This is a genomic window from Streptomyces sp. NPDC088553 (assembly GCF_044752965.1).
GTDB lineage: Bacteria > Actinomycetota > Actinomycetes > Streptomycetales > Streptomycetaceae > Streptomyces.
This window is the reverse complement of record NZ_JBIVMG010000016.1, coordinates 114,611-170,745: the sequence shown is the minus strand read 5'-3', so window position 1 is coordinate 170,745 and position 56,135 is coordinate 114,611. Positions and strand designations below refer to the sequence as shown.

Here is a 56,135-nt window from a genome sequence, read left to right as displayed (position 1 = left end):
ACCTCCCGCTCGTCGCGGTCGGTGAGGAGGAGTACGGCCCCGGTGTCGGCGAGGATGAACGCCCGCCGCTCCTCCGGCTGGCGCGGGTCCAGCGGTACGTAGGCGCCACCCGCCTTGAGCACGGCGAGCATCGCGACGACGTACGCGAGGGAGCGGTCCTGGAAGAGGCCGACGCCGTCGCCGGGCCGGACGCCCCGGTCCCGCAGGCGGTGCGCCAGGGCCGTGGCGGCCGAGTCCAGGTCGCGGTAGGTGAGTTCGCGTTCCCCGCACACCAGCGCCACGGCGTCCGGCGTCCGTGCGGCCTGGGCGGCGAACAACTCGTGCAGCGCGCCCTCGGGGAGCCGCACGGCGGTGCTGTTGTACGCGTCGATGTCGACGGCGGGAGCCTGGACGGAGTGCTGGTGAGACATCTTCTCGACACCATTCTCGAAGGTTCGGGCGGGTACGGGTCTCGCGGCGTGCCGGACATCCCGTACGGCCACGACTGGGAATCGCGTAGGTGGTGCTGAGGCGGACTAGGCGGCGCCGGGGACGGCCGGTGGCTGCTCCCACCGGTCCGGTAGGAACAGGTCCTCCGGGGCCAGGGCGTTCACGTGGTACTTGCCGACCGCGCTGGTCAGCATCCGCAGTTCGAGGGCGAGGGCCTCCACGAGCCGGGTCAGACCGGCCTCGCGGTCCTCGTCGACGGCGAGGAGTGCGGCGCGGCCGAGGCCGACGGCGCGGGCGCCGAGCGCGAGGGCCTTGACGGCCCTGGTGCCCTCCCACATGCGTCCGCTGGCGAGGAGGCAGTGGTCGGTGGGTCCGACGCGGCGCAGGCAGTCGGCGAGGGGCAGGCCGACGTGGGTGAGGAAGCCGGTGGGGGCCCAGGCGGTGCCGCCCTCCGCGCCGTCGACGGTGACGGAGTCCGCGCCGGCCGCCCAGGCGGTGGCCGCGGCCTGCGCCACGTCCCGGCCGGGGTGGAGCTTCACCCACACCCGGGCGCGGGGGAAGTTGTTGCGCATGAGGCGGATCTGCTGGCGCAGGATCTCCTCGGTGAAGGTGCCGGGGCTTGCGACCCGGAGGACCTGATCGCCGTCGGCGCCGAACACCTCGTCGAGGGCGTACTGTTCGGCGACCTGCGCCGAGGCCGCGCGGCTGAGCAGGGTGAGCCCGCCGAGGCCGGGCTTGGCGCCCTGGCCGACCTTGAGCTCGAAGGCGAGCCGGCCGGTGGCGAGCAGGGGTTCCGTGACCGGGTCGCTGTAGACGAGGTTCCACACCTCGGCGTCGGCGTCCTCGGTGGACTGCTGGACGACGACGCCGCCGTGCTCGTCGTCGGCCGCCTCGGCGTAGGCGGCGATCCGGCCGAGCAGCGGGGAGGCACCTGCCTCGCCGGCGCTGCGGTAGCCGTTGACGGGGACGACGTTCTCGCCGATGACCAGGGGGATGCCGAGCGCTCCGGCCTGCCGTCCCGCGGCCTCGCCGAGGTCATGGCTGGCGACCTGGGTGGAGCCGAAGGCCGACACGTACAGCGGCAGCCGGCTGGTGAACCCGCCGATGACGGTGTCGAGTTCGACGTCGCTGTAGAGCGGTTCGCGGGCGAGGTCGATGAGCTTCTTCAGCCGCTCGGGCATGAAGACGGGCGGCACGATCCGGATGCGTTCGAGGACGTCGTCCGGGTCGTACGCGGCCCGCTCCCGGTGCGGGCCGGGTACGGCGCCGAGGAGGCCGGTGCCGTACCCCGCCTCGGCGGGGAAGACGGCCCCGGCGCCGTGCCGGGCGCGCTGCCGGACCTGCTCCTCGGGGAAGCCGTCCGCGACGAGTGCGGTGCTCACGCCGACACCACCCCGGGGAGCTTCGGGTAGGCGCTGGCCTGCCAGGCGGCCTGCCGTCCGGTGACGTAGCGGGTGAAGCGCTCCAGGCCGATGCCGAAGCCGGAGCTGGCGGGGATGCCGCGGCGGGCCAGGTCCAGGTACCAGCCGTACTTGGCGGGGTTCTCGCCGGTCTCCCGCATGCGGGTGACGAGGGTGGCGTAGTCGTGCTCCCGCTCGCTGCCGCTGGCGAGCTCGCCGTACCCCTCGGGGGCGATGAGGTCGAAGTTCCTCAGGACGCCCGGCTGTTCGGCGTTCTCCTTGTCGTAGAAGCCGCGGGAGCCCTTGGGGTAGTCCGTGATGAAGAAGGGGCGCTCCGCGCGGGCGGAGACGATCTCCTCGCCCTGCCAGTCGATCTCGGCGGCGGGGTCCTGGGGGTGGCCGAGGCCGATCAGCTCGGCGGTGGACTGCTGGTGGCCGACGCGACCGAAGGCACCGGCGAAGATCGCGCGCAGGGCGTCGGTGTCCCGGCCCAGCAGGTCGAGTTCGGCCGGCATGTGGGAGACGACCTCGGCGACGACATGGGTGACGAGCTGCTCGGCGAGGTCCATCGCGTCCTCGCGGCGGGCGTCGCGGATCTCGACGTCGATCTGGTGGAACTCGGCGAGGTGGCGGTGCGTGACGGCCGTTTCGAGGGGTTCGAGACGGACGTTGGGCGCGATGTAGAAGATCTTGTCGAAGGCGAGGAGCGAGGCCTGCTTGTAGAGGATCGCGCTCGTCATCATCTTGTACTTGTGGCCGTAGAAGTCGACGTCCACCTGCTTGGAGCCGCGGATGCCGGGGTCGGTGACCGGGCCGATGATGGGCGGCAGCAGCTCTTGGAAGCCGCGGGCGGTCAGGAAGGCGCGGGTGGCGGTGAGCATGTGGCTCTGCACGCGCAGGGTGGCCCGGGTCAGCGGATCGGTCAGATGCGCGTCGGGCGAGGACGGGAACGGCAGGAGCGCCTCGTCCACGGCCTCGGCGATGGTGACGGTCATGGTCATACCTCCTGGAGGAGCGGGGCGTCGACGGGGGTGGGGCCGACGTCCTCGGTGCGGGTGTCGAGGTGGTCGTATCGGCGCTGTACGAAGGTCAGCGCGTCATGGAGTCCGGTCGCGGTGAGCCGGGCGCCGCTGCGTCCGGCGACCCGCCCGATGGGCATGGCCCCGATGTTCGACCAGGTCAGGCGGCCCGCCGCGTCGATGTGGCTGCGGGAGCGGCCGGCGTTGTCGGGGTGCAGGCAGTAGGGGACGTCCAGGTAGCCGCGCTCGAAGGCCTTCAGGAGCGCGCTGCCGGGGTCGGTGTGCAGGTCGAGTACGGCGTCCACGAGTGCGCGGGCCTCCGCGTAGACGGGGTTGCCCGCCTCGTCGTCCCCGTCCTCGGCGCCCGCGGTCGCGGCGGCCCGGCGGGCGGCCTCCGTCGCGATGCGCAGGGCCCGGACGTTCTCGGCGACGGTCGGGATGCGGTGGGCCTCGGCGGCGGTCTTCACGATGAGCCGCTGCCCGCCGGCCCGGACCGCGAGTTCCGCGGAGTCCGCCAGGAGGGCGTGGGCGCCGCGGGTGGTCCTCGGGTAGACGCCCATGTAGGTGTAGACGACGACGTGCCAGTCGGTGTCCGGAAGGAGTTCGGCGGCGAGCCGGCGCAGTGCGCGCACCGCCTGCCGGTCCTGCTCGGGGTTGGTCTGCTGGGCGTAGCTGAGCGAGACGGACCGCAGTCCGGCCCGGTGGAAGAAGACTCCCTCCAGGGCGCTGATCGCCACGAGCAGTCCCGGCGGGCAGAGCTGGCCGAGCATGCAGCCGCCGAAGCTCTCCAGGTGGGGTTCCGCGCCGTCGGCGCGGAGGGCGGCCAACTGCTCGCAGGTCTCCCGCCAGTTGCGGACGGAGTCCTCCAGCGGGGTACGGCCGTAGGGCAGGCAGTACGAGACGGGTCCGCCCTCGGTCGCGGTGAGGCCGAGCCGGGCGAGCGCGGCGACGATCCGCTGGGGCCGTGCCGAGCCGTGCCGGACCTGGACGGGGAAGGTCTCGTCCGCGAGTCCGTCCAGGACCCAGTGCGAGGTGCCCGGGCTGTAGGAGGTGATCGGGTAGCCGTTGAGCGGGATGCCGTCGCCCAGGGCGCGGACGGCCGAGGGCTCGTCGCAGACCCGGGTGTAGCTGTCGATGGTGAGGGTGCCGGCGACGGCGTCCGTGGCGGCCTTGGTGGCCGCGAGCCCGGTCCTCATCCGGGCGGGCTCGGAGAAGCCCATGCGGGGCTGGACCACGAGGGCGCCCCGCGCGTGGGACGCGGCCACGAACCGGCCGAAGGAGGTCACCCTGCCACCCCTTCGAGGGAGGCGGCGGAGGCCACCGGGGCGAGGTCGGCGGGGACGCGGCCGGCGGCCGGAGAGCCGTCGGCCGGCAGCGGGGCTGCCGGGGCGCCGTCGCCCGGGAGCGGGGCGGCCGGGCCTCGCTCGGCGTCCAGTCGGGCGATGAACGCCTCGAAGGCGCCGAGGCCCGCGTCCTGGCCCTGCTCCGGGTCCTCCTGGAACACCGCGTCGAAGCCCGCCTCACGGAGCCGGCGGCCGTGCCCGGCCCGCTGCTCGGCGCCGAGGACACCGAGCTTGCCGCCGATGACGGCGGGCAGGCCGGCCAGCTCCCAGCGCGAGCGGATCGCCCGGATGAGCTGGTCGGCGTCCTGGAAGCCGTGGCCGTTGACGGTGCTGACCACGAGCAGGTCGGGCTGGTACTTGCCGCAGGATTCGACGATCTCGTCCTGGGGGACGCACGGTCCCAGGTTGATGACGTGGTGTCCCAGGTCCTCGATCAGCAGCTGGATGAATACGAGGTTCCAGGTGTGCGCATCGGACGGCAGTCCGGTGACAACGACGTCCAGCGGCCCGGATCTCTCTCGGGACGCCCATTCCGCAGTCTGCATCATCACTTCTTCGTCCACATCGTGGGATGACAAGTGGGAGAAGGAGGTCCTGGATCGCTCGGAACATCCCTTCGGCATCGATCGTAGGAACGCGGAACCCCGCCGACCGGCGCCCCGGGCGGCAGCCGGGCGGCAGTTGCCGGTGCCTGTCGCCGCCGCCCTCCCGGCCCGCCCTACAGTCGAGATCCGCCGCTCCGAAGCCCCGTCGGCCGGAGCGGAACGCGGGAGCACGCGCGTCCGAGAACCCTGAGGAGTGGACCCATGTCCCAGATCGCCCCCGCCGCGGAACTGGCCGCGGCCCTGCGCGACGTCATGACCGATGCCGACCGCCACGAGCCCCTGGGCGAGGCCAAGTTCGCCGTACTGGAGGCGGCGGTGCAGCTGATCGACGCCGACCGGCCGGAGCTGGCGGACCAGCCCCAGCTGCGCACGGAGCTGCTGCGCGAGGCGCTCGGCTCGGTGCGGGCCGCCGCGGTCGCCACCGGAATCGCCGTGACCCGCGCCAACGAGGTGTCCCGCGTCCTCGTCTAGGACCCCGCGCGCGGGGCCGGCCGCCGCGCACCGGGCCCGGGCGGGCTGCCGCCCAACTGCCGCCCCGGCTGCCCGAACCGGCGGACACCGTCTCGTAGCGTCGAGGCACCGGTGCGGCACCGGATCCCCGTTCCACGGAACCCACAGAGGTGAAGCCATGGCAACCAATCCGTTCGACGACGCCGACGGCCGTTTCGTCGTCCTGGCCAACGACGAGGGCCAGCACTCGCTGTGGCCCGCCCGGATCCGCCGACCGGAGGGCTGGCAGCTGGTCCGCGAGGAGGGCAGCAAGCAGGAGTGCGCCGAGTACATCGAGGCCAACTGGACGGATCTGCGGCCCCGTTCGGTGGTCGCCGCGATGGGCGGCTGACGACCGTCGCGCACACGCGGGGGCGGCGTCGGTACCGGGTTCCACGAACCCGTACCGACGCCGCCCCCGTCCGTTTCAGACCCCTGCCGCTCAGTGCTCGCCGACCACGCACCACTCCAGTACGGCCATCGCCGCCGTCATCTTGTGGTGGGCTTGCCGCCACGCGAGGCTGCGCTCACCGTCGAGGACCTCGTCGGTGACCTCCTGGCCGCGCACCGCGGGCAGGTCGTGCAGGAAGACGGTGTCCGGGCCGCTGTACCGCTCGAAGAACGCGCGGTCGATGGCGAACCCCTCGAACGCCGCCTGCCAGTTCGGGTCCGCCTTCGGCACGCCCATGGTCTGCCAGCGGCTCGTGTAGACCGCGTCGACGGGGCCCTCGACCTCGGCCGGGTCGGTGATCCGGCGCACCTGGTGGTCGCCGCCGCTCAGTTCGTCGACGAGGTCCATGGTGCTCTTGGGCACCTCGTACCCCTCGGGGCTCAGCAGGGTGATCCGCAGCCCGGGGGTGAGCGCGCCGGCCAGCGCGAGCGCCGCGCCGGAGCTGTTGCCCTCGCCGACGACGAGCACATGGAGCCCGGAGAGCGTCCCGAAGTGCTCGGCGAGCGTGGTCAGGTCGGCGATGGCCTGGGTCGGGTGCTCGTCGAGGCTGAGGGCGTTCACCACGGCGAGGTCCGGGCTGCCGCCGAGGCGGCGCATCTCCGCGACGTCGCCGTTGGTGCGGACGACGAGCGCGTCGAGGTACTGGCCGAGGACGCGGCTGGTGTCCTCCACGGTCTCACCGGTGGTCAGCTGGAGTTCGTCGGGGCCGAAGGTGATGACGTCGGCGCCCAGCCGGGTGGCGCCGCTCCAGAACGAGGTCCGGGTCCGGGTGGACGACTTGCGGAAGTAGACACCGACCTGGCGTCCGGCCAGCGGCTTGTCGTCGACTGAGCCGGTGCCGAACTCGACGGCGCGGGCGACGATACGGGCGAGCTGCTCGGGCTTCAGGTCGGCGAGCGAGATCAGGTTGCGCATGGCGGACGGGCCTTTCTTCGAGGAAGAGGAGGAGGGAAGGGAGAGAGAAGAGGAGCGGGAAGCGGAGACGGACGGAGAGCGGGGTCCGTTCAGGAGGAGACGAGGGCCGTCGCCGGTACGAGCGAGGCGGCGCGTTCGGCGGCCAGCTGCCGCACCAGGTTGAGCACCCCGAACCTCGGGGCGCCGTCCTCCTCGCCGGGAAGGCGCCGCACGAGGCCGCGCAGCATCAGCGCGTGGACGTCGCGCACCACGGCCGCCGGGGTCGCGGACAGTCCGGCGGCGGCCTGGTCGGCGCTCCAGCCGTCGGGAAGGAGGCTCAGGTCGCCGAGCAGCGCCGCCGGCCCGTCGTCGAGCCGGGCCACGGCCGCCGCGAGTAGCGCGGCGAGTCCCTCGCCGCCCGCGTCGCCGGTGTCCCCCGCGGTCACGTCGTCCACGACGTCGAGGGGCGTGGTCCGCGCGATCCGCAGCAGTTCCGCGGGAGAACGCAGCAGCAGCCAGGAGGCGGCGGCCTCCATCGCCCGTGGCACCCCGTCGAGGGCCCGGCTGATCCGGGCCACCGTGCGCACCAGCGAGTCGCCGGGCATCAGGTCGGGGCGCATGTGACCGACGTACGACAGCATGAGCTCGACGGCGGGCTCCCCGGCGGTCAGGGAGACGCCGGGCACCTCCGCCCCGCCCGGGGACTCCCCCGGCTCCGGGTCGGGGACGGGCAGCGGGCCGAGCGGCAGCATCCGGTTGCCCGGGGTGCGGTGCGGCTCGCGCGTGGTGATCAGCACCTTGAGGCGCTCGCAGACGTGCAGCAGTTCGAGGAGCGGGGGCGTGAGGTGGGGCCCGGTGTCGTGGCCGTCGAGGACGAGGAGGGTGGCCCGGCCGCGTATCACGGAGGCGAGTTCGTCCAGGCCCCGGCCGCCGAGGGCCAGGGAGCGGGCCCAGCCCGTCAGCGCGGACCGCGGGCTGCGGGTCCCTGCGGGCCCGGCCGCCGGCGGCGCGGAGTCGGTCATGTCGACCCAGACGACGGGGGTCCGGTCGCGGCCGTGGAGCAACAGGGCGGCCTCCTGGGCCAGTCGGGTCTTGCCCACACCGGCCAGGCCCACCACGCTGAGGAGCCGCTCGTGCTCGGTGGCCAGCAGACCGGTCAGGACGCGGAGTTCCTCGGCGCGGCCGACGAGTCTGCGGAGCGGTTTCGGCGGCGGCGCCAGTTCGGCGCCGTACGCCTCGCGCATCACCGTGCCGGCCTCCGCCCCTTCGACGGCCAGCTCCAGGGCGGCGCGGCGGGCGTCGCTCAGCCGCATGGCGCCGGCGAGCAGCCGGAGCGTCTCCCGGCGCGGGTGCCGCACCCGTCCCTGCTCCAGATCGCGGATGGCCCGCACGCTGACGGTCGACAGGCCGGCCAGCTGTTCCTGGGTGATGCCGGCCCACTGCCGTGCCGCCCGCAGCTGCTCGGCGAGCCCGTCCGGCGATGCCTGTTCGGTCATGACCAGTCTCCTTGCTGCATGGGGGGTCCTCAGTCGCGAGGGCCGTGAAGGAGTCGGCCTCGTGGGTCATACGGTGGCGGGACCGCTTACCGATCCCGTACCGCCTCGTTCCCGGGGGTCACGGGAACGGGCTAGGATCCGCAAACACCGCGCCGAGGGCGTGGGCGGGAGACCTGGGGGGGTGCTCGCGGCAATGACCGCTGCCGAGGAGCCATCGCTGAGATTCAACGTGCTGGGCCCCCTGGAGGGCTGGGCCGACGGTTCCCGGCTGAGGCTGGGGGGCCTCATCCAGGAACGCGTGCTCGGGACGCTGCTCCTGGAGCCCGGACGGGTACTGACGATCGGCCGGCTCGTGGAGTCGGCCTGGGCCGAGGACCCGCCCGCGACCGCCTCGCACCAGGTCCGCAAGGCGGTCGCCGATCTGCGTCGGCGCATCCCCGGGGGCAGCGAGGTCATCGTCACCGACGGCCCCGGATACCGGGTGGTCCTCGCTCCGGAGCAGCTCGACCTGACGGAGTTCGGTGGTCTGGTGAAAACGGCCCGGGACGCTCCGGGCGAGGGCCGGGCGGGCGACGCGGTGGAGGCGCTGCGCCGGGCCCTCGGCCTGTGGCGGGGCCCGATCCTGTCGGGGGCGGGCGGTCCGGTGATCGAGGCGGCGGCCACCGCGCTCGAGGAGCGCAGGCTCGCCGCCGCGGAGCAGCTCTTCGAGCTCCGCCTCGGTCTCGGCGAGACGGCGGAACTCGTCGTCGATCTGCGGGATCTGGTGCAGGCGCATCCCCTGCACGAGTCGCTGCGCGCCCAGTTGATGCTCGCCCTGTACCGCTCGGGCCGGCAGGCCGAGGCGCTCGAGGAGTACAGCCGGGTCCGCGAGCTCCTGGTGGAGGAGCTGGGCGTCGACCCGGGCCCCCGGCTCACCAAGGTGTACGAGGGGATCCTGCGCGACAGCCCGGAGCTGGCCGCCCCCGCTCCCCCGCCCGTCGCGGCCCCGGCCGCCGTGCCGGGGGCGGCGCCCACGGAGGCGCCGTGCACCCTGCCGTACGACCTGGCGGACTTCACCGGCCGCGGCGACGAGCTGCGGGAGCTGCTCGACTCGGCCGGCCGGGACTGCGCGCGGCATTCCCGGATCGTGGCCCTGGACGGCATGGGCGGCAGCGGCAAGACCTCCCTCGCCGTGCACGCGGCGCACTCGCTGGCCGCCGAGTTCCCCGACGGCCAGCTCTACATCGACCTGCGCGGCTACACCCCCGGCGAGCAGCCGGTGACCGCCGGCGGGGCGCTCGACAGTCTGTTACGCGCCCTGGGCGTGCCGGGCGCGCGCATCCCGGAGGACCTCGCCGGCCGTACGGCGCTGTGGCGGTCGACCGTCACCGGGAAGCGGCTGCTGCTCCTGCTCGACAACGCGGCCGACGCCGACGGCGTACGGCCGCTGCTGCCGACCACACCCGGCTGCCTGGTCCTCGTCACCAGCCGGGCCCGTCTGGTGGACCTCGACTCGGCGCAGTGGATCTCGATCGACGTCATGTCGCCCGCGGAGTGCGCGGCGCTGATGGCGGAGACGCTGGGCGAGCAGCGGTACACGGCGGAGCCGGAGGCGGCGGCCGAACTGGCCCGGCTGTGCGGGCACCTTCCCCTGGCGCTGCGGATCGCGACCGCCCGGCTGCGCAACAGGCCGCGCTGGACGCTGCGTTACCTGGCCGACCGGCTGCGCGACGAGACGCGCCGGCTGGACGAGCTGAGCTCGGGGCAGCGCAGCGTCGCCGCCACCCTGCGCCTGTCGTACCAGGCCCTGGAGCAGGACTGCCGGACGGCGTTCCGCAGCCTGGCGCTGCATCCCGGCGGCGACCTCGACGTGTACGCGGCGGCCGCCCTGCTGGAGACCGATCCGGCCGACGCCGAGGACATCCTCGAACTCCTTCTGGACGTCCATCTGTTGCAGCAGCCGGAGATCGGCCTGTACACCTTCCACGACCTGGTGCGCAGTTTCGCACAGAGCCTCGGGTCGGCGGCGACGGAGGAGGACGACTCCGCGTCGACGCGCCGGCTGCTCGACTACTACCTGGCGGCGACGGAGTCGGCCTGCCAGGTGATGTTCCCGGGCCGGCGCCGCATTCCCACCGAGGTGGCGGAGGTGGAGGACGCGGACGCGTGGCTCACCCGGCTGCCGCGGTTCCCGGAGAGCGAGCAGGCCGAGCTGTGGTTCGCGCGGGAGCAGGGGTCGCTCCTCGGGGCGGTGGGTCTGGCCGACCGGCTCGGACATGACCGCCACACCGTGTTCCTGAGCCGCAATCTGGCCTTCCAGCTCAGCGCGCGGGGCCAGTTGGAAGAGTTCCGTTCGATGGGGCTCCTGGCGGTGGCCGCCGCGCGCCGGCTCGGCGAGCTGCCGCTGCTGGGGGTGAGCCTGTCCAATCTGGGCGTGGCGTGCTGGAAGCTGGGCCGCTTCGCCGAGGGCATCGAGGTCGCCACGGAGGGCCGGGACGTGGCCGAACGGCTCGGGGACGTCCAGACGTTGGCCCACAGCGAGGGCGCCCTCGGCCAGCTCAACAGTCTGCTGGGCCGGTTCCCGCAGGCGCTGTCCCATCTGGAGAAGTCGATCGCGCACCAGCGGGAGCTGGGCGCCAGCCGCGCCGAAGCGGAGAGCCTCACCCTGCTCAGCACCCTGTACGAGCAGTGGGGGCGGCACGAGGAGGCGGCGTCGGCGGCCCGTCGGGCGATCGCGCTCTGCGACGAACTGGGCCAGCACGAGAACAAGTTGGTGGCCTTCACGGACCTGGCGTTCGCCCATGCCTGCCTCGGCGACAACGAGGCCGCCGACACGTGCCTCGCGCGGGCGCGGGCGCTGTGCACCGAGAACAGTGACCCGGGGCAGGTGGCCCTGGCCCTCGCGCTGCTCGCGGAGGTCGCCCAGCGTCTCGGCAGGGACGAGCAGGCCGTGCGCTATGCGGACCGGGCCATGGAGACCATCGGGCCAAACGTTTCTCCACTGCGCCGGGCCAAGGTCGAGAACACCGTCGGCCGCTATCTCTACAAGCGCAAGGAGTACGTGGCGGCGCTCGGCCTGCACGAGAGCGCCCACGAGGTGGCGCACTCCCTCGACTTCCGCATCGAGATGGCCTACGCCCTGTCCGGCATGGCCCGCGCCCAGGCCGCCCTCGGCCTCTCGGAGGAGGCGGAGCGCAACGAGCGCTCGGCGGAGGATCTGTTCGACGAGATGGGCGTCCCGGCGGAACGCCGTCGTAGCTGAGGTGGCCGTCGTAGCTGAGGTGGCCGGCGTGGCTGACGTGGTCGGCGTGACTGAAGTAGCCGACGCAGCTGACGTAGTCAGCGTGGCTGAAGTAGTAGCCGACGCAGCTGACGTACGGGGCGGGAATCAGGCGGCGAGGACGCTCTGACCACCGGCGGTGGGCGCGCCCTTGCCGATCACGGTGGGGCCCTGGTCGTCGGTGGCACCGGCCTGGACGACTCGGGATCCGATGACGGTCGGGCCCTGGTCGTCGGTCGCGCCGGCCTGGACGACGCCGCCCTTGCCGATCACCGTCGGACCCTGGTCGTCCGTCGCACCCGCCTGGACGACACCGCCCTTGCCGATCACCGTCGGACCCTGGTCGTCGGCCTGGACCTGCACGCCGACCGGCCGACTCTGCTCGTGACCCGCATCCACCGTGACCCCGAGCCCGAGGGCGAGAGCGGCGGCGACGACGATCCCGGCGAATCCAGTCGACTTGCGTCCCATGGCCATATCCCCTTTACGTGGTTTTCTCCGGTTCTGCTTCCCGACACCACGTACTCTCCGATGACCCGTTCCCGGACCGTTCCCGAGCCGATACCGCCTTCCGGTACGGCACGGGAACGCACCCGGGAACGCCAGGTCAGCCCGGGTACAACCCTCCTGAGGAATCCCGCTCGGTCCGCCGAAAGCGCTCCCGGCGGACCCTCTCAGCCCGGCGCCCCCGCCCCCGGCTCGCGCGCGAACACGGTCGCGCCGCCGCCCAGCCGACAGCTGACCACCCGTGGCCCCCGCTCGGTGAGGGCCACGGTGGTACACACCCGCCCGGATCCGATGTCCGCCAGATCGAGCAGCGCGCGCACGGTCGCGCGCAGCGCGGCGACCTCTTCCTCGTCGGGGCCGGCACGGTCGGCCGGGGGCTGGCCGGGACCGCGCAGCGCCCTGATGTCCACCACGGTGTGCATGCTGTTGTCGCTGACGGTCTCGACGGTGAACTCGGGCCCGTCCCAGGACCCCTCTCCGTCCGTACGGGCATCCGGCAGGCCCGCGCGTTCACCCTCGACCGACCGCTCGATGGCGGACAGCTCCTGAAGGATGTGGCGCAGCCCCTCGGCCACGTCGATCCGGTCCGGGGGATGTTTCATCGAAAGACTCCTCCTGCAGAGAACTACTCCGCCAGAGTCGAGCGCCCCGATACCGTTTCTCTCCCGCTCCGGTCCCGTCGTACGGGCCCGGCCCCGCGAGGTTCAGCCGTTGACCGGCAGCACGTCCGGGGAGAGGGCCCCCGCCCGGGCCGATGCGGAGGTCATCCGTCGCCGGTGATGGCGCCGGCAGAGCACCTCGTAACCGATCTCCTCGGCCGGGCGGTTCACGTCGCCGACGACGACCTGCTCGCCCTCGACGACCATCTCGCCGCCCACCGTGCGGGCGTTGTGCGTGGCGCGGGCACCGCACCAGCACAGCGCCTCGACCTGGAGCTGCTCGATGCGGTCCGCCAGCTCGATGAGCCGCTGCGAGCCGGGGAACAGCTTGGTCCTGAAGTCGGTGGTGATGCCGAAGGCGAAGACGTCGAGACCGAGGTCGTCGACGACCCGGGCGAGCTGGTCGATCTGCTCCGGGGCGAGGAACTGGGCCTCGTCGACGATCACGTAGTCGGCCTTGCCTCCCTGGGAGAGCTGGGCGACGAGGTACGCGTACAGGTCCATGCCCTGCGGTGCCTCGACGGCCTCCGTCACCAGGCCGAGCCGGGAGGAGAGCTTGCCCTCGCCCGCCCGGTCGTCACGGGTGAAGATCACGCCCTGGAGCCCTCGCGCGTCACGGTTGTGGGCGATCTGGAGTGCCAGGGTGCTCTTCCCGCAGTCCATGGTTCCGGAGAAGAAGACCAGCTCGGGCATGACGGGACGGGGACCTTTCAGGTCGTGGAGGGGGAAGGGGTCCGGAGTTCCGGAGGGTTCAGGAGCGGACTTCGAGCAGCGGGACGAGCTGCTCCGCGGGGGTCATGGACCCGTGCATGCCGACCATCGCGGACTCGTGCGGCTCGTGCACGGAGGCGGTGATCGCCACGTCGTCGTGGGCCCCGGCGACGACGTCGCCGATCCGCCCGTACACGCGCTCGTCGATCTCGTCGCCGAACCAGCCGAGCGAGATCGCCTCGTCGCGGCTCGCGACCCAGAACTGCTCGCCGAGCACCTCGCGCCAGCAGGTGAGGACATCCGCCTCGGCGCCGGGCACGGCGTAGACGTGCCGGGCACGTCCCTCGCCGCCGAGGAGGGCGACGCCCGCGCGGAGCTCCCAGTCCTCGTCGAAGTCGATGCGGTGCTGCTCGTCGAAGGGGATGTCGACCATGCCGTGGTCGGCCGTGACGTACAGCGCCGAGCGGGGCGGCAGCTGCTCGGCGAGCCGCTGCACGAGCCGGTCGACGAACATCAGCTGGCCGCGCCAGGCGTCGGAGTCGATGCCGAAGCGGTGGCCCGCGCCGTCGAGTTCGCTGTAGTACGTGTAGACCAGCGAGCGGTCGCCGGCGGCGAGCTGCTCGGCGGCGAAGTCCATGCGCTCCTCGCCGGAGAGCCGCCCGTGGAACGTTCCCCCGCTGAGCGCGACCTTGGTGAGCGGGGTCTGCTCGAAGATCGGGGAGGACACCTGGGCGGTGTGGATCCCGGCCTCGTGGGCGAGCTGGAAGACGGTGGGGTACGGCTGCCAGGCGTGCGGCGCGGTCCACGGCTTCCAGCGGAGCTGGTTCATCAGCTCGCCGGTGTCGGGGTTGCGCACGGTGTAGCCGGGCAGCCCGTGCGTACCGGGGTGACGGCCGGTGCCGACGGAGGCGAGCGAGGTCGCCGTGGTGGCGGGGAACCCGGCGGTGATCGGGCGGCCGGTGCCCCCGCGCGAGGAGCCGAGGAGCGAGGTCAGATAGGGGGCCTCGTCCGGGTGGGCCCTGATCTGCTCCCAGCCGAGCCCGTCGATCAGGAAGACGCAGTTCCGGTCTGCCGGGGAGAGCTCGGCGATCCGGGCGTCGCACCCGGGCACGCCCTGGCCGGCGACGAGCGTCGGCAGCACGTCGCCGAGGGAGCCGAAGCCGTACTCGGGGACCGGCGCGGTCTCCGGGGCGAGCGGAACCGGGTCGTCGGGCCAGCCGTGCGTCACGGCGGTCGGCTGCACCATCAGCGCGTCGGGGCGGCGGTGGCCGCGATGGCTTCGGACAGGGCCTGGGCGAAGACGAGGGTCTGCCGGACGGTGTCCGGGCCGTCCCCGGCCTCGCTCACCCGGAGGCTGAGGTCGTCGGCGGTGGCGTTGCCCGTGTAGCCGTGGTCGGCGTCGCAGTTGGCGTCGCCGCAGGCGGCGGGCTCCAGGTCGATGCGGGAGACGGCACCCCAGCCGATGGTGAGGACCACCTCGCGGGGCAGCGTGCCCGGGGTGTACGACTCCGGGTTGGCGACGACACGGCTGACGACGACCGACGAGATCCGGTCGAGCTTCACGGACTCGGTGGACGTCGTGGCGTACGGCGTCGGGGAGCTGGTGTCGGCGGCCTGCTCGTCGGTGTGGCTGACGATGAAGCGGTGCGGCGTCAGCACGAGGACGGTGACGTGGCGCCGGACCTCGTTGGCGTCGAAGGTGGTCTCCTGGTGCACGACGTACGACGCGACGGCCTCGCCGCCGACAGCGGCCTCCACCGCCTCGGCCACGAGGGCCGGGTAGTAGCCGCTGCGCTCGATCGCCGCGCGCAGCCCCTGGGTCGTCGTACCGGTCTTCGCCATGGAATCCATCCTACGGGGCCGTGGGGCCCCCTCAGGCCCTTCAGTAGCTCGGCAGGCTGCGCGGGCCGAGGTCGGTGCGGGGCGGCGGCGGGGCCAGCCGGACGGTGGCGCCGAGGACGGACAGTCCGCGTGGTGCCACGACCACCGGCTCCAGGGAGACGGCGACCACCTCGGGGTGGTCGTCGACCAGGCGGGACACCCTGAGCAGGACCTCTTCGAGGGCCGGGGTGTCGACGGGGGCGGAGCCGCGCCAGCCGAACAGCAGTGGGGCGGTGCGGAGGGAGCGGATCAGTTCGGCGACGTCCCGGTCGGTGGCCGGCACCAGCCGGTGGGCCGTGTCGCCGAGCAGCTCGGACGCGGCGCCCGCGAGACCGAAGGAGAGGACGGCGCCGACGGCCGGGTCGATGGCGGAGCGGACGACGGTGTCGACCCCGCGGGGCACCATCGCCTGGACGACCGGCTGGAGCTCCTCGGGCTTGCCGAGGACCTCGGTCAGCTCGGCGTAGGCGGTTCGGAGCTGTTCCTCGGACGCCAGATCGAGCCGTACGCCCCCGAGATCGGGGCGGTGGCGGAGGTGCGGCGCGGTCGTCTTGAGGGCGACCGGGTAGCCGAGGCGGCCGGCGGCCGCGACGGCGGCGTCGGGGGTGGGCGCGGGCAGCGTGGGCAGGACGGCGATGCCGTACCGGGCGAGCAGTTCCCCCGCCTGCGCGGTGTCGAGGGTCACACCGCGCGGGTCGGCGTCGTCGCCGCCGAGCACCCGCTCGATGAGCGCGGCGGCCCCCGGCTCGTCGATGTCCTCGTACTCGGGCACCCGCCCGGGCTCGGCGGCCTGCCGCCGCCACTGCCCGTACCGCACGGCCTCGGCCAGCGCCCGCACGGCCCGCTCGGCGGCGGGGTAGGAGGGGATGGTGGCGGGCGGGACGGGCGCGGCCGCCGGGTCGCCGTCGGCAGCGACGGACCCGGCGCCGGACGCGGGGGCAGGTGCCGCTGCGGGCGGGGTCGCTCCCGGGGCGCCGGGGGCGAGGGCCGGCGCGCTTGCGGCCGCTCCCTGGACGCCGACGGCGGACACGGCGCCGCCCACACCCCGGCCGGCCGGCCCGGGGCCCGCCCCGCGGGTGTCTGGCCGGAGGCCGGTGGTCTCGGCCCCGGGCACGGCGGGCCCGGGGCCGGCCTGCTCGGCGCCGGGGACGATCCCGGGGACGGCGGTCCCGGCCCCCGGTCCGGCCGGGGGCCCGGACGGCCGGGGTCCCGCGGCGGCCGCCGCGCCCCGGCCCGGGGCCGTCGGGCGGGTGCTCGTGGCGACCGCGAGCGCCTCCGCGAGGCCGCCCATCTCCACGTGGACGACGACGACCGGCTTCGTGGGGGCCTGGGCGGAGGCGACGGCTTCGCGGAGGGAGGCCGCGAGGACCTCTCCGTCGCCGAACTCGGTGGCGCCGTTCTCGCCGACCCACGGGATCGCGTTCACGACGACCGCGTCGGAGGTCTCGTCCGCGAGCGCCGCCACGAGGGCGTCCCGGAAGTCCGCCGGTTCCGCCGCCGTGGTGAGGTCGAGCGGCCGCAGCGGGCGCAGCCCCTCCGTCAGGCAGGCGTCGTACGTGAGGAGGCCCAGGGACTCGGAGTTGCCGAGGATCGCGACCCGGGGCCCGGCGGGCAGCGGCTGGGCGGCGAGCAGCACTCCGGCGTCCACCAGCTCGGTGACGGTGTCGACGCGGATGACGCCGGCCTGGCGGAGCAGCGCGGAGACCGTGGCGTGCGGGATACGGGTGACGGGCACGCGGTGGCCGGGCGGCGCGCTGCCGCTGTGCCGGGCGCCCTTGACGACGACGACCGGCTTGACGGCGGCGGTGCGGCGCGCGAGCCGGGTGAACTTCCGGGGGTTGCCGATCGACTCCAGGTAGAGCAGGACGACATCGGTGCCGGGGTCGTCGTACCAGTGCTGGAGGAAGTCGTTGCCGGAGACGTCGGCGCGGTTGCCGGCCGAGATGAAGGAGGAGAGCCCGGCGCCCCGCCGGTGCAGACCGGCGAGGAGGGCGATGCCGATCGCGCCGGACTGGGTGAAGAGACCGATCCGCCCGGCGGCCGGCATCTGCGGGGCGAGGGAGGCGTTGAGCCGGACGTCGGCGGCGGTGTTGATGATCCCGAAGGCGTTCGGTCCGATGATCCGCATGCCGTACGAGCGGGCCTGCCGGACCAGCTGGCGCTGCCGCTCGCGCCCCTCGGCCCCGCTCTCGGCGTATCCGGCGGAGAGGACGACCAGGCCCTGGACGCCGTGCTCGCCGCAGTCGGCGACGACTTCCGGCACCCGTTCGGCGGGGACGGCGACGATCGCGAGGTCGACGGGGTCGCCGATGGCGGCGACGGAGGGGTGGGCGGGGACGCCGTCGAACTCGACGGGCCCGTCGTTCCCGGCGAGCGCGGCGTTGACCGCGTACACGCGTCCGGTGAACCCGGCCCCGAGGAGGTTGCGGAGGACGGTCCTGCCGACGCCGCCCGGTGCGCGCCCGGCGCCGACGACGGCCACGGACCGGGGGGTGAGGAGGCGTTGCACGGAGCGGGCCTCGGCCCGCTGCTCCCGCGCGCGCTGCACGGCGAGGGAGCGGTCGGTGGGTTCGAGGTCGAGGTGGAGCCGTACGGACCCGTCCTCGAAGCTGCGCTTCTGGGTGTAGCCCGCGTCCGTGAACACCTTGATCATCTTGGTGTTGGCGGGGAGCACCTCGGCGGCGAAGCGCCGGATGTCCCGCTCGCGCGCGACGGCCGCGATGTGTTCGAGGAGGGCGGAGGCGACGCCGCGTCCCTGATGGGCGTCCTGGACGAGGAAGGCGACCTCGGCCTCGTCGGCCGGGGCGGAGGCGGGCAGGCCCCGGTCGTTGATGCGGTCGTAGCGCACGGTGGCGATGAACTCGCCGCCCACGGTCGCCGCGAGGCCGACCCGGTCCACGAAGTCGTGGTGGGTGAAGCGGTGCACGTCCTTGGCGGACAGCCGCGGGTAGGGGGCGAAGAACCGGTAGTACTTCGACTCGTCCGAGACCTGCTCGTAGAAGCTGACGAGGCGGTCGGCGTCGTCGGCCGTGATGGGCCGGATGCGCGCGGTGCCGCCGTCGCGGAGCACCACGTCCGCTTCCCAGTGGTCGGGGTAGTCGTGCTCCGGCGGCTGGTCCGACGCGCTCTGCATGGGGTCAGCCTACGGCCGCGGCACGGTGGTGGCACGGGTCGCGCCACGGCGATGGCACCGGCCGCGACACGGCCGCGGCACCGCTCGCGCGGCGGGGGTCCGCCGTGCAAGGTAGGAGCACGCCGCGCTCGGCGAGGAAGGGCCGAACGGCGGTCCGATCCGGGCCGAAGGTCGGCGCGAGCACGCAGCATCCCGTGAGAGACTGGTCTAGACAACCCGCTTGAGACTTGAAGGGCAACACCATGGCTGAGCGCCGCGTCAACGTCGGCTGGGCCGAGGGCCTGCACGCCCGCCCCGCGTCCATCTTCGTCCGTGCCGCCACGGCTTCCGGCGTTCCGGTGACGATCGCCAAGTCCGACGGCACCCCGGTGAACGCCGCCTCCATGCTCGCCGTGCTCGGCCTGGGCGCACAGGGCGGCGAGGAGATCGTCCTCGCTTCGGAGGCCGACGGCGCCGAGGCCGCTCTGGACCGCCTGGCGAAGCTGGTCGCCGAGGGCCTGGACGAGCTCCCCGAGACCGTCTGATCCGGGTCGTCCCTCTCTGAACGACCTCTGCACGACCCCTGTACGACGAAAGGCCGTGACCGCCGGAATTCCGGCGGTCACGGCCTTTCGCTTTTCCACCGCCGCCCTTTCAGGGCAGCACGGAGCAGCAGCACCGAATTCCTATTCCATGTATACGATGCGCACGTTAATTCCGGGAACTCGCCGTGTTGACTGCGTGTTGCGAAACCCTCACACGCCCGCGGTCCGGCCGCTTGAGGCGGTGCAGCGACTGGGAGCGCTCCGCGTGCAGCGCGGTCAGCGACCGCGCCCGCTCGGCGTCACCGCGCGCCACGGCGTCCACGATCGCGCCGTGCTCGGCCCAGGCCTCCACCGGCCGCTCGGGCTGCTCGACCGCGTACATCCAGGCGATCTTGTGCCGTAGCTGGGTCAGCAGCGCCGTCAGGGCCGGGCTGCCGGAGGCCTGCGCGAGCGTCTCGTGGAACCAGCCGCCGAGTGAGCGCAGATCGTCGCCCTGGCCGCGCCTGGCCCGCTCCTGCCCCAGCCTGACCAGCCCGCGCAGCACCTTGAGGTGAGCCTCCGTGCGCCGCTGGGCGGCGCGGGCCGCCCCCAGCGGTTCGAGCAGCGCCCGCATGTCGAGCAGATCGGCGGCCTCCTGCTCGGTGGGCTCGGCGACATGCGCCCCGGCGTGGCGTCGGGAGACGACGAAGCCCTCGGACTCCAGGGTGCGCAGGGCCTCGCGGACCGGGACGCGGGAGACCCCGTACCGGCGGGCCAGTTGGTCCTCGGTCAGCCGGCTGCCCCGCTCGAAGACGCCGGAGACGATGTCGTCCCGGATCGCCGTGCATACCGAGTGCGCGGGAATGCGCATGTCCGACCTCCGCCTTTGGTCTGCGCGAGTCAATTCCGACGGCGCCTGTTCTGCGCCCGATCTGCGACTCTATTGCAGCACGCCGGAATTTCCGATGCCCCGGCGGAATATCGATGTCGCGGGACCGACGAAAAGCCCCGGCTCTGTACGAGCCGGGGCTTTTGCGATGCGGGGGGGGCGGAAGCTCCGCCCCTGCGCGAGGGGCGTCCTGGATCCGTCCTGGATCAGACGTTGACGCCGCGGGCGCGCAGGTACGCGATCGGGTTGATGTCGGAGCCGTACTCGGACGTCGTCCGCGCCTCGAAGTGGAGGTGCGGTCCGGTCGAGTTCCCGGTCGAGCCCGAGATGCCGATCCGCTGACCCGGCTCGACGCTCTGGCCGACGTAGACCCCGATGGAGGAGAGGTGACCGTACTGGGTGTACGTGCCGTCGTTCATCCGGATGACGATGTTGTTGCCGTACGCGCCGCCCCAGCCGGCCTCGACGACGGTGCCCGAGCCGACGGAGACGACGTTGCTGCCGTAGGCGGCGTGGAAGTCGATGCCGGAGTGGCTGCCGGAGGACCAGAGCGAGCCGCCGGTCTTGTAACCGGTGGACACGTACGTGCCCTCGACGGGCAGCTGGAAGGAGGCCAGGCGGCGACGCTCGGCCTCACGGGCCGCGCGCTGCTCGGCCTCGCGGATCTCCTTGGCACGGGCCTCGGCCTTGCGCTTCGCCTCGGCCTTGGCCTTCGCCTTGGCGGCGACCTCGAAGGCCTCCTGCTCCTGGGCGGCGGCCTGGGCGTCGATCCGCTCGGCGAGCGAGTCCTCGGTGATCACCTTGGTGAGACCGGTGTCCTCCAGCGAGCGGTGGTCCGTGTCGGCGGCGAGCGCCGGGGAAGCGAGGGTTCCGATGACGCCGGTGGTGGCGAGCGTCGCCGCGCCGGCGATGCCCACGCCGCGGCGCGCCATCCGGCTCGGAGCACGATGCTTCCCGGTGGCACGGGTGAACGCCATGTAGGGGCTGATCCTTTCCTTCCCTCTCGCCTACCGGGTTAGCTGACGGGTTCGGAGCAGGAAGGTCTCCTACGAGCCCCTCCGTACGAGACGAAGGCGCCCGATTCACCCCAGGGACTACGTGTGGGTCCCCGGCTCCCCAGGCTCGCGCCTGACGGGGACTCGGCGATGTCTGTCCGATGCCGCGGGTGCGGCACGTGCAACTGACGAACAGACGCACCGACGCTATGCGGATCGTCTTCCAATCACCAACCGGACACACATTTTGTAAGACATGCCACAGGGCATACAACCATCCTTGATCAAAATACGGACAAAGGGGAGGACCCCGACGAACTATGCCGTCGGGGCCCTCCTTTGCCGTGTCGGCGGCGTGAATCAGCCGGTCACGACGGTCACTTCACCGATCCCGAGCGCGCGCACCGGCTCCGCGATCTGCGCCGCGTCGCCGACGAGCACGGTGACGAGCCGGTCCACGGGGAAGGCGCTGACCACGGCCGCGGTCGCCTCGACCGTCCCGGTCTCGGCCAGCCGGGCGTACAACTGGGCCTGGTAGTCGTCCGGGAGGTGCTGCTCCACCTGGTCGGAGAGCGTCCCGGCGACGGAGGCGGCGGTCTCGTACTTGAGCGGCGCGACCCCCACCAGGTTCTGCACGGCCGTCTCCCGCTCGGCGTCGGTGAGGCCCTCCGCGGCCAGCGTCCGCAGCACCTTCCACAGGTCGTCGAGCGCCGGACCGGTGTTGGGCGTGTCGACGGAACCGCTGATGGCGAGCATCGAGGCGCCGTTCCCCCGGCCGTCCGAGCGGAGCACCTGCCCGAAGGCGCGCACGCCGTACGTGTAGCCCTTCTCCTCGCGCAGGACCCGGTCGAGCCGCGAGGTGAGGGTGCCGCCGAGGCAGTACGTGCCCAGGACCTGGGCCGGCCAGACGCTGTCGTGGCGGTCGGGTCCGACCCGGCCGATCAGCAACTGGGTCTGGACGGCGCCGGGACGGTCCACGATGACGACCCGTCCGGTGTCGTCGGCGGTGATCGGCGGCATCGGGAGCGGCTCGGCCGGCTCGCCGGTCCAGGCGCCCAGGGTCTCGGCGAGGACCTTGTCCAGGTCGACACCGGTGAGGTCGCCGACGACCACGGCGGTGGCCGTGGCGGGCCGGACGTGCGCCTCGTAGAAGGCGCGGACCGCGGCGGCGTCGATCGCCTCGACGGTCTCCTCGGTGCCCTGGCGCGGCCGGGACATCCGGGCCTCGGCCGGGAACAGCTCCTTGGAGAGCTGCTTGGCGGCGCGGCGGGACGGGTTGGCCGTCTCGTGCGGGATCTCGTCGAGGCGGTTGCGCACCAGGCGCTCGACCTCGGTCTCGAGGAACGCCGGGGCGATCAGGGCCTCGGAGACCAGACCGAGCGCCTTGGGCAGCCGGGAGACGGGAACCTCCAGGGAGACCCGTACGCCGGGGTGGTCGGCGTGCGCGTCGAGCGTGGCGCCGCAGCGCTCCAGCTCGGCCGCGAACTCCTCGGCGCTCTGCTGGTCCGTGCCCTCGAAGAGCGCGCGGGCCATGATGGTGGCGACACCGTCGAGACCGGCGGGCTCGGCGTCCAGCGGGGCCGGCAGGAAGATCTCCACGGCCACGACCTGCTGGCCGGGGCGGTGACTGGTGAGCACCGTCAGGCCGTTGTCCAGGGCGCCGCGGTCCGGGGCCGGGAAGGCCCAGGGCCGGGCGACGCCGGGCGTCGGCTGCGGGTGGAAGTCCATGCTCGTCAAAGACGCGGCGGCGTCGGTCACTGGTCCGCTCCCTCTTCCTCGTCGTCGCCGTCGGCGTTCTCGCTCTGTTCGGCCGCCAGGGGCTCGTAGACCAGCACCGCGCGGTTGTCGGGGCGCAGCGTGGCCGCGGCGACCTCCCGCACCTCGTCGGCGGTGATCGCCAGGACGCGGTCGACGGCGGTCAGCGCCAGCTGCGGGTCGCCGAACAGCACGGCGAACCGGCACAGTTCGTCGGCGCGGCCCGCGACGGTGCCGAGCCGGTCGAGCCACTCGCGCTCCAGCTGGGCCTGCGCGCGCTCCATCTCCTCGGGCGTGGGGCCCTCGGCGGCGAACCGGGCGAGCTCCTCGTCGACGGCCGCCTCGATCTGCGGGACCTCGACCCCGCCGGAGGTCTTGACGTCCAGCCAGCCGAGCGAGGGCGCGCCGGCGAGCCGCAGCATGCCGAAGCCGGCGGCGACGGCCGTACGGTCGCGGCGGACCAGGCGGTTGTGCAGCCGGGAGGACTCACCGCCGCCGAGGACCGTCAGGGCCAGGTCGGCGGCGTCGCACGCGCGCGTGCCGTCGTGCGGCAGCCGGTAGGCGGCCATCAGCGCGCGGGCCGGGACCTCCTCCTCGACGACCTCGCGCAGCTGCTCGCCGATGATCTCGGGCAGGTCGCCGGAGCGCGGTGCGGGCTTGCCGTCGTGGCCGGGGATGGAGCCGAAGTACTTCTCGACCCAGGCGAGCGTCTGCTCCGGGTCGATGTCGCCGACGACCGACAGCACGGCGTTGTTCGGGGCGTAGTACGTGCGGAAGAAGTTCCGCGCGTCCTCCAGGGTGGCCGCGTCCAGGTCGGCCATCGACCCGATCGGCGTGTGGTGGTACGGGTGCCCCTCCGGGTAGGCCAGGGCGGTCAGCTTCTCGAAGGCCGTTCCGTACGGCACGTTGTCGTAGCGCTGGCGGCGCTCGTTCTTGACGACGTCCCGCTGGTTCTCCATGGACTCGTCGTCCAGGGCGGCGAGCAGCGAGCCCATGCGGTCGGCCTCCAGCCAGAGCGCGAGCTCCAGCTGGTGCGTGGGCATGGTCTCGAAGTAGTTGGTGCGCTCGAAGCTCGTCGTGCCGTTGAGCGAGCCGCCCGCGCCCTGCACGAGCTCGAAGTGGCCGTTGCCGTGGACCTGCTTCGAGCCCTGGAACATCAGGTGCTCGAAGAGGTGGGCGAGGCCCGTGCGGCCCGGGACCTCGTGCCGCGAGCCGACGTCGTACCAGAGGCAGACCGCGGCGACCGGGGTCAGGTGGTCCTCCGAGAGCACCACGCGCAGGCCGTTCGCCAACCGGTGCTCGGTCGCTGTCAGGCCGCCGGAGCCGGCCTCGGCCGTGGCCGTGTGACCCATGGGCATGTACGTCCCTTCGATCGCGATGTGAAAAAGTCCTGCCACTGTATGCAAGCGCGCCGACACCTGGCGAAGTTCCCGCCCCCCGGAGATGTCCCTCTTCCGGGTCGCGGTCGGCGTTGTCGGTGGCACGGTCCACAATGGTCCGCGTCAGATCAACCTTGTTGGTGAAGGAGCCGCAGCCGCGATGGCCCGCCGCAGCACGAAGACACCGCCGCCGGACGACGCGTTCGAGGAGCGAATCCTCGACATCGACGTTGTCGACGAGATGCAGGGCTCCTTCCTCGAGTACGCGTACTCGGTGATCTACTCGCGTGCCCTCCCGGACGCCCGTGACGGCATGAAGCCCGTCCAACGACGCATCGTTTTCCAGATGAACGAGATGGGGCTCCGGCCGGACCGGGGCTTCGTCAAGTGCGCCCGCGTCGTCGGCGAGGTGATGGGCAAGCTCCACCCGCACGGCGACGCGTCGATCTACGACGCCATGGTCCGCATGGCGCAGCCCTTCTCCATGCGTCTCCCCCTGGTCGACGGCCACGGCAACTTCGGTTCCCTGGGCAACGACGACCCGCCCGCCGCCATGCGGTACACCGAGTCCCGGATGGCCCCGGCCGCGCTGCTCATGACCGAGTCCATCGACGAGGACACGGTCGACTTCTCGCCGAACTACGACGGCCAGGAGCAGGAGCCGGTGGCACTGCCCGCCGCCTACCCGAACCTGCTGGTCAACGGCGCGTCGGGCATCGCGGTCGGCATGGCGACCAACATGCCCCCGCACAACCTCGGCGAGGTGATCGCGGCCGCCCGCCACCTGATCCGCCACCCGGGCGCCGACCTCGAGACGCTGATGCGTTTCGTGCCCGGCCCCGACCTGCCGACCGGCGGCCGGATCGTCGGTCTGTCCGGCATCAAGGACGCGTACGAGTCGGGCCGCGGCTCGTTCAAGATCCGCGCCACGACGAGCGTGGAGACGGTGACGGCGCGCCGCAAGGGCATCGTCGTGACCGAGCTGCCGTTCACGGTCGGCCCCGAGAAGGTCATCTCCAAGATCAAGGACCTGGTCGGTTCCAAGAAGCTCCAGGGCATCGCGGACGTCAAGGACCTGACCGACCGCAACCACGGCCTGCGCCTGGTCATCGAGATCAAGAACGGCTTCGTGCCCGAGGCCGTCCTGGAGCAGCTCTACAAGCTGACGCCGATGGAGGAGTCCTTCGGCATCAACAACGTGGCGCTGGTGGACGGCCAGCCGCTGACGCTCGGCCTCAAGGAGCTCCTGGAGGTCTACCTCGACCACCGCTTCGAGGTCGTCCGGCGCCGCTCCGAGTTCCGCCGCACCAAGAAGCGGGACCGGCTCCACCTGGTGGAGGGCCTGCTCGTCGCCCTGCTCGACATCGACGAGGTCATCCGGCTGATCCGGGAGAGCGAGAACTCGGCGCAGGCCAAGGAGCGCCTGATCGAGCGCTTCTCGCTCAGCGAGATCCAGACGCAGTACATCCTGGACACCCCGCTGCGCCGCCTCACCAAGTTCGACCGGATCGAGCTGGAGACCGAGCAGGACCGGCTCAACGGCGAGATCGACGAGCTGACCGGGATCCTCGACTCCGACGCGGAGCTCCGCAAGCTGGTCTCGGCGGAACTGGCCGCGGTCGCGAAGAAGTTCGCCACGGACCGGCGCACGGTCCTGCTGGAGTCGGCGGGCGCGCCCGTCGCGGCCGTCTCCCTGGAGGTCGCGGACGACCCGTGCCGTGTGCTGCTCTCCTCGACGGGACTGCTCGCCCGTACGGCGACGGCGGAGCTGCCCCCGGTGGACCCGGACGCCACCCGCGTCAAGCACGACGTGATTCTGTCGTCGGTGGCCGCCACCCAGCGCGGTGACATCGGCGCGGTGACCTCGGCCGGCCGGCTGCTCCGGATCGCGGTGATCGACCTGCCGCAGCTCCCGGACACCGCGTCCGCGCCGAACCTGTCGGGCGGCGCCCCGCTGTCCGAGTTCCTGTCGCTCGAAGCGGACGAGACCGTGGTCTGCCTGACCACGCTCGACGAGGGCTCGCCGGGGCTCGCCCTGGGCACGCTCCAGGGCGTGGTGAAGCGCGTGGTCCCGGACTATCCGGCGAACAAGGACGAGCTGGAGGTCATCACCCTCAAGGAGGGCGACCGGATCGTCGGCGCGACCGAGCTGCGGACGGGCGAGGAGGACCTGGTCTTCATCACCTCCGACGCCCAGCTCCTGCGCTACCCGGCCGCGCAGGTACGGCCCCAGGGCCGGCCGGCGGGCGGCATGGCGGGCATCAAGCTGACGGACGGCGCCGACGTGATCTCGTTCACGGCGGTCGACCCGGCGGCGGAGGCCGTCGTCTTCACCGTCGCGGGCTCCACGGGCACGCTCGACTCCTCGGCGGGTACGTCGGCGAAGGTGACGCCCTTCGACCAGTACCCGCGCAAGGGCCGCGCGACGGGCGGCGTCCGCTGCCAGCGCTTCCTGAAGGGCGAGGACGTCCTGATCCTGGCCTGGGCGGGTACGACCCCGGCCCGCGCAGCCCAGAAGTCGGGCGCCCCGGTGGAACTCCCGGAGGTCGACCCCCGCCGCGACGGCTCGGGCACCCCGCTGGCCCACCCGGTGGACGTGGTGGCGAGCCCGGCCGTCTAGCCGGGCCGACCGGAGGCGTCCTACGGCGCCTCCGGCTCCTCCCCCGTCCGCTGCACGTACCGCAGGACGCCCCACATGCTGTGCTCGTCGGGGGCGTCCTGCGGCCCGTTCTGCTCGCACTCCGCGAGTTCCTTGCGCAGACCGGACGCGTCGACGCCGGAGCCGATCAGAACGAGCTGGGTGAGCCGCTCCTCGCCCCCGGGCCATCGCTCGGGGTAGAAGCGCAGGAACCGGCCGACCGCGTGCACGACGTAGCGGTTGTCCGGGTCGGCGGCGCCGAAGTCGACGAAGCCCTTGATCCGGTAGAGCCCCTCGGGCCGCGCGTCGAGGAAGGCCATCAGCCGACGCGGGTGGAGCGGGGTGGCAGCGGTCAGGGAGACGCTCTCGTAGGACGTGTGGGTGTGGGCCCGCGGGTCGCCGTCGCGGTCCTCCTCCCCGTACAGGATGTCCTCGATCGACATCTGGCCCTCGATCTCCCCCTCGGGGACCACCCGGTCGAAGAGCAGCTCCGGGTCGATCCGCCCGTGCGTGGCGTCGACGACCACGGCCTTCCCTGCGAGGCCCGCCACCGTCTCGTGAACGGCGAGCAGCTCGGCCCCGGAGACCCGGTCGGTCTTGTTCACGACCACGAGGTCGGCGATCGGCAGATGCCGGTCGGTCTCGGGGTGCCGCTCGCGGGTCGCGGAGAACTCGGCCGCGTCGACGACCTGGACGAGCCCGCCGTACACGATCCGCTCGTTCTCGCTGGCGAGGACCATCCGGACCAGTTCCTGCGGTTCGGCGAGGCCGCTCGCCTCGATCACGATCACGTCGAGCCGCGACTCGGGGCGGGTGAGGACCTCCAGGTACTCGTCGAGCTCGCTCGCGTCGACCGCGCAGCACAGGCAGCCGTTGCCGAGGGAGACGGTGGAGCCGACCTGCCCGGCGATCCTCATCGCGTCGATGCCGATGTCGCCGAAGTCGTTGACCATGACGCCGATACGGGTCCCCCGGGAGCTGCGCAGCAGATGGTTGAGGAGCGTGGTCTTCCCGGCGCCGAGAAACCCGGCCAGGACGACGACGGGGATCTGCTGCGTGGTCAAGGGACGTACCTCCGGTTCCTTCAGGTCCCACGGCTGTGGGACCACCAGAATAGGTTTCCGCACGGACACCCGCGCCGACGCCATTTCCGGTCCCGGGGCGTGGCCCCTTACCGTTTCCGGCATGAGCCCCGCACAGACCAGCCCCCCGCGCCCGCGTGCGCGCCGTCGGCGGTTCGGCTGGCCGCAGCGGGTGTTCTCGCAGGTCCTGCTCATGCAGCTGGCCATCGCGACCGGTGTGACCGTCCTCGCCACCGGGCTCTTCCTGGCCCCGCTCAGCGCCCAGCTGGACGACGAGGCGATGCGGCGCGCCCTGGCCATCGCGGGGACCACGGCGTCACCCCGGCTGGCCGCGGACCTGACCGGTACCCCGCCGTCGGCGCGGGGGCCGGTGCAGACGGAGGCCGAGCGGATCCGGACCTCCACGGGCGCCGAGTACGTCGTCGTCATGGACACGCGCGGGGTGCGCTGGTCGCACACCGACCCCGCCGAGATCGGCAGGCGCGTCTCCACCGATCCGACCGACGTCCTCGCCGGGCGCGAGGTGATGGAGATCGACAGCGGCACCCTGGGCCGCTCGGCTCGCGGCAAGACGCCGCTGCGGGACGCGGACGGGCGGATCGTCGGAGCGGTCTCGGTCGGCATCGAGTACGACAGCGTCCGCGACCGGCTCCTCGCCGCGATCCCGGGCCTCCTCGCCTACGCCGGCGGGGCGCTCGCGGCCGGCGCCCTGGCCGCGTACCTGATCTCCCGGCGTCTTCAGCGGCAGACCCACGACCTGGCCTTCTCCGACATCTCGGCGCTCCTCGCCGAACGCGAGGCCATGCTGCACGGCATCCGCGAGGGCGTCGTGGCCCTGGACCGCAACGGCTCCGTCCGGCTCATGAACGACGAGGCGCAGCGGCTCCTGGGCCTCGGCCCCGAGGCGGCGGGCCGGCCGCTCGATGAGGTCCTCGGCCGGGGCCGTACCGCCGACGTCCTGGCGGGCCGGGTGACGGGCGAGGACCTGCTCACCGTCCGCGGGCACCGGGTGCTCATCGCCAACCGGATGCCGACGGACGACGGCGGCGCCGTGGCGACCCTCCGCGACCGCACCGAACTGGAGCGGCTCGGGCGCGAGCTGGACTCCACCCGGGGCCTGATCGACGCCCTGCGCGCCCAGGACCACGAGCACGCCAACCGGATGCACACCCTCCTGGGGCTCCTGGAGCTGGAGATGCACGAGGAAGCGGTCGAGTTCGTCACCGAGGTGGTCGGCGTGCACCGGGCCACCGCCGAGCAGGTCACGGAGAAGGTCCACGACCCGCTCCTCGCGGCGCTCCTGGTCGGCAAGGCGACCGTCGCCGCCGAGCGGGGCGCCTCGCTGCGGCTCGCCCCCGACTCGCTGCTGCCGGACCGGCTCGTCGACCCTCGCGAGCTGGTCACGGTCGTCGGCAACCTGGTCGACAACGCCCTGGACGCCGTCGCGGGCACCCCGGGCGCCCTGATCGACGTCTCGTTCCGCACCGAGGGGCGGACGGTCGTGCTGCGGGTCACGGACAGCGGCCCGGGGGTTCCCGAGGAGCGCCGCGAGCTGATCTTCACGGAGGGCTGGTCGACGAAGGCGCTTCCGTCGCACGGAAAGCGCGGCCTCGGTCTCGCCCTGGTGCGCCGGCTCGCCGAGCGGCGGGGCGGCACCGCGCGGGTGGCCGACGGGCTCGACGGGGGCGCGGAGTTCACCATCGTCCTTCCGGACGCCCTGACCGAGCCGGAGCCCGATCCGGACCTGGCGGTCCAGGGGCGTGAGCCCGCAGCGGACGCGTCCCTCCGGAGGCTGGAGCCCACACCGGACGCGGCCCTCCGGAGGGCGGAGCCCGCACCGGACGCCGGCGTCCTGGGGGCGGCTCCGGGGCCCGCCGAGGAGGCCCGATGATCGACGTCCTGGTCGTCGACGACGACATGCTGGTCGCCCGGATCAACGCGGCCTACGTCGCCAAGGTGCCCGGCTTCCGCGTCGTCGCCACCGCCCACTCGACCGCCGAGGCGCTCGCCGCCCTGGACGAGCAGCCGGTGGACCTGATCCTCCTGGACCACTACCTGCCCGACGAGAACGGGCTGGCCGCCGTACGGGAGCTCCGCGCGCGTGGCCACCAGTGCGACGTGATCATGGTGACGGCGGCCCGGGACGTGGCCACCGTGCAGGCGGCGATGCGGCACGGCGCCCTCCAGTACCTGGTCAAGCCGTTCAACTTCGCCGGGCTGCGCGCCAAGCTGGAGGCGTACGCGACGCTCCGCCGCGCCCTGGAGAGCGGGGGCGAGGCGGAGCAGGCAGAGGTGGACCGGATCTTCGGGGTCCTTTCGGCGGGCTCCGTGGCCCCGGACCTGCCGAAGGGGCACTCCCCCACGACGGCCGAGCTGGTCCGCCAGGTGCTGCTCGCCGCCGGTGGGCCGCTGTCCGCCCAGGAGATCGCCGAGCGGGCCGGCGTCAGCCGCCAGACCGCCCAGCGCTATCTCAAACTCCTCGAACGGACCGGCAGGGTCCACCTCTCGCTCCGGTACGGCGAGACGGGCCGCCCGGAACACCGCTACGCCTGGGCGACCTCGCCGTCCGGCGGCTGATGCCCAGGTGGGTCAGGCGGCCCCGGCGCCGGTCAGCGACCGGACCTCGGCCTCGGCGTGCCGCGCCTCGTCGGGCGGCTCGGTCGACGTCACGGTCCCGATCCACCCGGCGAGGAAGCCCAGCGGAATGGAGACCGCTCCCGGGTTCTGCAGCGGGAAGAGGCGGAAGTCGACACCGGGGAACAGCGATTCGGGACTGCCGGAGACCACCGGCGAGACGAGGACGAGCAGCACCGCCGGGATCAGACCGCCGTACACCGACCAGACCGCGCCCCGAGTGGTGAACCTCCGCCAGAACAGCGAGTAGAGCAGCACCGGCAAATTGGCGGAGGCCGCGACCGCGAAGGCCAGCCCGACGAGGAAGGCCACGTTGAGGTCGCGGGCGAGCAGCCCCAGACCGATCGCGGCCGCGCCGATCCCCGCGGCGGCGATCCGGGCCACGGTCACCTCGCTGTACTGCTTCGCGTGCCGGCGGCGCAGCGAGGCGTACAGGTCGTGGGCGACGGAGGCCGAGGAGGCGAGGGTGATCCCCGCGACGACGGCGAGGATGGTCGCGAAGGCGACGGCGGCGACGATCGCGAAGAGCACGGTGCCGCCGGTGGAGCCCGCGCCGCCGCCGAGGTCGAGGGCGAGCAGCGGTACGGCGGTGTTCCCTGACGCGTTGGACGCGCGGACCTCGTCGGGGCCGATCAGGGCGGCCGCGCCGAAGCCCAGCACGATGGTCATCAGGTAGAAGCTGCCGATGAGCCCGATGGACCAGACGACCGAGCGGCGGGCGGCCCGGGCGGTCGGCACGGTGTAGAAGCGCGACAGGATGTGGGGCAGTCCCGCCGTGCCGAGGACCAGGGCGAGGCCGAGGCTGATGAAGTCGAGGCGGGACGTCCAGTCGCCGCCGTAGCGGAGCCCGGGGGCGAGGAAGTCCAGGCCGTGGCCACTGCGTTCGGCGGCCGTGGAGAGCAGGCTGTTCACATCGCCGTGGAACCGCAGCAGGACGAGGACGGTGAGCGCGATCGTGCCCGCCATGAGCAGGACCGCCTTGACGATCTGGATCCAGGTGGTGGCCCGCATGCCGCCGAGCGACACGTAGATCACCATCAGCGCGCCGACGCCGATCACCGTCCAGGAGCGGGCCGCCTCGCTGGTGCCGCCGAGCAGCAGCGCGACCAGGCTTCCGGCTCCCACCATCTGGGCCACGAGGTACAGCACGGAGACGGCCACCGAGGACGTGCCCGCGGCGATCCGCACCGGGCGCTCGGCCATCCGCGCGGCGACGACGTCGGCGAGGGTGAACCGCCCGCAGTTGCGGACCAGTTCGGCCACGAGCAGCAGCACGACCAGCCAGGCGACCAGGAATCCGACGGAGTACAGCATGCCGTCGTAGCCGTAGAGGGCGATCAGCCCGGAGATGCCGAGGAACGAGGCCGCGGACATGTAGTCGCCGGCGATGGCGAAGCCGTTCTCCAGGGGCGAGAAGAGCCTGCCCCCGGCGTAGAACTCCTCGGCCGAACCTCGCCGGTTGCGGCTCACCCAGGTCGTGATCCCCAGGGTGACGGCGATGAAGACGCTGAACAGCACGAGCGCCAGGGTCTGGTGGTTCGCGGTCACGGCTGCGCCACCCCTCGGGTCATCTCCTGGGTGTCCCAGCGCAGGTCGAGCGCGGCCCGGTCCCGGCGCAGCCGCGCGTGGCGCGCGTACGCCCAGGTCAGCAGGAAGGTGGTGAGGAACTGCCCGAGCCCCGCCACCATCGCCACGTTCACCACCCCGACGACCGGCCGCGCCATGAGTCCGGGAGCGGCGGTCGCCGCCACGACGTAGGCGAGGTACCAGAGGAGGAACGCGAGGGCGGCCGGGAAGACGAACCGGCGGTAGCGGCTGCGCACCTCCTGGAAGGCAGGGCTCCGCTGCACTTCCAGATAGATCTCCGCCGCGCTGTGGACCCGCTGTCGCGGCACCGCGTCGGGGCGGCCGTCACCGGGAGCTCCGGCCCCCGCGCGCTCGTCCCGGCCGGTGGCCGTCGCGTCGTACCAGGGGTCGTCGAAGGGCACCGCCGTAGCGTCGAGCCCCTCCTGCTTGTCCACCTGCACCACCGGCCAACTCTCCTTGTCAAGCGAACCGTTTCGGCCGCGTGCCCAAGGATGGACAGAGCGGGAAGATCCCGGACTCTTCTCCTCCCGCTGTTCACCCCATCAGGTGACTCTCCGCCCAGGCGCCCTGACCAGACCGTGCTGATATGCGTACCGCACGGCCTGCGCCCGGTCGCGCACCCCCGTCTTGGCGAAGAGATTGTTGATATGGGTCTTCACGGTCGCCGTGGAGATCCGAAGCCGTCCGGCGATCTCCTGGTTGGAGAGCCCGTCGGCGACGAGCACGAGCACCTCCGTCTCCCGCTCGGTGAGCCCGTCGGCCTCCGGGACCACGGGCGCGGCGGTCACCGCCGGATGCACCGCCCCTGGTCCGGTCCCACCCGCCGGCCCCGCCCGCCCGGGCCCCTCCCCCCGCTCCAACAGCTGCTCCAGCAGCCGCCGCTGCACCGTGGGGGAAAGTCCCGCCCGCCCGTCGGTCACGTCCCGCAGGGCCCGTACGATCTCCTCCCCGCCCGCGTCCTTGGTCAAGTACCCGCGCGCCCCGGCCCGCAGCGCCGGGAACAGCGAGTCGTCGTCGGCGTAGGTGGTGAGCACCACGATCTCCGTCCCGGGGTGCCGCTCACGGATCCGGCGGGTGGCCTCGACACCGTCGCACCGCGGCATGCGCAGGTCCATCAGGACCACGTCGGGCGCGAGTTCGGCCGTCAGCGCGACGGCTTCCTCCCCGTCCCGGGCGGACCCGACGACCTCGACCCCGGCAAGCAGCCCAAGCAGCATCACGATCCCCTCACGCACCACGGCCTGATCGTCGGCGACCACCACCCGCACCGCCCGAGCCCCCTCCCAGGAATCGACGTCCTCCGGCCGGGGCAGACCCACGGCCCTCTCTTCGGCGCTCATGCCGGCACCCGCAGCCGCACGGCGAACCCCGGCCCGTCCGGCCCCGCGTCCAGACTGCCGCCGAGCAGCTCGGCCCGCTCCCTCATCCCGAGCAGTCCGTACCCGGATCCGGACGAACCCAGCCCTTGCCCCTCTCTCCCGCCCTCGGCCATGGGCGGTGGCCCGGAGTCACATATCTCCAGGGAGATCTCATCGGCCTCGTAGGCGAACCGGATCCGGGTCCGGGCGCCGGGGGCGTGCTTGCGCACGTTCGTCAGAGCCTCCTGCGCGACCCGTCTCACCGCCTGGGAAGCCTCGGCCGGCAGGTTCCGACGCTCTCCGCTGACATCCACCTCGGCGCGGCCCTCCCGGGCCAGCTCCCGCAGGTATTCCTCGACGGGCACCATGTCTCCGCGCAAAGCCGACAGCGCGTGCCGGGTCTCCGCGAGCCCCTCTCTGGCCATGGAGCGGGCCGAGGTGACGAGCTTGAGGATCTCGCTCCGGTCCGCACCGGCCTCGATCTGGAGCCGGGCGACCTCCAGGTGCACCATCTGGGCGGAGAGGCTGTGGGCGAGCACGTCGTGTATCTCGCGGGCGATCCTGGCTCTCTCGGCCAGCGCGGCCGACGCGGCCTCGGCCTCCCGGGCGAGCCGCTCCTGGGCGAGCAGCTGGAATCCGGCCCCGCGAGCCTGTGCGTCCAGCCGGAGCGAGTAGCCCGCGAGCAGCACGGTCCCGGTCGTGAGGCCGGCTCCCAGGAACCCGGTCTCGTCCGCCTCCACGAAGCCAGGGACGAGCACGGCCACGGTGGCCAGGCCGAAGGGCAGCGGCAGCCGCTCCATCGCCATGATGCAGACGACTATCCACATCACGGTCGCGGACGTCGGCGCCCCCGCCGTGTAGGCCCCGAGGCCGCCCAGGGCTATCACCCCGAGCAGCCCCAGCGAGGCCGCGGCCCGGTGGTCGAGGGTCGTGTGGTGATAGCCGAGCGCCGCCGCCAGACAGAGCCCGTAGCCGAGGGGAGGCAGCGGCGCGTACCAGCCGTCGAACCCTCCCGAGGTGTAGCAGCCGACCAGCACCCAGACGCTCAGGGCCGTGATCATGCTGTAGTCCAGGACGAGCCGGCCCCGGGGCACTCCCTGGCGAGTGAGCGCCTCCCGCGAGGGCCAGGAGTTCCAGGAGCCTTCCTGGGCCGTGCCGGTCCTCGTGTCCGCCCGCTGGCGCTTCTCGTTCATGCCTGTCCCCCTCCGTCACATCGATGCTACGGAGAGTCGAAGGCCGTGTGATCGGCCCCTGGGTGGAGCGTGTGGCTCCACCCAGGGGTGGAGCAGCTCAGGCGTCGATGCGCGACCGGTCGAGGGTCGCCGCGGAGCCGGTGATGAACTCCTTGCGGGGCGCCACGTCGTTGCCCATGAGGAGGTCGAAGACCTGCTCCGACGCGTCCAGGTCGCCGATGTTGATCCGGCGCAGGGTGCGGTGGCGCGGGTCCATCGTGGTCTCCGCGAGCTGGTCGGCGTCCATCTCGCCCAGACCCTTGTAGCGCTGGATGGAGTCCTTGTAGCGGACCCCCTTGCGCTGGTACTCCAGCAGGGTCTGGCGCAGCTCGTTGTCCGAGTACGTGTAGACGTACTTGTCCTGGCCCTTCTTGGGCTGGACGAGCTCGATCCGGTGCAGCGGGGGCACGGCGGCGAAGACCCGCCCGGCCTCGACCATCGGCCGCATGTAGCGCTGGAAGAGCGTCAGCAGCAGACAACGGATGTGGGCGCCGTCGACGTCGGCGTCGACCAGGAGGACGATCTTCCCGTAGCGGGCCGCGTCGATGTCGAAGGTGCGGCCCGAGCCCGCTCCTATGACCTGGATGATCGCCCCGCACTCGGCGTTCTTCAGCATGTCCGAGACGGACGACTTCTGGACGTTGAGAATCTTGCCGCGGATCGGCAGCAGGGCCTGGAACTCGCTGTTGCGGGCGAGCTTGGCCGTACCGAGGGCCGAGTCGCCCTCGACGATGAAGAGCTCACTGCGCTCCACGTCGTCGCTGCGGCAGTCGGCCAGCTTCGCCGGCAGCGAGGAGGACTCCAGCGCGGTCTTCCTGCGCTGCGCCTCCTTGTGCTGGCGGGCGGCGATGCGCGTCCGGGCGGCGGCGACGGCCTTGTCCAGAACGGCACGGGCCTGCGCCTTGGCGTCCCGCTTGGTCGAGGTGAGGAAGGCCTTGAGCTCCTTCGCGACCACGTTCGCCACGATCCGGCGGGCCGCGGACGTACCGAGGACCTCCTTGGTCTGTCCCTCGAACTGCGGCTCGGCGAGGCGGACCGTCACGACGGCCGTGAGCCCCTCCAGGGCGTCGTCCTTGACGATGTCGTCCTCGGCCACGCGCAGCATCTTCGAGGAGCGCAGCACCTCGTTCACCGTCTTGGTGACGGCCTGCTCGAAGCCCGAGACGTGGGTGCCGCCCTTGGGCGTCGCGATGATGTTGACGAAGGACTTGACCGTGCTGTCGTAGCCGGTGCCCCAGCGCAGGGCGACGTCGACGGCGAGCTCACGGGTGACCTCGGTCGGGGTCATGTGGCCACGCTCGTCGAGGACCGGGACGGTCTCCTTGAAGGTGCCCTGGCCGGTGAGGCGCTGGATGTCGCAGACGGCCTTGTCCTGCGCGAGGTACTCGCAGAACTCGCTGATGCCGCCGTCGAAGCGGAAGGTCTCCTCGCTCTTGCCGACCCCCGCCAGGTCCCGCTCGTCGCGGACGACGATGGTGAGGCCGGGCACGAGGAAGGCGGTCTGCCGGGCGCGCTGGTGCAGCGTCTCCAGGGAGAGCTTGGCGTCCTTGAGGAAGATCTGCCGGTCCGCCCAGTAGCGCACGCGCGTGCCGGTGCGGGTCTTGGGCACGCGCTTGCCCTTGCGCAGGCCGTTGCCCGGATCGAAGGGGCTGTCGGGGCCCTGCTCCGTGAAGATGCCCGGCACACCCCGGCGGAAGCTGATCGTGTGCGTGGCGCTGTTCCGGTCGACCTCGACGTCGAGGCGGGCCGACAGGGCGTTGACCACGGAGGCGCCGACGCCGTGCAGACCGCCGGACGCGGCGTACGATCCGCCGCCGAACTTTCCGCCGGCGTGCAGCTTGGTCATCACGACCTCGACTCCGGAGAGTCCGGTCTTCGGCTCCACGTCGACCGGGATGCCCCGGCCGTTGTCCTGGACCTCGACGGAGCCGTCGTCGTGGAGGACGACCTCGATGTGGTCGCAGTAGCCCCCGAGGGCCTCGTCGACGGAGTTGTCGATGATCTCCCAGATGCAGTGCATCAGGCCGCGGCTGTCGGTGGACCCGATGTACATACCGGGGCGCTTGCGGACCGCTTCGAGCCCTTCGAGTACGAGCAGGTGCCGCGCGGTGTAGTTGGAAGCGTCACGGTCTGCGGTCAGCAGCGCACTGGACGGCACGGACGTTTCGGCGGTCACGCGGTTCGCTCCTCGCTGAATTTGAAATCTGGCCCAGAGGGGTAAGGCCCGGCGTCGGTCACCCGTCAGAGGGTACCGATGCCTGGTAGAGCCGTTGTTACGCCACCCTCCCCGATTCCTCATGCTAGTCCAGCGTCGCATGGATGTTCGATCCCTCGATGGGGTGACGCGAACATCACGTTCCCTTCCAGGCATGAACCATTTAGGCTCCGGGCACGTCCTCATGAACAACCGGCAACCACGCCGGGAGGACGGACCGACACAAGCAACGCGAAATCCGTAGTGCGACGCAATACGGCTCATTCGCCGCCAACCGGCAGCAGACAGCCACCTGCGAAGAAGTTTGAAGGAAAAGCCGCGAGCGGGAACGTTTTCGGCCTGGTTGGATGTTGACCCTGGTACGACAGCTCGTCGAGCTAGAGAAGAGGCGACGTGACTACTGTTCTGACCCCCGCGAGCCCCCTGACGGCCGCTGACCGTTGCGACCGCTGCGGCGCCCAGGCATACCTGCGTGTCGTCCTGACCAGCGGAGGTGACTTGCTCTTCTGCGCCCACCACGGACGTAAGTTCGAGCCGGAACTCAAGAAGATCGCCGTTGAGATACAGGATGAGACGGACCGCCTGACGGACGTGCCGGCCCGCACGCAGGGCGACGACCACTGACGTCTCGCATCCACGACGAGCCCAGATCCGGCCAATGACCGGACAACGGGCGGCCACCCCCGCATCCCAAGGGGGGTGGCCGCCCGTTCTCGTACCACCACTGTGCGCCGCGGATCAGACACTGTCCGCCGCGGATGGGACACCGCGCACCGTGGATCAGAAGCGTTCCGGCAGCACCGCCGAGACGCGGGTGTAGACCCCCGGGTTCTCCGCCTGCCCACAACCGCTGCCCCAGGACACCAGGCCGACGAGAAGCCCCTTCGCCACGAGCGGGCCGCCGCTGTCGCCCTGGCACGCGTCCTTGCCGCCGCGCGGGTCGCCCGCGCACAGCATCGTGTCGCCCCGATAGGGGACGCCGAACCCGCCCGGGTACGCCCGCTCGCACGCGCTGTCCGGCAGCACCTGGACCCGCGCCGTCCGTAGCGAGGAGGCATAGGTCCCGTTGCCGGTCGTGTCGCCCCAGCCGTAGACGTCCGCCTCCGTGCCAGGCGTGTACGCCGCGTCTCCCGCGCGGGCCACGCCGATCACGTACGACTGCGGCAGAGCGCTCACCAGCGTCAGCACCGCGAGGTCGCCCGAGTTCGTCGTCGGGTCGTAGTCGGGATTGACCCAGGTGTCCGAGATCCGCACTTCCTGCCCGCCCTGCCCGCGCAGCGCGGCGCGGCCCGCGATGGCCACGAAGTCGCGGACCTCCCACGGCTCGCCGCCGAGGGCCTCACGCCCCAGGCAATGGGCCGCCGTGAGCACTTTGGTCGGCGCCACGAGCACGCCCCCGCAGAACTGCCCCGCGCGCGTACCCCCGAACCGGTCACGGCTGGACAGCGCCACGACCCACGGCGCGTCGGTAATCTGGGCCTCCCGGCCGCCCACCACGACGCTGTCGGCGGCCACGGGGGCGGCGGTGGCCAGCTGTCCCGCCGCCGCCGCGATCAGGCCCAGAGCACCCGTCAATGCTCGGGTGAGGGAACCACGCATGGAGCCTCCTGACTCTCCGGTGATGTCGCTTCACCCAGAGTCCAGCACACGACCGCGCGGTGCACCCCGCACACAGCCGGAGGGCCCGGCTCCCCCTCGGGGAACCGGGCCCTTCCGCGTACCGCTCCTGCCTCGCGTCCGTCGCTCTCGCGGACGGTCGAGGTACGGATCAGTCGAGGTAGTCGCGCAGCACCTGCGAGCGCGACGGGTGACGCAGCTTCGACATGGTCTTCGACTCGATCTGACGGATCCGCTCGCGGGTCACGCCGTAGACCTTGCCGATCTCGTCCAGCGTCTTCGGCTGGCCGTCGGTGAGACCGAAGCGCATCGAGACGACGCCGGCCTCACGCTCGGAGAGCGTGTCGAGCACGGAGTGCAGCTGCTCCTGGAGGAGCGTGAAGCTCACCGCGTCGGCCGGCACGACCGCCTCGGAGTCCTCGATCAGGTCGCCGAACTCGCTGTCGCCGTCCTCACCCAGCGGGGTGTGGAGGGAGATCGGCTCACGACCGTACTTCTGGACCTCGATGACCTTCTCAGGGGTCATGTCGAGCTCCTTGGCCAGCTCCTCCGGGGTGGGCTCACGGCCCAGGTCCTGGAGCATCTGACGCTGCACGCGCGCGAGCTTGTTGATGACCTCTACCATGTGCACCGGGATACGGATGGTGCGGGCCTGGTCGGCCATGGCGCGGGTGATCGCCTGACGGATCCACCAGGTGGCGTACGTGGAGAACTTGTAGCCCTTGGTGTAGTCGAACTTCTCGACCGCGCGGATCAGACCCAGGTTGCCCTCCTGGATCAGGTCCAGGAAGAGCATGCCGCGGCCGGTGTAGCGCTTGGCCAGCGAGACCACCAGACGGAGGTTGGCCTCCAGGAGGTGGTTCTTGGCCCGGCGGCCGTCCTCGGCGATGATCTCCAGCTCGCGCTTGAGCTTCGGCGCGAGCTTGTCCGAGTTCGCGAGCTTGTCCTCGGCGAACAGGCCGGCCTCGATGCGCTTGGCGAGCTCGACCTCCTGCTCGGCGTTGAGGAGCGGGACCTTGCCGATCTGCTTCAGGTAGTCCTTGACCGGGTCGGCGGTGGCACCGGCGACGGCGACCTGCTGCGCCGGAGCGTCGTCCTCGTCCTCGTCGGACAGGACGAAGCCCTTGCTCTCGCCCTCGGTCTCCTCCTCCTCGCCCTTGCCGGGCGCGACGTCCTCGAGCAGCTCTTCGCCCTCGACGGCTTCGTCGGCGTCCTTCTTGGACGTGGTCTTCTTGGCCGCCGTCTTCTTGGCGACGGTCTTCTTGGCCACCGTCTTCTTGGCGACGGTCTTCTTCGCGGCCGCCTTCTTGGCGGCGGATCCGGCCTCGTCGGCCGGGTCGTCGCCCTCTGCCGCGGAGGCCGTGGCGGCCGTGACGGTCGTCTTCGTCACGGTCGTCCTGGCGGTGACGGTCTTGGTGGCGGTGCGCTTGGCCGGGCTCTTCGCGGCGACGCTCTTGCGGGCGCGCTTCGGCGACTCCGCTGCACTGACCATCAGCGTCACACCCTCTTCCTCGAGGATCTGATTGAGGCTGCGCAGAACATTCTTCCACTGGGTTGGCGGAATCTGGTCAGCCTCGAAGGCCCGACGCACGTCATCGCCGGCGATCTGCCCATCAGCCTTTCCCCGCTCGATGAGCGCCATCACAGACTCGGACTCGGCGATCTCCGGCGGGAGCGTACGGGATGTGCTGGCCGACACGAACAACCTCTCGGAACGATGGAAACGGCTTCCGGCCCCGCCCTGGATCGGGCTGGAGCCGACGACCGTCGACGGGGAATGTGCCGACGGCGCGGGCTGGACCGGGGAACTGCACAGCGCCTCCATCGGCTGCTGTATTCCTTCCTCGGCTGTCACCTCTTAGGTCATCGCACGGCTCGGAGGAGTGTTACGCCCAATCTTCGTGGCCCGAGTCACACCTCATGTGCGACAAATCAACGCAGAGGGACATATCAGCGTACATTCACGCCGCCGGAATCCTGGCACCGGCCGGGGAGACCCTTCCGGGCTCCCCGGGCGCCGCTCGGACCCGGCGGCGCGTGATGTCCGCGCCTCCGCGCTCCCGGCCACGGCCCGCGCGTCAGTGTTCGCGGGGGGCGGGGACGACGCGCTCCACCTCGGGGTGGACGGTGAGCAGGGCCCGCATGGCCGCCTCCGCGCCGAGGGCGTCGCCCGTGGCGAGCGCGTCCACGATCCGCGCGTGGTGCGCGAGGCAGGCCTCACTCGGGCGGTCGCAGCCCGTGACGGGGCCGCCGGACACCTGGAGCGCCGCGCCGACGATGCCGGAGAGGTGCTCCAGCATGCGGTTCCCGGCGAGCTGGATGAGGAGCGAGTGGAACTCGGTGTCGGCGCGGGAGAACGTGATGCCGTCCCCCTGGGCGAACGCGTGGCCCATGATCTCGACCATGTCGGCGAGTCGCTGCTGCACGTCCTCGCGGCCGTGCCCGGCGGCGAGGCGGGCGGCCAGGGGCTCGATCGTCCAGCGCATCTCGTTCAGCTCACGGCGCTGGTCGTCGCGCTGCGGGCCGAAGGCGCGCCACTCGATGATGTCGGGGTCGAGGAGGTTCCAGTCGCTGACGGGCCTGACGCGGGTGCCGACGTTCGGGCGGGCGCTGACGAGCCCCTTCGCCTCGAGCACGCGCAGCGACTCGCGGACGACGGTGCGCGAGACCTCGAACCGCTGGCCGATCTCCTCGGGGACGAGCGGACGATCGGCTCCGAGATCGCCGGAGACGATCATCTGGCCGAGCTGCTGGACGAGCTGACCGTGCAGCCCGCGCCCCCGGTTGCCGGCGCTCCGGCGGCCGACGCGGCCCAGGTCGGTGTCCACCCCCTCCCAGGAGGGCGGGCCCACGCGGCCGGCGGCGGGCGCCTCCGCGAAGGGGTAGCGGTCGAGATCGCCCGGGGCGCCGAGGCCGGAGTCGACGGAGCGGGCGGCGGTCATCATGGTGTGCGCAAGGGTACTCACGCATCCTTTGTCGGCGCTGCCTCCGTGACCCTTGAGGTCTTTGGTGAAAAGCACACGAAAGGGTGATCGGCACCCGCTACACAATTGACGATTAATCGGACATAACGGGCAGTATTCAAGAGAGTTGGCCACGAACCGGAATCTTTTGGTCCGCAAGTGATCACCAACGCGCCTTTCGGCGAAGGCCCGTGAACACATAGGCGCAGAGCAACCCGGTCAACGTCAGCGAGAGAGCCACTCCCGCGGGTTGCCCGAGCACCCGCAGTCCTCCCGCCAGCCAGCGGTCCACCGCCGGGGACCACTGCGGACCTGCGAACTCCCGGAGCCGCGACGGGAGTCCGGCGGCCGACCGCACCGAGGGTCCGGTGAGCACCTTCTGGAGCAGCGGGACGAAGGCGACCGGTACCGCGAGGACCGCTGCCACACCGGCCGCCGCCGCCCTGAACACCCCGGCGCCGAGGACTCCGGCCCAGGCGCAGCCGACGATCAGTCCCAGCCAACTCGCGCAGAGAGTCGGCCAATTCTTCGGTACGGAGATCAACTCTCCGCCGTAGACGAATCGCAGGACCTCAAGATCCACCACGGCGACGGCCGCCCCGAGCACCAGGGCGACGGCCGCCGCCACGGCCAGTTTCGCCAGGAGCAGGCCGGGTCTGCGCGGCACGGCTCCCCGGCCCGTGGTGAGCGCGGGATAGCGGTACTCCTCACCGAAGGAGAAGGCACCGAGCAGTCCGGCCCCGAGTGCCGCGGGAGGCAGCGGGGAGAAGGCGGGCCAGCCGGCCAGGACGGCGGGCAGCGCGGCTCTCCCGCCCCGCCCGAGGAGCAGGGCGAGGGTCACGGAGCCGAACAGGACGGCCGCCACGACGAGCGGGGTGGACGGCACACCCAGGAGGCGATGGATCTCGTACCGCAGCGGCCGCAGGGGCGAGCGAGCGGGCCTCCTGGCTCTGCTCGGCTGGGCGGCAGCGGGGTCGCGGGCCACGGGGCCACCGGGCGCGGGGTCACTGGGCACGGGGGCGCCGGGGCGGGGAGCGCCGGGGCCGGCCTCACGGCCGGAGCCGGACGCCGGGCCGCCCTCTCCCGCCGGGGTACGCCGAACAGGCAAGGTGTCAGCGGTGTCGCCGGTCTCGGCGGCGAGCCGGTGGATCGGTACGCCGTGGCGGAACGCCGTGTCGCCGACGGCCGCGCAGTCGCTCCCGTAGACGGACAGTCGGTTGCCGTCCTCGGCGACGACCTCGACCGGCCGACGGGCGGCCCTGGCCTCCTGGGTCACGACCGCGGCGAGCCGTGCGGCCTGCGGGGTGCGGACGGCGACGCGGGGGCGCAGCCGGGTACGGGCGAACTCGGTGACGTCCTGGTCGGCGACGAGTCTCCCACCGTCGAGCGTGACGACCCGGTCGGCGTTGCGGACCGCGTCCTTGGGGTCCGCCGTGGTGTACAGCACGGTTCCCCCGTCGTCCGCGTGCGCCCGCAGCAGCTCGTACAGCCAGGCGCTCTCGGGTACGGAGAGGCCGGCGCCCGGCTCGTCGAGCAGCAGGGTGTGGGGGGCGCCCAACAGGGCTGAGGCGAGGCCGAGTCGGCGATCGGCCCCGATCGGCAGGGTGCCGATCCGCCGGCGCTCCAGACCGTCGAGACCGACGGCCCGGGTGAGTTCGCCGGCCCGTGAGGCGGGAACCCCCGTGGCGGCGCAGAGCATCCGCAGCTGACCCCGGAGTGTGCGGGAGGGGTGCCCGGGGACGTCGCCGAGGAGGACGCCGACCTCGCGCGGAGGGTGGGCGATGCGGTGCAGCGGCCGGCCCCGGAAGTAGGTGATCCCGCGGCCCGGCTCGAGTTCGAGCATGAGCCGGAGCGCGGTGGTCTTGCCGGAGCCCGCGGCACCGAGGAGAGCGGTCACGGCACCCGGCCGGGCCTCGAAGGTCAGATCGTCCACGACGGGCGGGCGATCGCGGCGGGGAGTGCTGGTCAGTCCGATAGCCTGGAGCATCGCTTCTCTCGCGGTAGGTGACACCGCTCCGCGGCAGGGCGGCGCTACCGCAGCAAGATAACGCTACATTTCGGACTTTCGGCGCAGGGTTGGCGCCCAGGAGCGCCGGAAACACCGGTCTGTCAGACCTCGGGGCGCAACATCGGCGGGTTGAGGAGAGTGGCCCCACCTGCCCTGAAGAGCTGGGCCGGACGCCCGCCCTGACGAGTCGTGGTGCCACCGGCCGGAACGAGGAAGCCGGGCGTGCCGGTCACCTTCCGGTGGAAGTTGCGCGGATCCAGGGCCACACCCCAGACGGCCTCGTAGACGCGCCGCAGCTCTCCGACCGTGAACTCCGGCGGACAGAAGGCCGTGGCCAGCGAGGAGTACTCGATCTTGGAGCGGGCGCGCTCCACCCCGTCGGCGAGGATCCGGGCGTGGTCGAAGGCCAACGCCGCCGGGCCGCCTTCCTTCTCCTCACCGCCGGCCTCACCCGAGTCCCCGGCGTCGCCGGAGCCCTGGGCCGCCGCGGTGGCCCCCGCCGTCCCGGCGAGCACGTCCTCGCCGAGCAGCTCCTCGACAGGTGCCCAGCGGGCGCTGTTCGCGTCACCGCCGGCCCGCGGCGCGGGAAGGTCCGGGGCGAGCGCCAGATGCGCGACGCTGACCACCCGCATGCGGGGGTCACGGTCGGGCGCCCCGTACGTCGCCAGCTGCTCCAGGTGCGCGCCGTTGCTCGGTACGGGTGGCGGGGCGGCCGGGTCGTGGGCGCAGAGTCCCGTCTCCTCGACCAACTCACGCGCGGCGGCACCGCTGAGGTCCTCGTCCTCGCGCACGAAGCCGCCGGGCAGCGCCCAACGCCCCTGGTACGGCGCCTCTCCCCGCCGTACGACCAGGGTGCAGAGCGCATGGCGGCGCACGGTGAGCACGACCAGGTCGACGGTCACGGCGAAGGGCGGAAAGGCCGACGGGTCGTAGGGAGGCATGCCGCGATCATAGTCGTCTTCCTGACGATAAGCACGCCCCTCGGGAGCATCCGCGCTGACTTCCGCACCCTGTCGCGAGGCTTCCGTCGTGTCTGTGCCCGGCATCCCTTCACACCCCCAGTTGAAGGCCCTGTGCGGCCTCCTCGACCATACCGAGACCGAGCCTGCCGACCCGCACGGCGAACGGTTCACCCGCCACCACGATCCCCGAGAACCGGATCGCTCCGAGCGGCGCCGACCGCAGCGGATGCGTGGCCACGGACCGGCCCGGCGCATCCGGCCGGATCCCGACGAGGGCGAGCAGCGCGTGAACGGCTCCGGCGGCCGCGACGGCCGCCGGCCGGCACGCGGCGGGGTGCGGCACCGGCCGGCCGCCCGCCGTGCGCTGCTCCCCCGCATACATCTCGGGCAACCGGTACGAGAAGGCCTCCGCCGCGTCGAGCAGCCCCCGGAGCAGGGAGGCGGCCTCCTTCTCGTGGCCGAGGGCGGCGAGTCCTGCCACGGCGACCGCCGTCTCGTGCACCCGCACCGCACCCGCGCGGTGGCCGAAGGGGTTGTGTCCCGGCTCCTTGGCGCCCAGTCCGCGCAGCCCCCAGCCGGAGTCAAGGGCAGGCGTGCCGAGCAGTCGCGCCACCTGTTCGGTCTCCGTCCGGTCCAGCAGCCCGTGGGCGAGCCGGCCGCCGCCCAGCAGCCCGGTGTCGAGCAGATGAGCGGCCCAGCCACCCAGCTGGGGCCAGGTCCTGCCGTCCGGTCCGCGGGCGGCGGCGGGTCGGCCGCCGGCCCGGTCGTCGAGCCAGAACTCCCGCCGGAAGCGCTCGCGCAGCGTCCCTGCCGCATCGCGCAGCGCGTCTCCCCCGGGCCTGTCGCAGGCGTCGAGCAGGTCCGCTCCGAGCAGCGCCGCGCGGTGCGCGTGTGCCTGTGTCTCGGCGCGCCAGGGCCCGGCGGGCCCCGGGTCCGGCACGAGCCCGCTCGCGCCGGCCGTCCGGCGCAGCCATTCGAGGCAGCGCTCCGCCACGGGAAGCAGCTCTTCCAGGTCCGCCGCCGGCAGCCCCCAGCGGCGGGCCTCGGCGAGCACGACCGGATAGGCGAGGGTGGCCTCGATGCCGGTGCAGCGGGGCGGCAGATGCGGGCCCGCGTCCCTGAGGGGCCCCTGGACGCGGCCGGACTCGGCTCCGTCGCCGCCGAGTTGGGTGCGCCCGAGGGCACGCAGGGTGGTGACGGCGAGCCGGGTGCCGAGGGGCAGGGCCATCCGGGCCGCCCAGAGCGCCTCGGCGGTGACGGGTCCGCAGCGCCAGGGGACGCCTGCGGCGAGGTGGACGTCGGCCGGGTGCGCCGGGTCGCGCTGAAGCAGGGCCCGCAGGTCCTCGACGGAGGCGCGCAGCAGCTCCCCGGGGCGGGGGTCGTCGCCCTCGGCGAGGGCTTCGGCGAGGACGTGGCCTCCCGGCCGTCCCCCGCCGCCGCCCGCGGCGCCGGTGGACCGGCCGGGTGCGCCGTCGCGTACCCGTAGCCGGACCGTGAACGTGCCCCCGGGCGCCAGCTCGGCCTCCCAGCGGAGGACGCCCGCCGCCGCCAGGGCGTCCATGGGGGGCGGGTCCGCCGTGACGGTGACGGATCGTCCGCCGTCACCGGTCCAGCGCAGGCCGGTGCCGTGGACGCTCGCGGTGAGCTCGGGTCCGGGCCGGCCGGACGCCACCGCGCCCAGGTCCGCGAGATCCGACCCCAGAGCGATTTCCACGGGGAGCCGGAGCGGGCGGGCGACGGCACTGCGCAGGGTGATCCGCTCGCTGCCGTCGGCGCTCCGTGTGCGTTCGACGGTGAGTCCCGGATCGGGTCCCATGTCCCCGGGGACGCGGAGGACTCCGAGGAACAGCGCCCGGTCCGAGGCCGCCATACGGCCCTGAAGAGCGACCGGCTCGCGCCCCGCCACGCGCAGGACGCAGCGGGAGAGGAGTCGTCTCCCCGCCGCGTACACGCCCTCGGGTCCCTCGCCGGTGAGCTGGCCGTGCTCGGCGCAGACGGCGAGGGCGGGCAGGGCCACGCAGAGAAGCGCGTCGTGCACCGAGGGAAGCTCCACGGGCCGGGCCGCGCGCGGCGGCTCGGCTCCGGCAACGACACCGGCCGCGGATCGGCGCCCGGTGGGGCGTCCGGGCACGTGGCCGATCGGGGGTCCGGTGGGGCGGCCGGGGGCCGGGACAGGGCTGAGGGCCATGGCGGGTACGGGGTGCTCTCTGTGCGGACCGGGCGGCCGGCGAAGTGTCGGCGGGACGGTTCGGACGACTCCGCCAGAGAGCTGAACGCGCCGACGGGCGGCCGGGTCACGGTCCTCATCGGCCGCTCCTGGTGCCGCGCTGTCCACCGCGCCTCGGAGTTCCGCTCCCCGGCTTGCCCGCGGCGGGCCCGCCGGGCCGGACGCCGGCCGAGGAACGGCGCTCCTCTCCACCGGTCCGGCGGCCGGGCTTCCGGAGTGTCTGCCGGCTGCTCTGCGGGCGGGCGACGCGTGTCCGGACCCGCGGGGAAGTACCCGAAGCGGCCTCGTCCGAGGCGATCCGGCCGTCCCGCTCGGTCCGCAGACAGGAGCGGAGCGACTCGGGGTCGAGCCCTTCGTTGCACGCCTGGTGCAGCAGCCGGGCGAAGACGTACTCGGGGTCGATGTCGAGCGCGAGCCCGAGGGCGACCCGGGCGGTCGGCTCGTCGCCGGTGGACCAGGCCGTCCAGCCCGCGAGGGTGAGGGGTGCGGCGGCGTGCTCCTGGTAGGGGGCGACGCAGCGTCGGGCGAGGACGCGCCAGAGGCGCAGGGCGGCGGCGCCCTCCCATCCCTCCATCCACTCGGCGGCGCGGTCCCGGGTGACCCGGTCCTGGAGGCCGAGGATCAGCGCGGCCGCTTCGCCGGCCTCGACCAGGGCGTCGTCGGCCGCGTCGCTCTCGGCGGTGCCCACGGCGCTTCCCCTGACGGCCCTCGGGACGGTCGAGCCGCCGGCCCGGCCGGTCGGCCCGGCCTCCCCCGGCGGACGGGCGAACCGGCGGAGGACCTCCCGTGCGAGGCGCAGCGTCGTCTCGCGCACCTCCACCCGCCCCTTGCCCTCGGCGTCCTCGAGGATCCTGGGGACGATCGCGGCGGCGCTCGCGTCGAGTGCCGCGCGCTGTTCTTCCTCCCGGGGTCCGCCGGAGGGCTGGAACCGCCGCTCCATGTCCCGCAGGGACCCCCGCACCTGGACTCCGGCGTACGCCGCGGTCGCCGCCATCACCGACGTGCCGCTGAGGGCGAGCGGGGTGCCGTCGGCCGGGCAGCAGCGGGTGTCGGGGCAGCAGTAGGAGAAGTAGAGACCGTCGGAGATGCAGAGGGCCTCGTAGACCGGGATGTCGAGGGCGCCGCACGCCGTGCGCAGCCGCTGGGCGAACGGGCGCAGTCGCTCCATGACGCTGCGGCCCGTCTCGCCTGCCGCGGGGTCCTGGCAGAGGAAGACGACGATGCCGTCGGGTCGGGTGCCGCTCCTGCTGCCTCCCTCGACGAGGCATTCGGCGAGGTGATCGGCGGTGGACGCCCATTCGCGGGGCGAGCGGGGAATGCCCAGCCTGACCCGTCCTCCGAAGCGGCCGTGCTCGCCGTGGAGGGCGACCAGGACGACGGAGTCGGTGGGGTGGAAGCCCAGCACGAACGGCAGGGCGTCGGCCAGTTCCGCCGGGCCGCGCAGGGTGATCCGGGTACGGGAGAGGTCGCTTGATTCGTGGTGATTCGCGTTCATGGTCAGGACGGTCTCGTGATCTCCCGAAATCCGAAACCCCTGTGGATAACTCCCGGAACGGGGCTTCCGTCGCCCCGTCGGGTTGTCCACAGGTTCGGCTCTCATTCGCGCGATGTCCGAGGCATCGGGTTGCATGGAGTCATGACCCACGCAGACTCCCTGGAAGACCGCGCCGCACTCCGGACCGCCGCCGATGCCGTGCTCGCCCGTCTCGTCTCGGACCCGACCGGCACGGCGAGACTGCGCGAGGACCAGTGGCGGGCGATCGAGGCCCTGGTCGCCGACCGGCGCCGGGCCCTGGTGGTGCAGCGGACGGGCTGGGGCAAGTCGGCCGTGTACTTCGTGGCGACCTCGCTGCTCCGTGAGCGCGGCAGCGGCCCGACCGTGATCGTCTCCCCGCTGCTCGCGCTGATGCGCAACCAGGTGGAGGCGGCCGCTCGGGCGGGCATCCGCGCCCGGACGATCAACTCGTCGAACACGGAGGAGTGGGACACGGTCCAGGAGGAGGTGGCCGCCGGTGAGGTGGACGTGCTCCTGGTGAGCCCCGAGCGGCTCAACAATCCGGATTTCCGTGACCAGGTGCTTCCCCGGCTCGCTGCCGCCACCGGGCTGCTCGTGGTCGACGAGGCGCACTGCATCTCGGACTGGGGGCACGACTTCCGGCCGGACTACCGCCGGCTGCGCACGATGCTGGCGGACCTGCCGTCCGGGGTTCCGGTGCTCGCCACCACGGCAACGGCGAACGCCCGGGTGACGGCGGACGTGGCCGAGCAGCTCGGTACGGGTGCCGGCACGGACGCCCTGGTCCTGCGCGGCGCGCTGGACCGGGAGAGTCTGAGCCTGGGCGTGGTCCGGCTGCCGGACGCGGCCCACCGGCTGGCCTGGCTGGCCGACCACCTCGGCGAGCTGCCCGGTTCCGGCATCATCTACACGCTGACGGTCGCCGCGGCGGACGAGGTCACGGCCTATCTGCGCCAGTGCGGGCACACGGTCTCCTCGTACACGGGCCGCACGGAGAACGCCGACCGGCAGCAGGCGGAGGACGATCTCCAGGCCAACCGGGTCAAGGCCCTCGTGGCGACCTCCGCCCTCGGCATGGGCTTCGACAAGCCCGACCTGGGCTTCGTGGTGCACCTCGGGTCGCCCTCCTCCCCGATCGCGTACTACCAGCAGGTCGGCCGTGCCGGGCGAGGTGTGGAACACGCCGAGGTGCTGCTGCTGCCCGGGCAGGAGGACGAGGCGATCTGGCGCTACTTCGCCTCGGTCGCCTTCCCGCCGGAGGAGCAGGTGCGCCGCACGATCGACGTGCTCGCCCAGGCGGGCAGGCCCTTGTCCCTGCCCGCGCTCGAGCCCCTGGTGGAGCTGCGCAGGACCCGTCTGGAGACGATGCTCAAGGTCCTCGACGTGGACGGCGCGGTGAAGCGGGTGAAGGGCGGGTGGGAGAGCACGGGCCGTCCCTGGGTGTACGACAGCGAGCGGTACGCCTGGGTGGCGCGGCAGCGGGAGGCCGAGCAGCAGGCGATGCGCGATTACGCGGCCTCGTCGGGCTGCCGGATGGAGTTCCTGCGCCGTCAGTTGGACGACGAGGAGGCCGCGCCGTGCGGTCGCTGCGACAACTGCGCGGGGAGCCGGTTCGACCCGAAGGTCTCCGACGCGGCGCTTGACGCGGCCAAGGGCGAGCTGGGCAGGCCGGGTGTGGAGGTCGAGCCCCGGAAGATGTGGCCGACCGGACTCGCGGCCGTCGGGGTCGATCTGAAGGGTCGTATCCCGGCGGGCGAGCAGGCTTTCGGCGGCCGGGCCCTGGGGCGGCTCTCGGACATCGGCTGGGGCAACCGGCTGCGTCCGCTGCTGGCCGACAGCGCCGCCGACGGTCCGGTTCCGGACGATGTCGTGCAGGCGGTGGTGCATGTGCTCGCCGACTGGGCGAAGGGGCCCGGCGGTTGGGCCTCCGGGGCGCCCGACGCACCCGCCCGGCCGGCCGGTGTGGTCACGGTCGCCTCCCATCGAAGGCCTCGACTGGTGGGTTCACTCGGACAGCGAATCGCCGAGATCGGCAGAATGCCCCTGCTCGGGGCGGTGGAGTACGCGCCCGAGGCAGAGGATGTACGGCTGTCCCGGACCAACAGCGCCCAGCGGGTGGTGGGGTTGCAGCGCACCCTGACGGTCTCCGCCGAACTGGGCAAGCGGCTGGCCGCGGCGGGCGGGCCGGTGCTCCTCGTCGACGATCTGTCCGACAGCGGTTGGACCTTGGCGGTGGCGGCCCGGCTGCTGCGACGGGCCGGAGCGGAAGGGGTGTACCCGCTGGTACTTGCCGTCCAGGGGTGAAACGGGAGGGCGAACGGGGAGTGAACAATGGGCAACTGGGCAGGGATATGAAAGGCATACCGACGCAATCCCGTCAGCGGCCTCAATTGCTCGTTGCCGCCCGCCCACGGGCCAGCAAGAATTGGGAAACCGCCTCGCACGCCCCGCCAGCGGTCCGGACGGGCTGTGCTGTGGTGCGCCCTCACCCGACCTTGCCCGCCTCGCGGGCGCGTATCCGAAGGGAGGACCGTGACCCTCGGATTCGCTCCGCCCACAGCCGCCTCGCTCAGATCGCCGTCCGAGTCCGCCAGCCGCCTCGCTCGGATACTCGAACCGTCCGAATGGGCCGCGGCGGGGATCCCCCTGTTGAGCAATCCTCGTGAGGTCGTCGGCGGACTGCACTCACGCCACACGCCCACGCCCTCGATGGCGGTCCTCGCGGTCCTGGACCACGAGGAACGAATCGCCGCCAGCGCCTCGTTCGTCCGTCGCCCCACCCCGGCGGACGGCTGGGAGTTCCGCAACGCACTGCTCGCGCATCTGCGGCGGGTCATTCCGCACGACCTCCGCAGACGCACACCCGTACGGACCGCGGTGCTGATGTACTGCCGTGAGGGCGACGAGCGCTGGACCGAGGAGGACGGAGCCTGGATGTGGGGGCTCCGGGACGCCTGCACCCTGCACGGGCTCCGCTGCGGCGCGTACATCACGCTGACCCGGGCGGGCTGGCAGGTGCTCGGTGAAGGCCGCGGCGGCCGGCGCCCGAGCTCCGATTCGCTCGCCCTGCCGCTCGGCGAGGGGCCGGCCGAGCTCGGCCGACTGACGCCGAGAACCGCGAGCGGCGCGACCGAGCCCCTGCGCCGGGCCGCAGCGCGCTGATCGCGCGGACGACATCGGCCCCCGCCGGACCGGTGCGGCCCGGCGGAGGGGCAGTCGGTCAGACTCCGGCGCCCGCTCCGAGGAGCGTCGTGACGCGCTGCGGGTCACCGCAGACGACGAGCAGGGCTCCGGCGCGGGCCATGGCCGACGGCAGGGCCTTGACGGCCGTCTCGTCGTCTCCGCCGTTGACGGCGACGATCACCACGGGACGGGCGGTCGCCCGCTCCACGGCGGCGGCGTGCGCGAAGAACACGTCGTCACCGGTGTCCTGCTGGGCCCAGTAGGCGGCCTCGCCGAAGGACAGCTCGTGCGTGGCCCACGGGTGCGGGTCGCCGGTGGTGAGCACCAGGACCTCGCCCGGCGCCCGGCCGCTCTCCAGGAGCAGGTCCAGGGCCTCTTCGGCGGCGTCGAGCGCGCCGTCGGCGGGGGCCGGGATCAGCTGGAGCTGCGGCGTGGATCGCTGATCGGAACGATTCTCCGGGGCGTTCGCCGGGGACGGCGCGGGACCGGGGTGCGGGCGCGGCGCCGCGGGCCTGGCAGGGCCGGGAACGGGGCGTCCGGGACGCGGTGAGGCCGCGGTACGCGGGCCGGGTACGGGACGGGGGGTCGACGCGGGGCGGCCGGCGGCCGCGGTGGCGCGGGGACCCTGGGCGCTCTCGTGAATCTGAGGCTCCTCGGGGATGAGAGGCATGAGTGGATGTCTATCAAACGCCGCTGCGCGAGGCATCGGCGGGTGGGCACACATGTGCACCCCGGCCGCGTGGAAGGCCCTTGAGCAGGGTCCCGCGACCGGAAGTTCAGAAGTCGAAGCCGAGTTGGCCCCCGCTTTCCAGCGCGACCGCCTCGGCGGAGAGGCGGACCTTTTTGAGGTGGCGCCACCTGGGCATCGCGTCCAGGTACGACCAGGAGAGACGGTGGTGCGGGGTGGGCCCCAGCTCTTCGAGCGCCGCTTTGTGGACCGGCGAAGGGTAGCCCGCGTTGGCACCGAAGGCGTACGCCGCGTAGTCCTCGCCACCGACGCCCAGCTCCGCCATGACGGCATCCCGCCGGACCTTGGCGATCACGGAGGCGGCGGCCACGGCGATGCAGGACTGGTCACCCTTGATCACCGTACGGACCTGCCAGGGGCTGCCGAGGTAGTCGTGCTTGCCGTCGAGGATCACCGCGTCGGGCCGCATGGGGAGGCCTTCCAGGGCTCGGACGGCGGCGAGCCGCAGCGCGGCTGTCATACCCAGCTCGTCTATCTCCTGCGGGGAGGCGTCGCCCAGCGCGTACGCCGTGACCCAGTGCTCCAGATCCGCGGCGAGCGCGGTACGGCGCTTGGGGGTGAGCAGTTTGGAGTCGGTGAGCCCTTCGGGCGCCCGGCGCAGTCCGGTGACGGCGGCGCACACGGTGACGGGGCCGGCCCACGCTCCGCGTCCGACCTCGTCGACTCCGGCAACGATCTTGGCGCCGGTGGTGGCTCGGAGCGATCGCTCGACGGTGTGGGTGGGTGGTTCGTACGGCATGGCGCCTGACAGGTTACGCCGCTCGGTGCCGGGTGCGATACCCGGATTCCCGTCGGGCGCCCGAGGGGCCGTCGCGGCGCACCCCCGGGGCCGTGCGCATCACCCCTCGGAGGCCGTCCGGCCCGGGTCAGACGCGCAGCAGCGGCACCATGATCCGGTCGATCAGATCGGCGATCTCATGGTCCGGCCATTCGCTCGCGCACACCTTCGAGCGATACATCATCATCGCGGGTACGACATCGACCACCAGGTCGTTGTTCGCGTCCGCACGTACGTCGCCCCTTGCGATTCCGCGGCGCAGCACATGCCGGAAGAGTCGGGCCGAGGGCTCGACCACCCCGGTGACGATCAGGCCGTGGAACCTCTCGGCCTCCTCGGCGTCGCATTCGTGAAGGACGGCACGCAGGGCGACGCCGGGCTTGGAGTACATGACGTCCCGGACTCGGCGGCACAGCTCGTACAGCTCCTCGCGCACACTCCCCAGGTCCGGGGCCTCGTCGAGGGCCGGCAGACCGGCCTGGAGCGCGTCGGCGACGAGGTCTTCCTTCGACGGCCATCGCCGGTACACCGCGGCTTTGCCCGTCTGCGCGCCGACCGCGACACCCTCCATCGTCAGACCGTTCCAGCCGACGCTGCCCAGCTGCTCGAGCGTGGCCTCCAGGATGGCCCGTTCGAGTACCGGGCCACGGCGTCGCAGTGCCACCCCTTCCGGCCGGGCGGCGGCCGTGGAGCGCGAAGTAACCATCAGGATCTCTCCGTTGAGGCAGTGTCATGTCTTCGGCAGTGCCCAGTGAACGGTTGCGTGCACTGAGGGGGACTCACTACCGTGGTGAACAGTGAACGGGTGCGTTCACTAATTTTCCGTGGGGGATCCATAGTGACAACTTCTCCGGTCGACACACAGACCAAGGACGGACCAGCTCGCGCCGGAGGACGGCCGGGTATCGCCTTGACGGTCATCGCCGCCTGCCAGCTGATGGTCGTCCTTGACGCCACCATCGTGAACATCGCCCTGCCGCACATCCAGGACGCGCTCTCCTTCTCGACCACCGATCTGTCGTGGGTGCTCAGCGCCTACACGCTCACCTTCGGTGGTCTGCTGCTCCTCGGCGGACGGGCCGGGGACATCCTCGGACGCCGCCGGGTGTTCATGGCCGGCATCCTGCTCTTCACCTTCGCCTCGCTGCTCGGCGGCTTCGCCCAGGAACCCTGGCAGCTGCTCGCCGCACGGGCCCTGCAGGGCGTCGGGGGCGCCATCGCCTCGCCCACCTCGCTCGCGCTGATCACCACGACGTTCCCCGAAGGTCCGGAACGCAACCGGGCGTTCGGCGTGTTCGCCGCCGTCTCCGCCGGTGGCGGCGCGATCGGTCTGCTCGCCGGCGGCGTTCTCACGGAGTGGCTGGACTGGCGCTGGGTCCTCTTCGTGAACGTCCCGATCGGTCTGCTGATCGCCTTCCTGACCCCGCGCTACATCACGGAGTCCGAGCGTCACCCCGGCCGGTTCGACATCGCGGGAGCCGCGACCTCGACACTCGGTATGGCGGCGCTGGTCTACGGGTTCATCCGCGCGTCCGAGAAGGGCTGGGAGGACGCGCTGACCATCGGTTCCTTCGCCTCGGCGGTCATCCTTCTCGTCGCCTTCGCGGTCGTGGAGTCCCGGGCGAAGGAACCGATCACCCCGCTCCGGATGTTCGCGGACCGCAACCGCTCGGGCACGTACATCATCATGCTCAGCCTGGCGGCCGCCATGTTCGGCATGTTCTTCTTCATCGTGCTGTGGGTCCAGGACGTCCTGGGCTACACCCCGATCCAGTCCGGACTCGCCTTCCTTCCCGTGACCTTCGCGATCGGCGCCGGCGCGGGACTCGCCCAGCGGCTGCTGCCGGTGCTCGGCCCCAAGCCGTTCATGGTGAGCGGCGCGGCGATCACCGGCGCGGGTCTGTTCTGGCTGACGTTCATCAGCTCGGACAGCAGCTACGCGAGCGGTGTCCTCGGTCCGATGATCCTGTTCGGCTTCGGCATGGGCCTCAACTTCGTGACGCTCACGCTCACGGCCGTCTCCGGAGTGGCCCAGCACGAGGCGGGAGCCGCGTCGGGCCTGCTCAACGCCACCCAGCAGGTCGGTGGTTCGCTGGGTCTGTCCATCCTGGTCACGATCTTCGGCACGGCGAGCCGTGAGGAGGGCGAGAAGCAGATGCCCGGCTTCCTCGCGAACTCGACGCCCGAGCAGCAGGCCGAGGCGATGAAGACGCAGGAGCTGCCCCCGCCCTGGGGGCACGAGGTGCTGACCTCGGGCATCTCCTCGGCCTTCACGGCCGCCGTCGCGATGGTGCTGATCGCGCTGGTGACGGCCGTCCTGGTGATCCGGGTCCGCAAGAGCGACCTGGAAGCGCTCAGCGGCCGGGCGGAGGCCGCCGGGCCGGTGGCCTGAGAACGCGCCGACGGCCCCTGAATCCCTTCCGGGGTTCAGGGGCCGTCGTGCCGTCTCAGACCTTCTCGGCCGGGACCCACTCCGGCAGCTCCTCGGTCTGCCGCAGCCACTCCGCCGGCGGCGCTCCGGTCGCCGCCGCGGCCACCACGCCTCCGGCGATGGCACAGGTCGTGTCGACATCGCCACCGACCTGGGCGGTCGTCCAGAACACCCGCTCGAAGTCGCCGAGACCACGGGCCGCCGACCAGAGCGCGAACGGAACCGTGTCGTGTGCGCTCGTCCGCCGCCCGCTGCCGAGGACCGCCGCGACCGTGCCCGCGTCGCCGTAGTCGAGCATGTCGCGCGCCCGACGCAGGCCCGCCCCGACCGCGCTGCGCGGCACCAGGGCGACGACTCCGTCGAGCAGCGCCTCCGGAGTGGGCGGCCCGGCCGGGTCGGCGGCCAGGGCGGCCGCGGCGGCGACGGCCATGGCACCCACCACGGCCTCACGGTGCTGGTGGGTCGTGTAGGCGGAGATCTCGGCCTGGTGCGTCGCCTGCTCCGGGTCGTCCGCGTACCAGGCTCCGAGCGGAGCGATCCGCATCGCGGCACCGTTGCCCCAGGAGCCCTGCCCCTGGAAGAGCGCGGCGGCCAGCTCCCGCCAGTCGCCCCCTTCCCGGATGAGCCGGAGCATGCGGTTGACCGCGGGGCCGTAGCCCCGGTCGAAGTCGTGGTGCTGAGCGAAGGACATGGCCAGGGCGTCCTGGTCGATCCGTTCGTGGTGGGCGAGGACGGCCAGGACGGAGCAGGCCATCTCGGTGTCGTCGGTCCACTGCCAGGGGCCTTCGGGCAGCTCGCGCCGCTTCAGCAGGGGATAGTTGGCGGGTACGAAGAACTGGGAGCCCAGGGCGTCTCCCACGGACAGCCCGCGCAGGCTGGCCAGGGCGCGGTCGAAGCGCCGGTCGAATGAGGAGTCAGCGGTCATCGGTCTGCCACTCTATCCGGTAGGGCCGTACGGTTCCGGGGTACGCCAGCGTTCGAACGGCCTGTCCAGCCGGTATCGCCCGTCCGGGTCGAGCAGGAGCATGCGGGTCTCGGCGTTGCCCGGGTTCGACAGCGACTCGAAGTCCGCCACCGTCCAGTGGAACCAGCGCATGCAGAACAGCCGCATGGTCAGCCCGTGGGTGACGATCAGGACGTTGGGCGGATGGTCGGGCGC

46 protein-coding genes and 1 riboswitch (1 of these 47 cut by a window edge) are annotated in these 56,135 nt (G+C 72.6%); of the genes, 11 read left to right on the top strand and 35 right to left on the bottom strand.

Going from position 1 to position 56,135, the window contains the following annotated elements; all coding sequences use genetic code 11:
• The 5 genes from ACIP8Z_RS36655 to ACIP8Z_RS36635 form a co-directional block, all read right to left on the bottom strand.
• The coding region (locus ACIP8Z_RS36655; RefSeq protein ID WP_402091152.1) for an AMP-binding protein at window positions 1-410 on the bottom strand (410 nt) is incomplete at its 3' end.
• Between the two features lie 105 nt (window positions 411-515).
• Window positions 516-1,811: a glutamate synthase-related protein gene (locus ACIP8Z_RS36650; protein WP_402091150.1), complete on the bottom strand. Its 1,296-nt coding sequence runs from the start codon at window positions 1,809-1,811 to the stop codon at window positions 516-518.
• Entirely contained in the window at window positions 1,808-2,824 is a 1,017-nt protein-coding gene (locus tag ACIP8Z_RS36645) for an asparagine synthetase A (protein WP_402091148.1), read from the bottom strand. The genes ACIP8Z_RS36650 and ACIP8Z_RS36645 overlap by 4 nt, the downstream gene beginning before the upstream one ends.
• 2 nt (window positions 2,825-2,826) lie before the next feature.
• Window positions 2,827-4,134, bottom strand: a complete 1,308-nt coding sequence (locus tag ACIP8Z_RS36640; protein WP_402091145.1) for a methylaspartate mutase — start codon at window positions 4,132-4,134, stop codon at window positions 2,827-2,829.
• A complete protein-coding gene (locus tag ACIP8Z_RS36635; RefSeq protein WP_402091143.1) occupies window positions 4,131-4,736 on the bottom strand; it encodes a cobalamin B12-binding domain-containing protein in 606 nt (201 codons plus the stop codon). Before ACIP8Z_RS36635 ends, ACIP8Z_RS36640 begins: the two co-directional genes overlap by 4 nt.
• A 261-nt stretch (window positions 4,737-4,997) precedes the next feature.
• On the opposite strand from ACIP8Z_RS36635, the gene ACIP8Z_RS36630 reads away from it, so the two are divergent.
• Entirely contained in the window at window positions 4,998-5,267 is a 270-nt protein-coding gene (locus tag ACIP8Z_RS36630; RefSeq protein ID WP_266970030.1) for a hypothetical protein, read from the top strand.
• Between the two features lie 157 nt (window positions 5,268-5,424).
• A complete protein-coding gene (locus ACIP8Z_RS36625) occupies window positions 5,425-5,637 on the top strand; it encodes an MbtH family NRPS accessory protein (RefSeq protein WP_055602877.1) in 213 nt (70 codons plus the stop codon).
• A 90-nt stretch (window positions 5,638-5,727) separates the two neighbouring features.
• Here ACIP8Z_RS36625 and ACIP8Z_RS36620 read toward each other — a convergent pair whose 3' ends face one another.
• Together ACIP8Z_RS36620 and ACIP8Z_RS36615 are read right to left on the bottom strand one after the other, a co-directional pair.
• Complete coding sequence (locus ACIP8Z_RS36620; protein ID WP_402091141.1) at window positions 5,728-6,651, bottom strand: ornithine carbamoyltransferase; 924 nt, start codon at window positions 6,649-6,651, stop codon at window positions 5,728-5,730.
• Between the two features lie 89 nt (window positions 6,652-6,740).
• Window positions 6,741-8,126 carry a helix-turn-helix domain-containing protein gene (locus ACIP8Z_RS36615; RefSeq protein WP_402091139.1) on the bottom strand — a complete coding sequence of 462 codons (1,386 nt, stop codon included), beginning with the start codon at window positions 8,124-8,126 and terminating at the stop codon, window positions 6,741-6,743.
• A 193-nt stretch (window positions 8,127-8,319) separates the two neighbouring features.
• Between ACIP8Z_RS36615 and ACIP8Z_RS36610 the strand changes: the two genes are divergently transcribed.
• Window positions 8,320-11,367 (top strand): BTAD domain-containing putative transcriptional regulator, encoded by a 3,048-nt coding sequence (locus ACIP8Z_RS36610; protein ID WP_402091136.1) that lies wholly within the window; start codon window positions 8,320-8,322, stop codon window positions 11,365-11,367.
• Window positions 11,368-11,493: 126 nt separating this feature from the next.
• On the opposite strand, the gene ACIP8Z_RS36605 is transcribed toward ACIP8Z_RS36610, so the two are convergent.
• The 6 genes from ACIP8Z_RS36605 to ACIP8Z_RS36580 form a co-directional block, all read right to left on the bottom strand.
• Window positions 11,494-11,856, bottom strand: a complete 363-nt coding sequence (locus ACIP8Z_RS36605; RefSeq protein WP_402091134.1) for a hypothetical protein — start codon at window positions 11,854-11,856, stop codon at window positions 11,494-11,496.
• A 203-nt stretch (window positions 11,857-12,059) separates the two neighbouring features.
• Window positions 12,060-12,494 carry a hypothetical protein gene (locus ACIP8Z_RS36600; protein WP_402091131.1) on the bottom strand — a complete coding sequence of 145 codons (435 nt, stop codon included), beginning with the start codon at window positions 12,492-12,494 and terminating at the stop codon, window positions 12,060-12,062.
• 102 nt (window positions 12,495-12,596) lie between these two features.
• Window positions 12,597-13,244 carry a thymidine kinase gene (locus tag ACIP8Z_RS36595; protein WP_318207479.1) on the bottom strand — a complete coding sequence of 216 codons (648 nt, stop codon included), beginning with the start codon at window positions 13,242-13,244 and terminating at the stop codon, window positions 12,597-12,599.
• 58 nt (window positions 13,245-13,302) lie between these two features.
• A complete protein-coding gene (locus tag ACIP8Z_RS36590) occupies window positions 13,303-14,508 on the bottom strand; it encodes an alkaline phosphatase family protein (RefSeq protein WP_402091129.1) in 1,206 nt (401 codons plus the stop codon).
• Window positions 14,508-15,104 carry a DUF5998 family protein gene (locus ACIP8Z_RS36585; RefSeq protein ID WP_030325407.1) on the bottom strand — a complete coding sequence of 199 codons (597 nt, stop codon included), beginning with the start codon at window positions 15,102-15,104 and terminating at the stop codon, window positions 14,508-14,510. Before ACIP8Z_RS36585 ends, ACIP8Z_RS36590 begins: the two co-directional genes overlap by 1 nt.
• 40 nt (window positions 15,105-15,144) lie before the next feature.
• On the bottom strand, window positions 15,145-18,276 hold the full coding sequence (locus ACIP8Z_RS36580; RefSeq protein WP_402091127.1) for a GNAT family N-acetyltransferase: 3,132 nt from the start codon (window positions 18,274-18,276) through the stop codon (window positions 15,145-15,147).
• Between the two features lie 242 nt (window positions 18,277-18,518).
• On the opposite strand from ACIP8Z_RS36580, the gene ACIP8Z_RS36575 reads away from it, so the two are divergent.
• Window positions 18,519-18,800 (top strand): HPr family phosphocarrier protein, encoded by a 282-nt coding sequence (locus ACIP8Z_RS36575; protein WP_015036698.1) that lies wholly within the window; start codon window positions 18,519-18,521, stop codon window positions 18,798-18,800.
• A 166-nt stretch (window positions 18,801-18,966) separates the two neighbouring features.
• Here ACIP8Z_RS36575 and ACIP8Z_RS36570 read toward each other — a convergent pair whose 3' ends face one another.
• From ACIP8Z_RS36570 to ACIP8Z_RS36555, 4 genes are all read right to left on the bottom strand, one after another.
• Window positions 18,967-19,650 carry a GntR family transcriptional regulator gene (locus tag ACIP8Z_RS36570; RefSeq protein ID WP_402091125.1) on the bottom strand — a complete coding sequence of 228 codons (684 nt, stop codon included), beginning with the start codon at window positions 19,648-19,650 and terminating at the stop codon, window positions 18,967-18,969.
• Window positions 19,651-19,874: 224 nt separating this feature from the next.
• The gene (locus tag ACIP8Z_RS36565; RefSeq protein WP_402091123.1) at window positions 19,875-20,645 is read right to left on the bottom strand and encodes a M23 family metallopeptidase; all 771 of its coding nucleotides are present in this window, start codon (window positions 20,643-20,645) and stop codon (window positions 19,875-19,877) included.
• A 12-nt stretch (window positions 20,646-20,657) separates the two neighbouring features.
• Window positions 20,658-20,823: riboswitch (cyclic di-AMP (ydaO/yuaA leader) on the bottom strand.
• Window positions 20,824-21,023: 200 nt separating this feature from the next.
• On the bottom strand, window positions 21,024-22,391 hold the full coding sequence (locus ACIP8Z_RS36560) for a M16 family metallopeptidase (RefSeq protein ID WP_402091161.1): 1,368 nt from the start codon (window positions 22,389-22,391) through the stop codon (window positions 21,024-21,026).
• Window positions 22,392-22,417: 26 nt separating this feature from the next.
• The gene (locus ACIP8Z_RS36555; protein WP_402091121.1) at window positions 22,418-23,776 is read right to left on the bottom strand and encodes a M16 family metallopeptidase; all 1,359 of its coding nucleotides are present in this window, start codon (window positions 23,774-23,776) and stop codon (window positions 22,418-22,420) included.
• Window positions 23,777-23,957: 181 nt separating this feature from the next.
• Here ACIP8Z_RS36555 and ACIP8Z_RS36550 point away from each other — a divergent pair, with 181 nt between their 5' ends.
• Window positions 23,958-26,417, top strand: coding sequence for a DNA topoisomerase (ATP-hydrolyzing) subunit A (locus ACIP8Z_RS36550; RefSeq protein WP_402091119.1), 2,460 nt, complete (start codon window positions 23,958-23,960; stop codon window positions 26,415-26,417).
• Between the two features lie 20 nt (window positions 26,418-26,437).
• Here ACIP8Z_RS36550 and ACIP8Z_RS36545 read toward each other — a convergent pair whose 3' ends face one another.
• Window positions 26,438-27,499 (bottom strand): CobW family GTP-binding protein, encoded by a 1,062-nt coding sequence (locus tag ACIP8Z_RS36545; protein WP_402091117.1) that lies wholly within the window; start codon window positions 27,497-27,499, stop codon window positions 26,438-26,440.
• Window positions 27,500-27,620: 121 nt separating this feature from the next.
• Here ACIP8Z_RS36545 and ACIP8Z_RS36540 point away from each other — a divergent pair, with 121 nt between their 5' ends.
• Window positions 27,621-29,408, top strand: a complete 1,788-nt coding sequence (locus ACIP8Z_RS36540; protein ID WP_402091115.1) for an ATP-binding protein — start codon at window positions 27,621-27,623, stop codon at window positions 29,406-29,408.
• Window positions 29,405-30,094, top strand: a complete 690-nt coding sequence (locus ACIP8Z_RS36535; protein ID WP_402091113.1) for a response regulator — start codon at window positions 29,405-29,407, stop codon at window positions 30,092-30,094. The genes ACIP8Z_RS36540 and ACIP8Z_RS36535 overlap by 4 nt, the downstream gene beginning before the upstream one ends.
• Before the next feature lie 12 nt (window positions 30,095-30,106).
• On the opposite strand, the gene ACIP8Z_RS36530 is transcribed toward ACIP8Z_RS36535, so the two are convergent.
• The 5 genes from ACIP8Z_RS36530 to ACIP8Z_RS36510 form a co-directional block, all read right to left on the bottom strand.
• Entirely contained in the window at window positions 30,107-31,699 is a 1,593-nt protein-coding gene (locus ACIP8Z_RS36530) for a cation acetate symporter (protein ID WP_402091111.1), read from the bottom strand.
• Window positions 31,696-32,181 carry a DUF485 domain-containing protein gene (locus tag ACIP8Z_RS36525; RefSeq protein WP_402091110.1) on the bottom strand — a complete coding sequence of 162 codons (486 nt, stop codon included), beginning with the start codon at window positions 32,179-32,181 and terminating at the stop codon, window positions 31,696-31,698. Before ACIP8Z_RS36525 ends, ACIP8Z_RS36530 begins: the two co-directional genes overlap by 4 nt.
• 99 nt (window positions 32,182-32,280) lie before the next feature.
• Complete coding sequence (locus ACIP8Z_RS36520; protein WP_402091108.1) at window positions 32,281-33,078, bottom strand: response regulator; 798 nt, start codon at window positions 33,076-33,078, stop codon at window positions 32,281-32,283.
• Window positions 33,075-34,289, bottom strand: coding sequence for a sensor histidine kinase (locus ACIP8Z_RS36515; RefSeq protein WP_402091106.1), 1,215 nt, complete (start codon window positions 34,287-34,289; stop codon window positions 33,075-33,077). The genes ACIP8Z_RS36520 and ACIP8Z_RS36515 overlap by 4 nt, the downstream gene beginning before the upstream one ends.
• A 97-nt stretch (window positions 34,290-34,386) precedes the next feature.
• A complete protein-coding gene (locus ACIP8Z_RS36510; RefSeq protein WP_319320577.1) occupies window positions 34,387-36,504 on the bottom strand; it encodes a DNA topoisomerase IV subunit B in 2,118 nt (705 codons plus the stop codon).
• Window positions 36,505-36,936: 432 nt separating this feature from the next.
• On the opposite strand from ACIP8Z_RS36510, the gene ACIP8Z_RS36505 reads away from it, so the two are divergent.
• Window positions 36,937-37,167 (top strand): hypothetical protein, encoded by a 231-nt coding sequence (locus ACIP8Z_RS36505; protein WP_015036683.1) that lies wholly within the window; start codon window positions 36,937-36,939, stop codon window positions 37,165-37,167.
• Between the two features lie 156 nt (window positions 37,168-37,323).
• Here the strand turns inward: ACIP8Z_RS36505 and ACIP8Z_RS36500 are convergent, their stop codons facing one another.
• The 7 genes from ACIP8Z_RS36500 to ACIP8Z_RS36470 form a co-directional block, all read right to left on the bottom strand.
• Window positions 37,324-38,142, bottom strand: a complete 819-nt coding sequence (locus ACIP8Z_RS36500; RefSeq protein WP_402091104.1) for a serine protease — start codon at window positions 38,140-38,142, stop codon at window positions 37,324-37,326.
• Window positions 38,143-38,311: 169 nt separating this feature from the next.
• Entirely contained in the window at window positions 38,312-39,859 is a 1,548-nt protein-coding gene (locus ACIP8Z_RS36495) for an RNA polymerase sigma factor (protein WP_073907476.1), read from the bottom strand.
• Between the two features lie 379 nt (window positions 39,860-40,238).
• The gene (locus tag ACIP8Z_RS36490; protein ID WP_402091101.1) at window positions 40,239-41,126 is read right to left on the bottom strand and encodes a FadR/GntR family transcriptional regulator; all 888 of its coding nucleotides are present in this window, start codon (window positions 41,124-41,126) and stop codon (window positions 40,239-40,241) included.
• 160 nt (window positions 41,127-41,286) lie between these two features.
• Window positions 41,287-43,110 carry an ATP-binding cassette domain-containing protein gene (locus tag ACIP8Z_RS36485; RefSeq protein WP_402091098.1) on the bottom strand — a complete coding sequence of 608 codons (1,824 nt, stop codon included), beginning with the start codon at window positions 43,108-43,110 and terminating at the stop codon, window positions 41,287-41,289.
• A gap of 122 nt (window positions 43,111-43,232) precedes the next feature.
• Entirely contained in the window at window positions 43,233-44,072 is an 840-nt protein-coding gene (locus ACIP8Z_RS36480; RefSeq protein ID WP_402091096.1) for an NUDIX domain-containing protein, read from the bottom strand.
• 109 nt (window positions 44,073-44,181) lie between these two features.
• Window positions 44,182-46,281 (bottom strand): glycogen debranching N-terminal domain-containing protein, encoded by a 2,100-nt coding sequence (locus ACIP8Z_RS36475; RefSeq protein WP_402091093.1) that lies wholly within the window; start codon window positions 46,279-46,281, stop codon window positions 44,182-44,184.
• A gap of 115 nt (window positions 46,282-46,396) precedes the next feature.
• The gene (locus ACIP8Z_RS36470; RefSeq protein ID WP_402091091.1) at window positions 46,397-47,815 is read right to left on the bottom strand and encodes a DUF4192 domain-containing protein; all 1,419 of its coding nucleotides are present in this window, start codon (window positions 47,813-47,815) and stop codon (window positions 46,397-46,399) included.
• Window positions 47,816-47,956: 141 nt separating this feature from the next.
• On the opposite strand from ACIP8Z_RS36470, the gene ACIP8Z_RS36465 reads away from it, so the two are divergent.
• Both ACIP8Z_RS36465 and ACIP8Z_RS36460 read left to right on the top strand, forming a co-directional pair.
• Window positions 47,957-50,140, top strand: coding sequence for a RecQ family ATP-dependent DNA helicase (locus tag ACIP8Z_RS36465; RefSeq protein ID WP_402091090.1), 2,184 nt, complete (start codon window positions 47,957-47,959; stop codon window positions 50,138-50,140).
• A gap of 228 nt (window positions 50,141-50,368) precedes the next feature.
• On the top strand, window positions 50,369-50,998 hold the full coding sequence (locus ACIP8Z_RS36460; protein ID WP_402091087.1) for a hypothetical protein: 630 nt from the start codon (window positions 50,369-50,371) through the stop codon (window positions 50,996-50,998).
• Window positions 50,999-51,056: 58 nt separating this feature from the next.
• Here the strand turns inward: ACIP8Z_RS36460 and ACIP8Z_RS36455 are convergent, their stop codons facing one another.
• The 3 genes from ACIP8Z_RS36455 to ACIP8Z_RS36445 all read right to left on the bottom strand — a co-directional run bounded on the left by ACIP8Z_RS36455 (window position 51,057) and on the right by ACIP8Z_RS36445 (window position 53,251).
• On the bottom strand, window positions 51,057-51,689 hold the full coding sequence (locus ACIP8Z_RS36455; protein ID WP_402091085.1) for a hypothetical protein: 633 nt from the start codon (window positions 51,687-51,689) through the stop codon (window positions 51,057-51,059).
• A gap of 106 nt (window positions 51,690-51,795) precedes the next feature.
• Entirely contained in the window at window positions 51,796-52,506 is a 711-nt protein-coding gene (locus ACIP8Z_RS36450) for a ribonuclease HII (RefSeq protein ID WP_402091083.1), read from the bottom strand.
• A 127-nt stretch (window positions 52,507-52,633) separates the two neighbouring features.
• On the bottom strand, window positions 52,634-53,251 hold the full coding sequence (locus ACIP8Z_RS36445) for a TetR/AcrR family transcriptional regulator (RefSeq protein ID WP_402091081.1): 618 nt from the start codon (window positions 53,249-53,251) through the stop codon (window positions 52,634-52,636).
• Between the two features lie 132 nt (window positions 53,252-53,383).
• On the opposite strand from ACIP8Z_RS36445, the gene ACIP8Z_RS36440 reads away from it, so the two are divergent.
• Complete coding sequence (locus ACIP8Z_RS36440) at window positions 53,384-54,937, top strand: MFS transporter (protein ID WP_402091079.1); 1,554 nt, start codon at window positions 53,384-53,386, stop codon at window positions 54,935-54,937.
• A 55-nt stretch (window positions 54,938-54,992) separates the two neighbouring features.
• On the opposite strand, the gene ACIP8Z_RS36435 is transcribed toward ACIP8Z_RS36440, so the two are convergent.
• Window positions 54,993-55,901 (bottom strand): ADP-ribosylglycohydrolase family protein, encoded by a 909-nt coding sequence (locus ACIP8Z_RS36435; RefSeq protein WP_402091077.1) that lies wholly within the window; start codon window positions 55,899-55,901, stop codon window positions 54,993-54,995.
• Window positions 55,902-55,913: 12 nt separating this feature from the next.
• Window positions 55,914-56,135 carry the 3' portion of a histidine phosphatase family protein gene (locus tag ACIP8Z_RS36430; RefSeq protein ID WP_402091075.1) on the bottom strand. It continues 438 nt past the right edge of the window, so the window shows 222 of its 660 coding nt (coding positions 439-660); its start codon lies beyond the right edge, outside the window; the stop codon is at window positions 55,914-55,916.

Excerpts from the sequence above, each read along its gene's own strand:
- ACIP8Z_RS36580 (WP_402091127.1), bottom strand. The coding sequence starts at position 18,276 with ATGCAGAGCGCGTCGGACCAGCCGCCGGAGCACGACTACCCCGACCAC.
- ACIP8Z_RS36645 (WP_402091148.1), bottom strand. The coding sequence starts at position 2,824 with ATGACCGTCACCATCGCCGAGGCCGTGGACGAGGCGCTCCTGCCGTTC.
- ACIP8Z_RS36445 (WP_402091081.1), bottom strand. The coding sequence starts at position 53,251 with ATGGTTACTTCGCGCTCCACGGCCGCCGCCCGGCCGGAAGGGGTGGCA.
- ACIP8Z_RS36570 (WP_402091125.1), bottom strand. The coding sequence starts at position 19,650 with ATGCGCATTCCCGCGCACTCGGTATGCACGGCGATCCGGGACGACATC.
- ACIP8Z_RS36590 (WP_402091129.1), bottom strand. The coding sequence starts at position 14,508 with ATGGTGCAGCCGACCGCCGTGACGCACGGCTGGCCCGACGACCCGGTT.
- ACIP8Z_RS36535 (WP_402091113.1), top strand. The coding sequence starts at position 29,405 with ATGATCGACGTCCTGGTCGTCGACGACGACATGCTGGTCGCCCGGATC.
- ACIP8Z_RS36585 (WP_030325407.1), bottom strand. The coding sequence starts at position 15,104 with ATGGCGAAGACCGGTACGACGACCCAGGGGCTGCGCGCGGCGATCGAG.
- ACIP8Z_RS36610 (WP_402091136.1), top strand. The coding sequence starts at position 8,320 with ATGACCGCTGCCGAGGAGCCATCGCTGAGATTCAACGTGCTGGGCCCC.
- ACIP8Z_RS36540 (WP_402091115.1), top strand. The coding sequence starts at position 27,621 with ATGAGCCCCGCACAGACCAGCCCCCCGCGCCCGCGTGCGCGCCGTCGG.
- ACIP8Z_RS36600 (WP_402091131.1), bottom strand. The coding sequence starts at position 12,494 with ATGAAACATCCCCCGGACCGGATCGACGTGGCCGAGGGGCTGCGCCAC.
- ACIP8Z_RS36575 (WP_015036698.1), top strand. The coding sequence starts at position 18,519 with ATGGCTGAGCGCCGCGTCAACGTCGGCTGGGCCGAGGGCCTGCACGCC.
- ACIP8Z_RS36500 (WP_402091104.1), bottom strand. The coding sequence starts at position 38,142 with ATGCGTGGTTCCCTCACCCGAGCATTGACGGGTGCTCTGGGCCTGATC.
- ACIP8Z_RS36615 (WP_402091139.1), bottom strand. The coding sequence starts at position 8,126 with ATGACCGAACAGGCATCGCCGGACGGGCTCGCCGAGCAGCTGCGGGCG.
- ACIP8Z_RS36630 (WP_266970030.1), top strand. The coding sequence starts at position 4,998 with ATGTCCCAGATCGCCCCCGCCGCGGAACTGGCCGCGGCCCTGCGCGAC.
- ACIP8Z_RS36435 (WP_402091077.1), bottom strand. The coding sequence starts at position 55,901 with ATGACCGCTGACTCCTCATTCGACCGGCGCTTCGACCGCGCCCTGGCC.
- ACIP8Z_RS36515 (WP_402091106.1), bottom strand. The coding sequence starts at position 34,289 with ATGAACGAGAAGCGCCAGCGGGCGGACACGAGGACCGGCACGGCCCAG.
- ACIP8Z_RS36485 (WP_402091098.1), bottom strand. The coding sequence starts at position 43,110 with ATGCTCCAGGCTATCGGACTGACCAGCACTCCCCGCCGCGATCGCCCG.
- ACIP8Z_RS36475 (WP_402091093.1), bottom strand. The coding sequence starts at position 46,281 with ATGGCCCTCAGCCCTGTCCCGGCCCCCGGCCGCCCCACCGGACCCCCG.
- ACIP8Z_RS36550 (WP_402091119.1), top strand. The coding sequence starts at position 23,958 with ATGGCCCGCCGCAGCACGAAGACACCGCCGCCGGACGACGCGTTCGAG.
- ACIP8Z_RS36620 (WP_402091141.1), bottom strand. The coding sequence starts at position 6,651 with ATGCGCAACCTGATCTCGCTCGCCGACCTGAAGCCCGAGCAGCTCGCC.
- ACIP8Z_RS36555 (WP_402091121.1), bottom strand. The coding sequence starts at position 23,776 with ATGCCCATGGGTCACACGGCCACGGCCGAGGCCGGCTCCGGCGGCCTG.
- ACIP8Z_RS36635 (WP_402091143.1), bottom strand. The coding sequence starts at position 4,736 with ATGCAGACTGCGGAATGGGCGTCCCGAGAGAGATCCGGGCCGCTGGAC.
- ACIP8Z_RS36605 (WP_402091134.1), bottom strand. The coding sequence starts at position 11,856 with ATGGGACGCAAGTCGACTGGATTCGCCGGGATCGTCGTCGCCGCCGCT.
- ACIP8Z_RS36560 (WP_402091161.1), bottom strand. The coding sequence starts at position 22,391 with ATGGACTTCCACCCGCAGCCGACGCCCGGCGTCGCCCGGCCCTGGGCC.
- ACIP8Z_RS36625 (WP_055602877.1), top strand. The coding sequence starts at position 5,425 with ATGGCAACCAATCCGTTCGACGACGCCGACGGCCGTTTCGTCGTCCTG.
- ACIP8Z_RS36565 (WP_402091123.1), bottom strand. The coding sequence starts at position 20,645 with ATGGCGTTCACCCGTGCCACCGGGAAGCATCGTGCTCCGAGCCGGATG.
- ACIP8Z_RS36595 (WP_318207479.1), bottom strand. The coding sequence starts at position 13,244 with ATGCCCGAGCTGGTCTTCTTCTCCGGAACCATGGACTGCGGGAAGAGC.
- ACIP8Z_RS36465 (WP_402091090.1), top strand. The coding sequence starts at position 47,957 with ATGACCCACGCAGACTCCCTGGAAGACCGCGCCGCACTCCGGACCGCC.
- ACIP8Z_RS36450 (WP_402091083.1), bottom strand. The coding sequence starts at position 52,506 with ATGCCGTACGAACCACCCACCCACACCGTCGAGCGATCGCTCCGAGCC.
- ACIP8Z_RS36470 (WP_402091091.1), bottom strand. The coding sequence starts at position 47,815 with ATGAACGCGAATCACCACGAATCAAGCGACCTCTCCCGTACCCGGATC.
- ACIP8Z_RS36520 (WP_402091108.1), bottom strand. The coding sequence starts at position 33,078 with ATGAGCGCCGAAGAGAGGGCCGTGGGTCTGCCCCGGCCGGAGGACGTC.
- ACIP8Z_RS36480 (WP_402091096.1), bottom strand. The coding sequence starts at position 44,072 with ATGCCTCCCTACGACCCGTCGGCCTTTCCGCCCTTCGCCGTGACCGTC.
- ACIP8Z_RS36455 (WP_402091085.1), bottom strand. The coding sequence starts at position 51,689 with ATGCCTCTCATCCCCGAGGAGCCTCAGATTCACGAGAGCGCCCAGGGT.